Here is a 53,483-nt window from a genome sequence, read left to right on the forward strand (position 1 = left end):
GCGCGGCGCCCGTCGGGCAGGCTGGCATTGCGGATGACTAGGTCCATGCGGACACTCCTTCGGTTGACGACTGTGTCTGGTGTTTCAGTTAATTGTCACTTTATATATTTCTCATGGATGCTGCAGTGCAAGAAACCAGCCACTGGCAAAAGCGTAGCCATAGATTCCCTGGCAACGCTTTGCGCGCGCGCAAACTTTCCGCAAATGCCGCCAGGCGCATGAATAGGGCAAACCCATGGCGCACGCCCTTGAGAAAATAACTTTCAACTAACCCGAATCACCGCTAGAATATTCATATTGCGTTGCATCATAAAAAGTCCATGATCAGCTATTTAGCACGCTACCCACTTTACAAAACGCGGCCAACTCTGGTTTTCGGGATTTTGCAGAGCGTTTTGCCAGCATTTTAATCCGTACAAAGGAGTAAATATGTTTCCGCTTCCAGAACACATTTCCAGCGCCGCCAAGTCGCAACTGGAAAACCAGCTGCAAATCTTCAGCCTCCTGACCAGCAAAGTCTTTGAAAGCGCCGAGAAAATCATCGCCCTGAACCTGAACGCCGGCAAGGCCGCCCTGTCGCAGACGGCGGAAACGGCGCAGCACCTGCTGGTCACGCAAGACCCGCGCGACTTCTTCAGCTACAGCACCAGCCAGGCGCAGCCAAGCATCGAGAGCGTGCTGGCCTACAGCCGCCAGCTGTTCGGCATCGCCTCGGGCACCCAGGCGGAATTGCTGGCCTCGGCCAAGGCCCGCCTCGATGCGGCCGCCCCTGCCGCCGCAACGGCGCCTGCTCCTGCCGCAGCCAAGCCCGCGCTGGCCGTCGTCGCGCCTGCGCCTGCACCGGCAGCGGCAGCGGCGCCCGCCCCCGTTGCCGCCAAGCCGGCCGAAGTGGCCAAGCCGGCCGACATAGCCAAGCCGGCCGCCAAGGTGGCGCCAGCCGCCGTTGCCGCGCCGGCAGCCAAGCCGGCGGCGGCACCTGCCAAGGTGGCCGAGCAAGCCGCCGAGAAGCCCGCCGTGAAAGCGGTGGAAGCCAAACCGGCAGCCAAGCCGGAAGCGGCCAAGCCCGTACCTGCCGCCGCCGCGCCAGCGAATGCCGCCGCGCCAGCCCCCGCCAAGCCGGCCGCGAAACCAATTCCTTCGAGCAAACCGGCGGCCAAGCCAGCCAGCACCGCCGGCAAGACCGTGGCCAAGGCCGCCGTGAAGCACGCCCCTGCGCCAGCCGCCAAGGCAGCGCCCAAGGGCGCGCCATCGAAACAGCTCGACATGCTGGGCGGCGGCAAAGGCAGCGGCCGCAAGTAAGCTTCGCGCACGGCACTGACGCGGCAAAACAACGGGCTACGGCCCGTTTTTTGCGTGCCCGTCCACAGCGCGCTTTTCCGCCTTGTTGTATCCTACGCGTACTTTCCGTCCGCGTGCCCGTCCTTCCGCCCCGCGACACCCCATTACTCAAAACAAAAGGTAACCATGAGTTTATCGAGGCTCATCGCCGGCTTCGTGCGTCAGCATTGGCCGGCGTATGCCGCCGCCGCCGTCATGCTGACCGGCGTGGCAACACTGACCGTCTGGATCCCGCGCCGCGTGGGCGCCATCATCGACGCGCTGGCCGCGCACCGCATGACGGCCGCCGAACTGTGGCTTGAGCTGCTGACCCTGCTCGCCGTCGGCGTCGTCATCTATTTCCTGCGCGTGGGCTGGCGCATCACCCTGTTCAAGGCCGCCTACCAGCTGGGCGTGATGCTGCGCACGCGCTTCTACACGCGCATGTCGCAGCAGGGCGCGTCGTTCTACCAGAACCAGCGCACGGGCGACCTGATGGCGCTGGCGACGAACGACATCGACGCCATCGAAATGGCCGCCGGCGAAGCCATGCTGGCCGGCTTCGACGGCACCTTGACCTTGCTGATGGTGCTCGGCATCATGCTGCTGGGCGTGGACTGGCGCCTGGCCTGCATCGCCCTCCTGCCCTTCCCGCTGATGGGACTGGCCTTCTGGCGCATCTCGAGCCATATCCACACGGCGTCGACGGATTCGCTGCAACGCTTTTCCGCGCTGAACGACCATGTGCAGGAATCGCTGTCGGGCGTGCGCACCCTGCGCGCGCTGGGCCTGGAAGAGCGCAGCAGCCAGCAATTCTCCACCCTGGCCGGCCACGCGGCCAACGCCAGCCTGACGGCGCAGCGCTGGGAAGCGGCGTATGAACCGGCCGTCGGCCTGACCCTGACGGCGGCCACGGCGCTGACCCTGGGCCTGGGCGGCTACCTCGTGTGGCAAGACCAGCTGACCATCGGCGCGCTGACGAGCTTTTCCATGTACCTGGGCCAACTGATCTGGCCCATGTTCGCCGCCGGCTGGGTGCTCTCATTGATCGAACGGGGCCGCGCCGCCTGGCAGCGCCTGCAGCCGATGCTCGACGCGCCGCTGGCCATCGACGACCATGGCAGCATCGCCACGCTGACGCCCGGCCCCCTGCAATTGCAGGACGTCGGCTTTGCCTATGCGGGCCAGACGGCGCCTGCGCTGTCCGGCATCTCGCTGCTGTTACAGCCGGGCCAGACCCTGGGCCTCGTCGGTCCCACGGGCAGCGGCAAGTCGACCCTGCTGCGCGTGCTGCTGCGCCAGGTCACGCCGCAGTCGGGCACGGCCACCTGGAACGGCCACGCGCTGGACGCGTATACCTTGCACGCGCTGCGCGCTGCCATCAGCTGGGTGCCGCAGGAGTCCTTTTTATTCTCCGCCACCATCGCCGACAATATCGCGCTGGCCCGCCCCGGCGCCACGCGCGAAGAAGTGGAACGGGCGGCGCAGCTGGCCGACATTCATGCCGATATTTTGCAGTTCCCGGACGGTTATCAAACGCATGTGGGCGAGAAGGGCATCACCCTGTCCGGCGGCCAGCGCCAGCGCGTGGCGATCGCCCGGGCCCTGCTGGCCGACAACGGCCTGCTGCTGCTCGACGATGCGCTGTCCGCCGTCGACACGGGCACGGAAACGCGCATCCTGCAGCACCTGGAGGAATTGCGCCGCAAGCGCCCCGAGCGCAGCGCCATCATCGCCAGCCACCGCCTGAGCGCCGTCGTCAACGCGGACCTGATCCTCGTGCTGCGCGACGGCCACGTCACGGAAACGGGCAACCACGACGCGCTGATGCAGCGCGACGGCTGGTACGCCAGCCAGTGGCGCTATCAACAACTGGAGGCCAGCCTCGATGCCATCTAATAAGACTGACCAAACCGCCAGCGCCACGCCATCCGTGCGCCGCCAGGCCGCGCAAGCCATCGGCCTGCTGCGCCGCGCCGCCGCGCCCGACCTGCGCCATTTGTACTGGGCCACGTTCTGGCTGATCCTCGCCGCCGCGCTGGAAGTCACGGGTCCCATTTTAGGCAAGGCCCTGATCGACCAGCACCTGCTGCCGCGCCACCTGGACTGGACGCGCATGTCGCTGCTGCTGGGCGGCTGCCTGCTGACGGGCTGGGTCGCTTCCGGCCTGCGCTATCTGCAGCTGGTGCGCCTGTCCGGCCTGGCCATGCGCTCGGTGCAGCGCCTGCGCGAAACCGTGTATCAGCACGTGCTGCGCCTGCCGATGAGTTTTTTCGATCGCGCCATCACGGGGCAGCTGGTCAGCCGCGTCACCAACGACACGGAAGCGGTGAAATCGCTGTACGTGCAGGTGCTGTTCGTCATCCTCGACAGCTCCATCGTCCTGGTCGGCACCATGGCCGCCATGGCATTCCTCGACTGGCGGCTGATGCTGATCGTGCTGGCCCTGCTGCCGGCCGTGCTGCTCATCGTCTTCCTGTACCAGCGCTGGAGCGCGCCGGCCGTCACGCGCGCGCGCGCCCTGCGCAGCGAGATCAACGGCCAGATCGCCGAATCGATCGGCGGCATGAGCGTGCTGCAGGCGAATAACGCGGAACAGCGCTTCGGCGCGCGCTTCACGGGCATTAACCAGGACCACTACACGGCGCGCATGCAGGAATTGCGCGCCAACGCCTGGCTGCTGCGCCCCGCGCTCGACATGCTCAACATCGTGCTGCTGGCCGTCGTCATCTTCAGCTTCGGCCGCCGCGAGATGGGCGCCGTGGAGGTGGGCGTGCTGTATGCGTTCATCAGCTACATCGCGCGCGTGATCGAACCGCTGATCCAGATCACCATGCAATTCAGCCAGCTGCAGCAGTCGGTGGTGGCGACGGCGCGCGTCTCGGCCCTGCTCGATGAAGCGCAGGCGCTGGAACACGCGCCGGGCAAAACCGCGCCAGCCGCACGCCATGGCGCGCATGACGGCAACACGCCCGCCGTGGACATCGCCCGCCTGACCTTCGCCTATGTGGAAAACCAGCCCGTGCTGCACGAGCTGTCGCTGCAGATCCCGCAGGGCGCCTTCTTCGGCATCGTCGGCCACACGGGCAGCGGCAAGTCGACCCTGCTCTCCTTGCTGCTGCGCTTCTACCCCGTCGCGCAGGGCAGCATCGCCATCAACGGCGTGCCCCTCGACAGCATCGACAACGAGCGGTTCCGCGCCGACGTGGGCCTGGTGCCGCAAGACCCCTTCCTGCTGGCCGCCTCGGCGCGCGAAAACATCGACATGGGCCGCGGCTACACGCAGCAGCAGATCGAGACGGCCGCGCGCGCCGCGCATGCGCACGACTTCATCGCCGCGCTGGAACACGGCTACGACACGCCGTTGGGCGAAGGCGGCTCGCGCCTGTCGTCGGGGCAGAAGCAGCTGATCGCGATTGCCCGCGCGCTGGCCGGCCAGCCGCGCATCCTGCTGCTCGACGAAGCAACGTCGCGCATCGATAGCCAGACGGAGCAGATCGTGCAGACGGCCCTCAACGAGTTGCGCGGCAAGGTCACCATCATCGCCATCGCCCACCGCCTGTCGACCATCCGCGAGGCGGACCGGATCATCGTGCTCAACCATGGCCGCATCACGGAAGCGGGGCCGCACGACGCCCTGATGCAGATTGAGGGCGGCTTGTATCAGCGCCTGTATCTGCTGCAGCAGCTGGCAGTTTGAACAACACGGAGTGCCGTTGCGTGGCGGCACTTTTTTTCTGCACGGCATTAAAATGCCGTGCAGACGGGAGTATATTCACCTGACGGGCAATGCCAACGGCCCCAACCACACCTGCGGGGGACACCATGCGCAGCACACTGTCGATCAGGAATATCTTTGCCGCCATTTTTCTGCTCAGCCTGGCGCTCTCCCTCATCAGCCTGTGGGCGCTGTTCCGCGTGGCGGGCAAGCAGGCCGAGGCGAACCAGGTCACTGAAACGCGCTACCAGTCCTATCTGCTGGCCGACGAACTGCGGCAAAGCTCGGACGACCTGACCCGGCTGGCCCGCACCTACGTCGTCACGGGCGACGCCAGGTACGAACAGCAATACCTCGACATCCTCGACATCCGCAACGGCAAGAAGCCGCGCCCCGCCCATTACGAGCGCATCTACTGGGACTTCGTGGCGGCCGGCGTGCCCGTGCCCGCATCGATGGGACCCGCCGTGCCGCTGGCAGAACTGATGCGCAAGGCCGGCTTCAGCGAGCAGGAATTCGCCAAGCTGCGCGAAGCCCAGGCCAATTCGGACGGCCTGGTCAAGACCGAAGTGATCGCCATGAACGCCGTCAAGGGCCGCTTCGACGACGGCAGCGGCAACTTCACCAAAACCGGGCCGCCGGACCTGGAAATGGCCCGCGCCATCATGCACGACGCCGCCTACCACAGCAACAAGGCGAAGATCATGCAGCCGGTGAATGAATTCCTCACCCTGCTCGACCAGCGCACGGGCGCGGCCGTGCAGACGGCGATGAGCGGCACCATGGCGGCGTACTCCGTCACGGTCGGCGTGCTGCTGGTGTCCGTCATGGTCTCGCTGCTGTGCCTATTCCTCGTGTACCGCCACATCAAGCGCAGCCTGGACCAGGCGATCGCCACGGCGCAGCTGATCGCCGGCGGCGACCTGAGCATCGACGCCGTCATCGAACGAGCCGACGAAATCGGCGTGCTGCTGCATGCGATGAATACCATCAACGCCAACCTGACGGGGCTGATCGGCGACATCCGCAGCGGCACCGGCGAAATGTCGGTGGCCACGCACGAAATCGCGCTGGGCAATGCGGACCTGTCGGCGCGCACGGAAGCGCAAGCCAGTTCCCTCGAAGAGACGGCCAGCTCGATGGAAACGCTGACGGCGACGGTGCGGCAAAACGCCAGCAATGCCGGCGAGGCGAACCAGCTGGCCGCCACCGCCTCGGCCGTCGCCGTGCAGGGCGGCGCCGTCGTTGCCAAGGTGGTCGGCACGATGGGCGCCATCAAGGAAAGCTCGAGCCAGATCGCCGACATCATCGGCGTCATCGACGGCATCGCCTTCCAGACGAATATCCTGGCACTGAACGCGGCCGTCGAGGCGGCGCGGGCAGGGGAACAGGGACGCGGCTTCGCCGTCGTCGCCGGCGAGGTGCGCAGCCTGGCCCACCGCAGCGCTGCCGCCGCCCAGGAAATCAAGACCCTGATCAGCGCATCCGTGGAACGGGTCGACGCCGGCAGCAAGCTCGTCGACGAGGCGGGGCGCACCATGGCGCTGGTGGTGGAATCGATCCAGAAGGTGGCCGCCATCATGAGCGAGATCACCAGCGCCAGCCACGAGCAAAGCGCGGGGATCAGCGAGGTCAACCAGGCGGTCACGCAGATGGACAACATCACGCAACAGAACGCCGCCCTGGTCGAGCAGGCGGCGGCCGCCGCCGAGAGCCTGCAGGAACAGGCGCAAGCCCTGATCGCGGCCGTCGCCATCTTCCGCCTGAAGGACAGCGGGCCAGCCCGGGCCGCCCTGCCCCTGCGCTGACGCACAGCCAAAGTGTGCACTTTCGCAAATTTCCGCGTACCGCATGATATTTCTTGATTGCAACAGAATATAATCTGTTACAGACAGGTGGTCATTGCGGGAGCGGGACGTTGGCAGGCAGACAGAGACGGGCATCATGGCGAAAGGCGCATTGGCTGCTGGTATTGGCCTGCTTGCTGCCGCCTGCCGCGCACGCCCAGGTCGGCAACCTCGAGCAGTATCTTGCCGCCGTGCGCGACGACGGCCGCTTCGTGCCCGCGCGCGCCCTGGAGCGCCTGCAAGAGGTGGAAACGCAGGCGCGCAGCGCGCCCTTGCCCTTGCGCGCGGAATTCCTGACCCAGTTGAGCAACGCCCGCATGCGCCTGGGGCAGAACGACATCGCCATGCAGCTGGCCGAGGAGCTGATCGCCTACGCCCGCATGAACAAGAGCGACGTGGCGCTGGCGAAAGGCATACTCAACAAGGCCTACATCACGTTTGCCAGGAACGAGCGCCGCGCCTCGCACCTGCTGGCCTTTGAGGCGGAAAAGATCGCCAATGGCACGGACGACCTGCCCGTGCGCGTGCAGGCGACCATCAGCGCGGGCCAGTCGTGGGCCGAGGAAGGCAATTTCCCGTTTGCGCTGGCCAAGCTGCAGGCGGCCGTCGACCTGGCGCGCCAGAGCAACTCCCCCTCCAGCCTGGCCGCCGCCCTGAATGCCCTCACCCTGCTGTACACGCAGATGCGCGAATACGACAAGGGCTTCGAGGTGCTTGACGAACTGCTGGCAGTCTCCGCGACACTGGCATCGCCGGGCCGCATGGCGCAGGCGAAGAATACGGAATACGGGCTGGCGCTCGACGCGCAGCAGCCGCAGCGGGGCCAGCGCGCCCTGCTGGCGGCCCTGGCGCTGGAACGCCAGCTGGGCGCGCGCGGCATGGTGGCCGTCACTCTCGTCAATCTGTCCGATAGCTATTTGAAGCAAGGCGACTACGCGCGCGCCCTGCGCTACGCGAATGAAGCCATCACGGCGGCGCGCCTGGTCAACGATGAACAGGTGGAGGCGACGGCGCGGCTCAATATCGGACAGGCGCTGATCGGCCAGGGACGGCTGCAGGAAGGCAAGCAAAGCGTGGCCACGGGCCTGGCCTACTACGAACGCACGGCCAACCAGCCGGACATGCAGGCCGTGCTGCTGGAATACGGCATGGCGCTGGAAAAGGCGGGCGACTTGCGCGGCGCCGTCACGGCCTACCACCGCGAGCGGGGCATTTCCAACCAGCTGTTCGAAAAGCAGCGGCAAAAGGCCGTGTATGAGCTGCAAGAAAAGTATGAGGCGGAAAAGAAACAGCGCCAGATCGAGCTGCTCAGCCGCGACAATCAGATCAAGAGCGCGGAAATCGACAACCGCCGCCTGCAGCAGCGCGTGTGGTGGCTGCTGGCGCTGGTGCTGGCCATGGCCTCCGCCATCGTTGGCTTGCTGTACCGCAAGGTGCGTCACGCGAACGTGCAGCTGAAGGTGAAAAACCAGGAACTCAAGCGCCAGAGCTCGCGCGATCCGCTGACGGCCCTGTACAACCGCCGCCACTTCCAGGAATTCATGCGCAGCCATGCGGGCAAGCCGCAGCCGTCCAGCGCCGGCGCCGACGTCGTGGGGGCGCTGTTCCTGCTCGACGTCGACCATTTCAAGCACATCAACGACCGTTACGGCCATGCGGCGGGCGACCTGGTGCTGACGACGATCGCCGAAACCCTGCACGACGTGTTGCGCGAAACGGACATGATCGTGCGCTGGGGCGGCGAGGAATTCCTCGCCTTCCTGCCGGCCGTCGCGCGCGACGGGCTCGACGATATCGCGCGGCGCATCCTCAACGGCATGGCGGCGCAACGCATCGACTACCAGGGCCAGACCATCGAGGTGCACGTGTCCGTGGGCTTTGCGCCCTATCCGCTGGCGCCGCTGGGGCGGCCGCTCACGTGGGAGCGCAGCGTCAACCTGATCGACATGGCGCTGTACCTGGCCAAGGCGCACGGGCGCAACCGGGCGTATGGCTTGCGCGGTTTCCGGCAGGTGGAAAGAACGACCCTGGAAGCGGTGGAGCAAGACCTGGAACGCGCGTGGCGCGACGGCTTTGTCGATTTGAGCGTGGTGCTGGGGGGAACGGACGGGATGGATGGCGCAAGTACAGGGACAGGGACAACGGCGCACGCCAGGCAGGCTGGCGCCGGCGATGGCGTCGCCGCAGCTGGCATCACCTGACGCCAGCCGCGGTGACGGGACCGGCGGCGGCCGGCCCTGGCGCGGTGACCACGCTGATTACTTGTGCGCGGCGTCCTGCATCTTTTCGCCCGCTTTTTCCACTTTCTTGCCGACGGCATCGGCCGCTTCGCTCATTTTCTTGTCGGCGTCAGCGGCGACCTGGTCCATCTTGGCGCCCGTATCGGCAGCAGCCTGGCTCACGGCGGCGTCAGCCTTGGTAGCGGCGGCCTTGATGTCGGCTTCAGCCTTGGCAGCGGCCGCATCGATCTTTTGGCCAGCCTGTTCCGCAGGACCGGCGGCGACATCGTCCTTCTTCTGGCAGGCGGCCAGTGCCACAACCATCATCCCGGCGGCGCACACGGTCATCCAATTTTTGCTTGCTTTCATGATATTCCCTTTCATTGTTATCAAAAGACACAGATCAGTTCGCAATATACACCTGCCTAAAATTTTCTAGCGTGCGCTAACGCACATAAAAACAGGCTTTTGTGGCGTAGTTGTAAGCAATGGTATCTTGATATCTTCATGGCGCCTTTCACGATGGGCCAATGTTGCTGTGCGCTACTGGCCCGGCGCGGCGTCCAGCAGCGAACGCTCGAGCAATTGCGACAACGCCGCGCGCAGCGCCTGCGTGCGCGCCGCCAGTTCCGGCCGCTTGTAGCGCTCCGCGGCGATCAGGCTGTTTTCCAGGCAGACGCGGTCGCCCTTGGCCAGGCAGGCGTCGGCCAGGTCGAGCTGGACGCTGGCTTGCGCCACCTTCACCTTGGCGTCGAGCTCCAGGGTGTCGGGATCGTCGCCCCAGCGCTTCACGTGGGCGGCCAGGCGCGTGGCGGCCAGATCCGGCTTGCCCGCATCGAGCGCCTGCTTGACGCTGTCCTGCAGCGCCGCCCACGCCTGCGCCCGCTGCTGTTGCCTGTCGCAGGCAGCGGCGGACTTGGTAATGCTCGCCTGCAAGCGTTTGATCTGCGCGGCGGGCGCCTTAGCGCTTTTCAGCACGGCCAGCGCGCTGCGCGCGCCGTCCAGGTCGCACTGCGCCGCCAGCGCAGCGGCGGCCTCGACCTGCTCCGCCACGCTGGCCGGCTTGTCGGCGGGCTTGTTATAGAACCAGATACCGGTCAGCACCACGGCCGCGGCGATCCACGTGCGCAAGCGTACCGGCGGCCGCGGCGGCGGCACCGAGCCCCTGCCGGCAGGCTTGGCGGGCGGCGCCTTGGCTGGTGCGGATGCTGCGGCGGGAACCGGCGGCGGGAATGGCTGGGGCGCAGGCGCGGGAGCCGCTACCGGTACCGGCGGCGGCATGCGCGGCACCGGCGGCGGCGCTACCGCTTTCTCCAGAACTGGCGCTTGCGCCGCCTGGCGCGCGCCGCAAAACGGGCAATGCGCCACGCGCAGCGGCAAGGTCCGGCCGCAGGCGGCGTTGATGCAAACGTCATTCACTGTTTCAAGCACATTCCAACCTTTTCCTGGAGTCATTCCACTGCGTTCTGCCGCAATATTACCTTACGCGGGCACGGCAACGGCGCACCGGCGCCGTGTTCCATTGCCTTGATACCGATCAAAAAGTCTCCGCCGCCGCGGCCTAAGCTACAAGCACAGGCCAAGGACAAGGAGAACGCCATGTCAGCCCACCTGATCATCGAAGACGGCCAGCCCTGGTGGGACAGCGCCGATATCTGGGTCGTGCCCGGGAATGATCCGAATGGCCCGCCCGGCGCGCCCATTGCCGGCACCAGCAACTACCTGTGGGGCCGCGTGCACAACACGGGCAACAGCGCCTCGAACGGCGTGCGCGTGGACTTTTACTGGGCCGACCCTTCCGGCCAGATCGCCGTCGGCGCCGCCACGCAGATCGGTTCCGCGTTTGCCGACCTGCCGCCCGGCGCCACGCAAGAAGTGCTGTGCCTGGTGCCGTGGATCCCCGTCATCGTCAATGGCGGCCACGAATGCCTGCTGGCCGTGGCCCACGGGCCTGGCGACGTCAACCCGCTGCCCGATCCGCTGCCCAACGGCTTTCCCTTCCAGCCCAAGCAGCATGAACAGATCGCCCAGCGCAACGTCAACGTGGTGCTGGCGGCAAGGCGCGCGCAATTGCTGGCCATCGCGGTGGCGGCCCTGCCCCGCGAAACGAAAAAAGTGGAACTGCAGATCGAGTATGGCGGCGAGCTGCCGGAACGCCTGCTGGCCACGCTCGGGCTTGAGCGGTGGCAGCCGGCCAGGGATGCGCACCTGGTGGCGGGCCTGGCGCGTACGCCCCATTGCAATGGCGATGCGCCCGGCGAGCAAAAACTGGCGCTGGAAGTGCCGCGCGGCCAGGCGCAGGCCATCTACCTGAGCGTGCGCGCCGAAGCCTTGCCTCCACGCCAGTATGCGCTGCTGCGCGTGCTGGAAACCCAGGATGGCAAGGTACTGGGCGGCGTCACGTATGTCGTCACCGATCTGGAGAAAGAGCAAGCGCAAGAACAGCAAAGCCCCGAGGAGCAAGCATCATGAGCGACACACCCCTGCAGGTGCTGACGCGGCCGTTCGCGATCGAGCCCGTCACCAATATCATGCTGCCCGATGGCATCTTCGACAATGCCATCTATGGCTTGCGCATCGCCGCCCACGTCACGAATATGTCCAACAGCGCACTGAGCAATGTCACGGTGTACCTGGAAAGCGTGGGCGACCCCGGCATCGTGCCCGTGGCGCGCACCTTTTTCTTTGCCAGCATTCCCGCCGGCGCGGCCATGCTGGTCATGTGGGATGCCGACTTCCAGCATGCGGCGCCCGGCAAGCGCCTCGTCAGCTTTGTCGCCAAGGCGGACGGCTACACGCCGCACCGCTCGATCCAGCAAATCTTCGTCTCGCAAACGCGCTTCGACAGCACGACCAACACCTACACGTGCACGGTCGAGGAAGGCACCCTGGAACTGTCCAAGCCGCAGGGCCACCTGCCCGGCAAGCGCTGGGGCAGCACGGGCACGGATGGCAAAGGCGGGGAAAATGCGTGCCGCTGCCCGCCCGGCCTGGGCCCCATCGTGCCGACCGGCATGACCCTCGTCTGGACGCCGAACCCCGCCTACGCGGGCACGCATGGCGAGCTGCCGTTTTCCGATCCGTGGTGGAAGATACTCGCCATCATCATCGCCATCATCGCCGCGCTGGTGGCCATCATTTCCGCCGCGCTCGGTTCCGGCAAGGCCAGCTTCAGCGTGGGCGGCACCTTCGAGGAAACGGACCCCAGCGTCGATTGCTGCTCGCTGGAAGGGGCCGGCTCGGGCCAGCCCGAATTCACGGTGGCGGGCGTGGCCTCGGCCATCGCCTCGGGCGCCATCGCCGTCGCCTGCTCCGATATCGCGGACCCATTCTGGCGTGGCCAGGAAGCAACACCACCAGCCGCCGGCGAACTGACCCTGGCCGAGCGCGTGGTGGCGAAGTGGGTGTTGCCGGAAGCGCCGAATGCGGGCATGCCCTACACGGCCGACATCAGCTGGGAGTATCAACGTTTCACCACGGGCGCCACCTACCAGCACGCCGTGAGCGAAACGCAAGTCAACATCCATGTGGCGGGGCCGGTGGAAACGGATACGCCCGCCGTCGTGCAAGCCTATGAACCATTGTGGCTGCGCGCCAGCTTCAAGCGCGATAATGGCAATGTCTTCCGCGGCACGGAGCTGTACGCCTTCGTGCTGTTCCAGGCGCCGCAGGGCCTGTATTTCGTGGAATCGCTGACCGATGACGGCCTGGGCTTCGACCCGGGCGCCAACGACGGCGTCTACGCAGGCAGCCTGGACTTGAAGCGGGCTTACCGCACCCTGCTGCAATATGATCAAAAGGTCTTCGGCACCTGGAGAGTCTTCGTCTTCGCCCAGGACGTCAACCTGACCAAGCCCGGCACGCCGCCCGAAATCGCCGCCCAACACATCGGCGGCATGTTCATCGCCAGCGCCATCGAAATCACCTTCGACGACACCCTGCCCTGCCCGCTCAAGGCGCAGGCGAATATCATCGTGGTGTAGCAAGGAGCAAGAAGCGAAGTCAGGCGTAGGTCGCGTAGGTCGGATTAGCGGGGCAACGCCCCGCGTAATCCGACACATTGTTGACTCCAAGCCCACGCGACAGTGGCCGCGCAAGCATGCAGGGCCAAAGCGCCACCCCCAAGACAATACGCCAGGACCGAGGGAAAACCTACAAACTGTGGCCTTTCGTACAGCCGTTCGTAAGCGCGCCAAGAGCGGCTGAGAAAATGCTCAGGGCTAGGCGCCGCCTCGAAGACAGTACGTCAGTACGGCGAGAGGCAGGCAACAACGCCTTGGGCGTTTTATCAGCCGCTCTTAGACCTTGACAGCGTCGGCCTTGGCAATGACCGTGCGTGGAATGATCTCCGTAACCGGACAAGTATCCATCGCATCCGAATACGCGAGCCAGCGCTGCAGGCTTTCCATGCGGCGGATGGTGATGCCCTTGCCATTGATATAGCCGATCTGCTCGAAATTGGCGGGGCTGGTGGTCAGCTTCGAGACGGTGGGCGCATTGTCGACCAGGCGGTCGTAGGCCTTGCGCGCCTTGTGCTCCCACTTGGCCAGCACGGGGTCGTCAAAGCGGTTGCTTTCAAAATACACGGTGATGGTGCGGTCGTGGTTGGCAAATCCGACGATGGCCGCCCCCTTGCGTATGGTCAACAGGACATCTTCCTTGACGCCCGTGACGGGAACGAAGACGGCGGCGCGCCCATCCGTATCTGGCCGCTCCATGGGAATATCTTGTCCGATTATGCTCATCACATCACACTCTTCATCATCGCCTGTAGGCTTGTTGTCCTTGCTTCACTGAAAGCGTGCCGCCATGCGCATGCGCGCCTTTGCCGCGGCGCCGGGCCGCTTCCAGGCTCGCTGCCATACCCTTTCATACCATTTTTCAAATAATACATTGCCCTAAAGCACTACACAAGATAATCAGGGACGCGGCGCCCCATGTCCTGCGCCGGATGGGGAATGGTGGCGTCCGGGGCAATCGCCTTATAATGCTGCGATTACTTCACGTCCCCACCTTTGCCCCATGACGCTTCCCGAGAATGACACCAGCCGGCTCGACGCCATCAGCGCCGCCGCCACCGAAGTGGCCGCGCAAAACGTGGCCGACCTGCTGGCCATGGCCATCTGCCACCGCCCGGACGAACCGTCCCTGATCGTCTGCGACAAGCGCAGCTGGCTCAACGTCGTGCTGACGGAAGCGTACCGCCAGGCCTTGCCGGACGCCGTCTTCATCGATTTCGACGAGGTCACGCCGGAGGCCGTGCTGGCCGCGTTTGCCGAACTGCCGGCCGGCAGCCTCGTCGTGCTGATCCAGTCGACCAGCTTCCGCCTGGAAGCGTTCCGCATCCGCATCGAGCTGTTCAAACGTGGCTTGAAAGTGATCGAGCACGTGCATCTGTCGCGCATGCCCGGCGTGCAGGGGCTGCACTACATCGCCTCGCTGGCCTACGATCCCGCCTACTACCGCGGCGTCGGCCATGCACTGAAGGCGCGCATCGACGGCGCCCGCCACGGCATGGTCGACAGCGGCGGCGAGCAGCTGGTCTTCGCCTCCCCATTCGAACCGGCCAAGCTGAATATCGGCGACTACAGCGGCATGAACAATATCGGCGGCCAGTTTCCCCTGGGCGAAGTGTTTACGGAAGCGCAGGACCTGGAAGCCGTGAACGGGCGCGTGCGCATCTTCGTCTTCGGCGATACGCACTTCATGGTCAACCGCCCCGACACGCCGATCACCCTGATCATCGACAAGGGCCGCGTGACGGGCACGGAGCACGCCACGCCGGAATTTCTGGCCATGCTCGAGATCATCCGCGCGCATGAAGGCGAAGTGTGGGTGCGCGAACTGGGCTTCGGCATGAACCGCGCCTTTTCGCGCGAACAGCTGGTCAACGACATCGGCACCTATGAACGCATGTGCGGCATCCATCTGTCGCTGGGCGCCAAGCATGGCGTCTACACGAAACCGCAATTCAAGCGCAAGGATGCGCGCTACCACGTCGACATCTTCGCCGTCACCGAGGCCGTTTATCTCGACGACGAGCGCGTGTACGCCGATGGCGCGTGGACGGTGGAACCGGTCGCGTTCAATTGACCGTCAGCTGAAAAATCCGGCCGCTGCCAGCTCACGGTCCCACGGCGGCACGGGCTGGTATTCGGCCACCAGGAAATCGATCAGCGCGCGCACCTTCGGCGACATCTGCCGGCTGGCCGGATACAGGGCGCTCAAGTGATTCAGCGGCAGCTCCCAGCCGGACAGCACGGGCAGCAGGCTGCCATCGAGCAGGTTGCGCCAGGCGAGAAAGGTGGTGCTGTAGACGATGCCGAGCCCCCGCTGCGCCGCCTGGTGCAGCACCAGGCCATTATTGGCCGTAAACCCCGCCTGCACGCGCACGCTCACCTCCTCGCGCCGCTCCCCGTCTCCACGCAGGAAATGCCAGTTCGTACCATCGGTCAGGTGGCTGAAATGCAGGCACTGGTGCTGCAATAAATCCTGCGGCGTCCGCGGTACGCCCCGTTGCGCCAGATAGGCGGGGCTGGCGCACAGCACGGCGCGGCACGGCGTCAGCGGACGCATGGCCAGCGCGCTGCTGTCCGGGATGCCGCCCACGCGGATGGTCAAGTCGAAACCGTGGCGTATCGGATCGAGCAGCGCATCATCGACAAACAGTTCGGCCCGCACCTGCGGATGCAGCAAACTGAAACGGGCGACGGCATCGGCCAGCCACGCGCTGCCGAAGCTCGATGGCGCCTGGACGCGCAGCGGCCCGGCCAGCTCCGCTCCGGCCCCCGCCTGCGCCACGTGCGCCACCATGCGCGCCGCTTCCTGCGCCTGGCTGACGGTGGCCATGCACGGCGCCAGGTAGGCGCGGCCCGCATCCGTCAAGCTCACTTCGCGCGTGGAGCGGTGCAGCAGGCGCGCATTGAGGCGCTCTTCCAGCTGCATGATGGTCTTGCTGACCATGGCGCGCGTCAAGCCCAGGCGCTGTCCCGCCGCCGTGAAGCTGCGCAGGCGCGCCACTTCGACAAAGATTTCCATCGCTTTTAGTTGATCCATGTCAAAGATTGTCTGCGTTTTAGCGACAATCTGTCAACCGCCGGGCGATTGTTTGCGCACTGTCCCCATCCTACAATGGCGCTTTCCATTGACCTTCCGGAGCCGCCGCCATGCTAACAACTGAACAACAAGAACAATACCAACGCGACGGCTATATCATCCTGCCCGGCTTCAAGGGCGCGGACGAAATCGCCGCCCTGCGCGCGCGCGCCGAACAGATTGTCAACGAATTCGATCCCAGCGTCAGCCAGTCGATCTTCACCACGCGCGACCAGGCGAAGAATACCAACGATTATTTTCTCGCCTCCGACAACACCATCCGCTGCTTCTTCGAGGAAGAGGCCTTCGGCCCGGACGGCCAGCTGAAGCAGGCCAAGTCCCTGTCGATCAACAAGATCGGCCATGCCATGCATGACCTGGACCCCGTCTTCCGCGCGTTTTCGGCCGACCCGAAACTGGCCGATGTCGCACGCGACCTGGGCCTGGCGGATGCGCAGGTCTGGCAATCGATGTACATATTTAAACAGCCCGGCATCGGCGGCGAAGTGCGCTGGCACCAGGACGCCACGTATTTCGAGACCACGCCGGTCAGCGTGACCACGTTCTGGTTCGCGCTGGAAGACGCGACCCTGGACAACGGCTGCCTGTGGGCCGAACCGGGCGGCCACCGCGGCCCCCTGCGCGAACGCTTCATCCGCAACGGCGACCAGGTAAGAGTGGAAAAACTCGACGCCATGCCGTGGCCAGACGACAGCACGGCCGTGCCGCTGGAAGTCAAGGCGGGCGCCCTCGTCTGCTTCCACGGCTTGCTGCCGCACTACAGCGCGCCGAACCGCTCGCCCGTCTCGCGCCACGCCTACACCTTGCACGCCACCGACGGCCAGACGCAATACGCGGCGCACAACTGGATACAGCGCGACGCGGCGTTCCCCGTGCGGGGCTTCGTCTGATGCGCATCGACGTCTTTGCCGCCCACTGGGGCAATAACGACCTGCCGCCCGAGGTCTTCATCGACAGGGTGGCGGCGGCCGGCTTCGACGGCATCGAAATGTCGCTGCCGCTGGACGCCGCCCTGCGCGAGGAATGGACGGGACGCATCGCCGATGCGGGCCTGCAGCTGATCGCCGCGCAGTGGGAAACCGTGTTCCACAGCGACTTCGAACTGCACCGCGCCGCCCTGGCGGAACTGCTGGAAAACGCCTGCCTGGCGCGCCCCGTGCTGGTCAACACCCACACGGGCAAGGATTACTATACCCAGGCGCAGAACGCGGCATTGATCGACCTGGCCGCCGCCATCTCGGCCAGGCACGGCGTGCCCATCGTGCACGAGCTCCACCGCAGCCGCTTTTCCGGCCATCCGATGCTGCTGCTGCCGTATCTGCAGCAGTATCCGCAGCTGCCGTTGACGGCCGACCTGTCGCACTGGTGCTGCGCCTGCGAATCGCTGCTGGAAGACCAGCCGCACACGCTGGCGCAGGTACTGCCGCTGGTGCGCCACGTGCATGCGCGCGTGGGCCATGCGCAGGGGCCGCAGGTGGCCGACTTCCGCGCGCCGGAAGCCAAGTCGGCGCTCGACGCCCACCTGGCCTGGTGGGACGCCATCGTCGCCCTGCGCCGCGCGGCCGGTGCCGAACGCATGACGTTTACGCCGGAATTCGGCCCAGCGCCCTACACGCAAACCCTGCCCTGGACGCAGCAGCCGGTGAGCGACGCGTGGGAGCAAAACGTCGCCATGCTCAAGCTGCTGCGCGCGCGCTACGCGCAGTAGTTCGCCACGACCGCGCCCATGTCCCGGGCCAACCGGTCCGGGGCATGGGCGCGCCAGCCACGCTTGTCACGCGGTTGCAATTAAATAGCGCGCTATATATACTGTCCCCATGGATACCACCACCGCCCCCAACCCCTTGCACCAGGTGCCGCGCCTGGACAGCCAATTGTGCTTTGCGCTGTACTCGACCTCGCTTGCAATGAACAAGCTGTATCGCAAGCTCCTGCGCAAGCTCGGCCTGACCTATTCGCAGTACCTGGTGATGATGGTGCTGTGGGAGCGCGACGGCCTGACGGTGTCGGAAGTGGGCGAGCGCCTGTTCCTGGACTCGGCCACCCTGACGCCCTTGCTCAAGCGCATGGAGCAATCGGGCCTGCTGACGCGCACGCGCGCCGCCAGCGACGAGCGCCAAGTCATCATTTCCCTCACGCAGCAGGGCGACCAGCTGCGCCATCAAGCGGCCCTGCTGCCCGAAGCCATCCTGACGGCCAGCCACTGCAGCGTGGAGCAGGTTGTGGACATGAAACAACAACTGAACCAGTTGCGCGACAGCCTGATGAAAAGTGAGTAAAAACGCCGCTTTTCCGAGCAAAATCAGGTAAAGCATCACCCTGACGGCGCCAGCCAAAAGCCGGCGCACAATCCGCCTTTCTTTATTACAAATCGATACAAGGCCGGTATCGCCCTGCGTATAGAATAGTTGCCACTATTTCCTTACAACAACATCAGGGTGACCATGCGCATACCTTTCGGCTCCGTAGCCTCGTTGGCTCTGTGCTTTACCGTGTCGGCCTTCGCCGCCGAACCATTCGACGACAAGTTCCGCCAGCTCGAAGAAGTGCTGCCCACCCCGAATACCTACCGTACCGCCTCCGGCGCGCCTGGCCACGCCTACTGGCAGCAGCGCGCCGACTACACGATCCGCGCCACCCTGGACGAAGCCAAACGCGAGATCGCCGGCAGCGGCACCATCACCTACCATAACCGGTCGCCCGACACCCTCGGCTACCTGTGGCTGCAGCTGGACCAGAATATCTACAAGCCCGATTCCGACGCGCGCCGCATGACTACGGCGCCCTCGCGCCAGGCCTGGGCCAAGACGGCGGGCGAAGACACGATGAAATTCGAAGGCTTGCGCGGCATCCTGGCGCGCGGCGACTTCCAGGGCGGTTTCAATATCCGCCGGTTGACAGGCGCCGATGGCCAGCCGCTGAAGCACGTCATCAACCGCACCATGATGCGCATCGACTTGCCGCAGCCCTTGAAACCGGGCCAGGACTTCGCCTTCCAGATCGACTGGGATTACCGCATCAACGAACAGAAGGTGCTGGGCGGGCGCGCCGGCTATGAAGTCTTCGACGACAAGAACGCCCTGTTCGAAGTGGCGCAGTGGTTCCCCCGCATGGCGGCCTATTACGACGCGGCCGGCTGGCAGCACAAGCAGTTCCTCGGCTCGGGCGAATTCACGCTGGAATTCGGCGACTACGACGTACAGCTGACGGTTCCGGCCGACCATATCGTCGCCGCCACGGGCGCGCTGCAAAATCCGCAGGAGGTGCTGTCCGCCGCGCAGCGCGAGCGCCTGGACAAGGCCCGCGGCAGCGACAAGCCCGTCGTCATCGTCACGCAGAAGGAAGCGGAAGCGGCCGAGAAATCCGTCAGCCGCGCGCAAAAGACGTGGCACTTCAAGGCGGCCAACGTGCGCGACTTCGCCTGGGCCTCGAGCCGCAAGTTCATCTGGGATGCGCAGGGCTACAGGAAGGGCGGCAGCGACGTGATGGCCATGTCCTACTATCCGAAAGAGGGCAATCCGCTGTGGGAAAAATACAGCACGCAAGCCATCGTGCACACGATCGAACAGTACAACAAGTACAGCATCGACTATCCGTATCCGACGGCCATCTCCGTCAACGGCCCCGTGGGCGGCATGGAGTATCCGATGATCTCGTTCAACGGCCCGCGTCCCGTGAAGGATAAGAAGACGGGCGAGCTGACGTATTCGAAACGCACCAAGTATGGCTTGATCGGCGTGATCATCCACGAGGTGGGCCACAATTACTACCCGATGATCATCAACTCGGACGAGCGCCAGTGGACGTGGATGGACGAAGGCCTCAACACCTTCGTGCAATACCTGGCGCAGCAGGCGTGGGAAGAAAACTACCCGGCCTCGCGCGGCGAACCGCGCGAAATCGTCGACTACATGCGTAGCCGCGACCAGGTGCCCATCATGACCAATTCCGAGTCCCTGCTGCAGTTCGGTAACAACGCCTATGCCAAGCCGGCGGCGGGCCTGAACATCCTGCGCGAGACCATCCTCGGGCGCGAACTGTTCGACTACGCCTTCAAGGAGTATGCGCAGCGCTGGAAGTTCAAGCGCCCCACGCCCGCCGACTTCTTCCGCACCATGGAAGACGCTTCCGGCACGGACCTGGACTGGTTCTGGCGCGGCTGGTTTTATACGACCGACCCGGTCGACATCAGCATCGACGGCATCAGCGAATACGGCGTGAGCTCGAAAGATCCGGCAACGGAAAAAGCCTGGAAAAAGGCGCAGAAGGACGCCCAGCCGGAATCGGTGACGAGCCGCGCCAACAAGGGCATGCCGCGCCGCGTCGACGCGCATCCGGAACTGAAGGATTTCTACAACCAGCACGACGATTTCACGGTCACCAACAAGGACCGCAACGCCTACGCCGAAGCGCTGGCCGCGCTGGAACCGTGGGAAAAGGACTTGCTGAAACAGGGCAAGCACCTGTATCTGGTCGACCTGTCGAACCTGGGCGGCATGGTCATGCCCCTGATCCTCGAGATCGAGCTAAAAAGCGGCAAGAAATACGTCGAGCGCGTGCCGGCAGAAGTATGGCGCTACTCGCCGAAGAAAATCACCAAGGTCGTCATCACGGACGAGCCGATGGTGGGCCTGGTGCAGGACCCGTACTGGGAAACGGCCGACATCGACACCAGCAACAATAGCTGGCCGCGCAAGATCACGCCCTCGCGCCTGGAACTGTTCAAGAGCGAGAAGTCGCCCAGGGAGAACCTGATGCGCGACTTTCATACGCCGTTGAAAGGCAAGAACGGCGGCTCCGACAAGGGCGGCGAGGCGTGAAGCGCTGGCGCCTTCTCGCGGCAAGCGTGCTGGCCTGCGCCAGCATGGCGGCCGGCGCCCATAATTTCCACATGGGTATCGCCGACATCAGCTATAACGCGGCCAGCGGCAGCACGGAGGTGGTGCACACCTACACGGGCCACGACGTCGAGGCGCTGCTGACGAATCTGTACCAGCGCCAGTTCGACCTGGGCCAGGAAGACAGCGAAGCGGCGCTGCGCCGCTATGTCGAAAAACAGTTCTATCTCGTGGGGCCGGACGGCAAGCGATTGCGCCTGAACTGGGTCGGCATGAAGGTCAACGCCGACAACGTGGTGATCTTCCAGGAGATCGAAGGCACACGCCTGGCCCCCGCCACGCGCATCCACAACCAGTTGCTGACCGACTTCCTGCCCAGCCAGCGCAATACCCTCAACGTGCAGGACAGCGGCAGCATCCAGACGCTGATCTTCGACCGCCAGAACACGGAACTGCCGATCCGGTAATGCCCGGCTCCCCCATACGCCCATGACGCCACGCTCCCTTCCCCTCCTCCTCGCCGCCCTGTTTTCATCCGCCGCCCACGCCGACGACATCTTCCAGCGCGTGCTGATCGACGGTTCGCGCCTGAATCAGCTGGGCGTGGCCGATTCGGCCAACGCGGGCAGCGTCACGCAACAGCAGCTCGACGCGCGCACCAGCTACCGGCCCGGCGAATTGCTCGAAGCCGTACCGGGCTTGATCGTCAGCCAGCACAGCGGCGAAGGCAAGGCCAACCAGTTCTACCTGCGCGGCTTCAACCTCGATCACGGCACGGACTTGCGCACCACCGTCGACGAGATGCCAGTCAACCAGCGCAGCCATGGCCACGGCCAGGGCTGGACGGACCTGAACTTTTTGATCCCCGAACTGGCCATGCGCCTCGATTACAAGAAGGGACCGTATGCGGCGGCGCAAGGCGATTTTTCCTCGGCGGGCGCGGCGTCCGTCGTCTACGCGAACCGCCTGACGCAAGGCATCGCCAGCGCCGGCATCGGGCAAAACGGCTTTCGCCGCGCCCTGCTGGCCGACTCCATCGATGCGGGCGACGGCAGCCTGCTGTACGCGCTCGAAGCGCAGCATAACGATGGCCCGTTCACGCAGCCGGACCGCTACCGCAAGCGCAATGGCGTGCTGCGCTACAGCGAAGGCTATGCCAACAACGGCTTCAACGTCACGGCCATGGCGTACGACGCCAGCTGGAACGCCACCGACCAGATCCCGCTGCGCGCCGTGCAGGACGGCAGCTTGGGCCGCTTCGACGCCGTCGATGCCAGCGACGGCGGCAAGGCGCAGCGCTACAGCCTGTCGGGCGCCTGGCGCCAGACGACGGACGACGTGTCGTCCAGGGCCAGCGCGTACGTGATCGCCAACCGCCTGGCCCTGTTCTCGAATTTTACGTATGCGATGGACGACCCGCTCAACGGCGACCAGTTCGCCCAGCCCGACCGGCGCGTGACGGCCGGCCTCGACGCCAGCCACACCTGGCACCGGCACACGGACAGGGGCAGCAGCGATACCACCATCGGCCTGCAGCTACAGAACGACAATATCCACAATGGCCTGTACAACACGCGCCGGCGCCAGGTCCTGTCGACCACGCGGCAAGACCATATCGTCGAAACGAGCATCGGCGTGTATGCCGAAAACAGCACGCGCTGGTCGCGCTGGCTGCGCACCGTGGCCGGCCTGCGCGCGGACGCCTACCGCTTCGACGTGCGCAGCGACCGCGCCGCCAATGCGGGCACGGCCAGCGACCATTTGTTCAGCCCCAGCCTGAGCGTGATCGCGGGGCCGTGGCGCGACACGGAGGCGTATGTCAACATCGGCAACGGTTTTCACAGCAACGACGCGCGCGGCACGACCATCACGGTCGACCCGAAGACGGGCGAAGCAGCCGCCAAGGTCACGCCCCTGGCGCGCTCGCGGGGGCTGGAACTGGGCTTGCGCAGCGCCGCCATCGCCGGCCTGCAAACCTCGCTGTCGCTGTACCGCCTGGACTTCGATTCCGAGCTGCTGTTCATCGGCGATGCGGGCGCCACGGAGGCGGGCCGCCCCAGCCGCCGCTACGGCATCGAATTTTCCAGCTACTACAAGGCGGCCAGATGGCTGTCGCTGGACCTGGACCTCGCGTATGCGCGGGCGCGCTCGCGCGGCAGCGACCCGGCGGGCGACTTCATTCCCGGCGCCATCGAAGGCGTGGCCCAGCTGGCCATGACGGTGACGCCGCCGGGGCCGTGGTCGGGCTCCTTGCGCCTGCGCTACTTCGGTCCGCGCCCCCTGGTGGAAGACAACAGCGTGCGCTCCGCCGCCAGCGTGGGCTTGAACGGGCGCATCGCCTACCAGGTCGACAAGACCTGGCGCGTGGCAGTGGAAGGCTACAACCTGGCCAACCGGCGCGACTCGGCCATCGATTACTGCTATGCCTCGCGCCTGCCCGGCGAGGCGCAGCCCGTGGACGATCTCCACTTCCATCCGGTGGAATCGCGCTCGCTGCGTATGACCCTGGTAAAGAATTTTTAACTCAACAAGAATAATTCCTGTCGTACTGCACAGGAATCGCCGCGAAGTCGTAGAATGCCAGGCTGGATAAACTGATACAGGCCGCGTTCCGGCCGGCACCGCCATGAGCACTTCCGCACCGATCTTTACCGACCCGTCCCACGTCAAGGAAGCCTTGCGCGATGACGGCTATGCCGTCCTGCGCCCGCAGGACGTGGCCGCGCTGGCCGGCTGCCCGCTGGCCGCGCTGCGCGCGCTGGAACCCAGCTGGAACACCCTGGCGCTGGACAATTACCTGAAGGATGGCGGCCGCTATCGCCGCCGGCGCCACTCGTGCTTCGTGCAGGATGGCGAACGCCTGACGCAGACGGCGCACCGTCCGCACTGGCAGCCGGTGGAATACAACGCCCTGCACGGCGGCATGCACCGCCTGTTCGAACCGGTCGAAGCGGCTATCGTCGCGCAAGCGGCCTGGCAGCAGCTGATCCGCGCGCTGGGCGACGCCTGCTCGCAGGTCAAGGGCCGCCAGCCGTGGTTCATCGAGGCGCACCAGTTCCGCATCGATACGACTGACGGCATCGGCCGCCCGACGCCGGAAGGCGCGCACCGCGACGGCGTCGATTTCGTCGCCGTGCTGCTGATCGGGCGCGAGCAGATCAAGGGCGGCGAGACGCGCATCTTCGAAGCGGATGGCCCCAACGGCAAGCGCTTTACCCTGACCGAGCCGTGGTCGCTGCTGCTGCTCGACGATGCCGCCGTGATCCATGAATCGACGCCGATCCAGCCCATCGGCGAACACGGCCACCGCGATACGCTCGTGCTGACCTATCGCGCCGGCCAGTTCCAGGGCGAGAACTGACAGGCGGCCACAGCATTCCCTGTGGCCAAAATAGTTACTTGGAAGTTACTTTTGCAGACCTAAATCCGATATAGTCATACGATGTCGATATTGCGCGCTCACCGCGCCCAGCATCACCACACTGAAATCCTAGGAGAGGTCTGTGGACTCCAACAACCAAATCAAGCCTGACGAAATCGAGATCCTGATCGTCGAGGACAGCCCGACCCAGGCGGAGCGCTTGCGCCGCCTGATCCAGTCGCTGCACTACAACGCGCGCGTGGCGGCGAATGGCCAGCTGGCCCTGGCCGCCATCCGCGAGCGCAAGCCGCACCTGGTGCTGTCCGATATCGTCATGCCTGAAATGAATGGTTACGACCTGTGCCGCGCCATCAAGTCCGACCCGACCCTGCGCGACATCCCCGTGATCCTCGTCACCTCGCTCAACGACCCGAAGGACATCATCCGCGGCATCGAGTGCGGCGCCGACAATTTCATCCGCAAGCCCTACGCGGAAGACTACCTGCTCAACCGCATCAGCCACATGCTGATGAACCAGAAGCTGCGCAAGAACCAGAACGTGGAGATCGGCATCGCCCTGTACCTGGGCGACCAGAAGCATTTCATCAACGCGGAGCGCCAGCAAATCCTCGATTTGCTGATCTCCACGTATGAACAGGCGGTGCAGGTCAACGGCGAACTGCAGGCGCGCGAACGCCAGGTGATCGAACTGAACATGCGCCTGGCGCACCATGCGGCCGAACTGGAAACCATCAACCGCGAAATCGCCCTGAAAAACCTGGAGCTGGCCGAAGCGAGCCGCATGAAGTCCGCCTTCATCGCGAATATGTCGCATGAACTGCGCACGCCGCTCAACGCCATCATCGGATTCACGGGCGCGCTGCTGATGAAACTGCCCGGCCCCCTGACGTCGGACCAGGACAAACAGCTCAATACCATCCGCGCCAGCGCGCGCCATCTGCTCTCGCTGATCAACGACATCCTCGACGTGGCCAAGATCGAGGCGGGCAAGCTGACCCTGTCGATCGAGCCCGTCCACTGCCAGGAGCTGATGGCCGACGTGGCCGACACCCTGCGTCCGCTGGCCCAGCAAAAAGGCCTGGCGCTGGAGATCGAACTCGGCGAACCAAATCGGCCGCCCGCCATCATCGACACGGACCGCCGCGCGCTGACGCAAATCCTCATCAACCTGCTCAACAACGCCATCAAGTTCACGGAACAGGGCACGGTGCGCATCAGCCTGGCCCAGCGCGAGGAAGACGGCGTGCTGGTGACGGAAATGAGCATCGCCGACAGCGGCGCCGGCATCAAGGAAGAAGACCAGGCCAAGCTGTTCCAGGCCTTCTCGCAGCTCGATTCCACCTCCACGCGCCACGTGGAAGGCGCGGGACTGGGCCTGTACCTGTGCCAGAACCTGGCCAACGCCATCGGCGGCGCCCTGTTCTTCAACAGCGACTACGGTTCCGGCAGCACGTTCACGCTGGCGCTGCGCAGCAAGGCCTGAGCTTCTGTGCGCCGCAGCATGGAATGCGGAAATTTTGCCATCCAGGAGAGACCGATATAGTATTTCTACGGTATTGCACTGCAACATATTCGGCGCTATAGTGGAACTGTCTCCTCCAATTCGTTCCCTGAACATTGGATTCAGCCCGCGCCAGTTCGCGGGCTTTTTTTTGCCTGCGTTTGACATTATCTTCATCATTCCTTAACTAAATCAAGTGATTTAGTTATATCAATCGTTTGAGATATGTGATTCAATCTGCGGCATGATTGAAAAAAATATTTCCCCAACGCCAAGCGCCGACGACGGGCGCAAGCCCCGTTCCGATGGCGAGCAGTCGCGCGAGCGGCTGCTGCACAGCGCCATCCGCCTGTTTGCAGGACAGGGCTACGCCAAGACCTCCACGCGCGAACTGGCGCAGGCGGCCGGCACCAACGCGGCGGCCATCCGCTATTATTTTGGCGACAAGGCGGGCCTGTACCGCGCCGCCTTCTCCCATCAACTATCGAATCCACAAGACAATATCGCCCTGTACGAGCAACCGCATTTCACCCTGCGCCAAAGTCTGGAAGGCTTTTATGCGCAATTGCTCGCCCCCATGCAGCAGGGAGAAATCGCGCGCGACTGCATGCGCCTGTGGTGCCGCGAGATGCTCGAACCGACGGGCCTGTGGGCGCGCGAGGTCGACCAGAACATCCGTGCCGAACACGAGGCGCTCACGCGCGTGCTGGCGCGCCACCTGGGCGCACCCGCCAACAGCGACGACATGCACCGCCTGGCGTTTTCCATCGCCTCGCTCGCCCTGCAGCACATGGTCGGCGCCGAGGTGCTGCACACCTTGCGTCCGCAACTGATGGAATCGGCGCACGCCATCGACACCTGGCTGGCGCGCTTGACCGACTACGCGCTGGCCATGGCCGACGTGGAACGCCGGCGCCTGGCCATCCCCCCCTCCTCCCCTACCACTCAACGACAAGCAGAAGGACCAGCATGACGATTATTCGATGCACCGTTCAACGCGCCCTGGCCGCCGGCATCGTGCTGGCGCTGGGCGGCTGCGCCCTGCAGGGACCGCCCGCCACGGTGACCGCCAGCGCGCCCGCGCAGTGGCAGGCGCCGCTGCCGCATAACGGCAAGCTGACGGACCTGGCCAGCTGGTGGCAAGGCCAGGGCGACAGCCTGCTGGTGGAATTGATCAGCGATGCGCAACAGGTCAGCCCCACCATCGCCGCCGCCGGCACGCGCATCGCGCAGGCGCGCGCGGACAGCATCGCCAGCGGCGCCGCGCTGGCGCCCACGCTCGACGCGACAGGCAGCGTGGTGCGCACCAGCCAGCAATCGGCCCAGCCCAGCGGCACCACCTCGCAGGCGGCGCTGCAGGCGGCGTGGGAAATCGACGTGTTTGGCGCCAACCGCGCCACGCGCGACGCGGCGCAGGAGCGCTACGCCAGCGCGCGCGCGCTCTGGCACGAGGCCCGCGTCTCCGTGGCCGCCGAAGTGGCGAACCAATACTACGCCTTGCGCACCTGCCAGCAATTGCAGGCCGTGGCCGAACAGGATGCCGTCTCGCGCCGCGACTCGGCACGCCTGACGGAGCTGAGCGCCGGCGCCGGCTTCCAGCCGCCCGCCAACGCCGCGCTGGCCCGCGCCAGCGCGGCCGAAGGCGCCAGCCGCGCCATCGAACAACGCGCCGCCTGCGACGTGAATGTCAAGGCGCTGGTGGCCCTGTCGGCCATGCCGGAAACGTCGCTGCGCCAGAAGCTGGCGGCCGGCCCTGCCATCCTGCCCTCGCCCGTGGCGATTGCGGAACTGCCGGCGCAAACCCTGGCCCAGCGTCCCGACATCTACAGCGCCGAACGCGAAGTGGCGGCCGCCAGCTTCGAAGTGCGCGGCGCGCAGGCGCAGCGCTATCCCCGTCTGAGCCTGGCAGGCTCCATCGGCAAGGGCAATATCCGCGCCGGCGGCACCAGCATCACAGCCAGCACCTGGAGCATCGGCCCGCTGGCCGTCAGCCTGCCCATCTTCGACGGCGGCACCCGCCGCGCCCAGATCGACGCGGCCACGGCGCGCTACGAGGAAGCCGTGGTGAAATACCGCGCCGGCGTGCGCCAGGCCGTGCGCGAAGTGGAAGAGGCGCTGGTCAACCTGGCCAGCACGGACGAGCGCAGCGAGCATGCCAAAACCGCGCTGGAAGGCTACCGCGTCTCGTTCGTCGCCACCGAAGACCGCTACAGGAACGGCCTGGCCAGCCTAATCGAACTGGAAGACGCGCGCCGCACGCGCCTGGCCGCCGAAAACACGGTGGTCAACCTCGAGCGCGAACGCAGCGCCGCCTGGGTGGCGCTGTACCGCGCCGCCGGCGGCGGCTGGAACGGCAGCAGCGCCATCGCCAACAATGCACCTTGACGGATACGACAACATGAAAAAACCGATTTTGACCCCCACGACAGTCGCCCTTGCCGCCCTTTGCGTGATGCTGGGCGCGGGCGTTACCCTGTACGCCCCATCCTCCACGGCGGCCGACGAGGCGAAGGACAAGAAGGCGGCGCAGAAACCCGCGCTGACCGTCACCACGGCCAAACCGCAGACGGCCAGCCTGCCCATCAAGCTGAGCGCCAACGGCAACGTGGCCGCCTGGCAGGAAGCCGTCATCGGCAGCGAATCGAACGGCTTGCGCCTCACCGACGTGCGCGTGAATGTCGGCGACGTGGTGCGCGCCGGCCAGGTGCTGGCCGTGTTCTCGAACGACACGGTGAACGCCGACGTGGCGCAGGCCAGGGCAGCCGTGCTGGAAGCGGAAGCGAATGCGGCCGAGGCGGCCGCCAACGCGCAGCGCGCCCGCTCGCTGCAAAGCACGGGCGCCATCAGCGCGCAGCAGATCAGCCAGTACCTGACGGCAGAACAGACGGCCAACGCGCGCATCGCGTCCGCCAAGGCGCAGCTGGCGTCGCAGCAGCTGCGCCTGAAATACACGCAGGTGGTGGCGCCCGACAGCGGCATCATCTCTGCGCGCTCGGCCACCGTGGGATCGGTGGTCGGCGCCGGCACGGAATTGTTCCGCATGATCCGCCAGGGCCGCCTCGAATGGCGCGCCGAAGTGACGGCCACCGAACTGCTGAACCTGAAGCCGGGCACCGTGGCGCAGGTGAAGGCGGCCAACGGCAGCGTGTTGACGGGCAAGGTGCGCATGATCGCTCCCACGGTCGACCCGCAGACGCGTTCCGCCCTCGTGTACGTGGACCTGCCGGCCAGCACGGGCAACAATGCGCCGTTCAAGGCCGGCATGTACGCCAGCGGCGAATTTGAACTGGGCACCTCGGGCGCGCTGACGGTGCCGCAGCAGGCGATTGCCGTGCGCGATGGCTTCAGCTATGTCTTCCGCCTCAATCCCGACCAGCGGGTCAGCCAGATCAAGGTGCAGGCCGGACGGCGCTTGAGCGACCGCATTGAAATCCTTGGCGGCATCACGGCCGACACGACGATCGTCGTCAGCGGCGCCGGCTTCCTCAATGACGGCGATCTGGTACGGAATGTGCAAAACCCGGTGGCATCCCCGGTGGCAGCAGCAGCCAAGCCGGCCGCAGCGAAAAAGTAAGGAGAGGCCATGAATTTTTCCTCCCTCTCGATCAAGAATCCGATCCCGGCCATCATGCTGTTCGCGCTGCTGACCCTGGCCGGTCTGCTGGCCTACAAGGCCAATCCGGTGCAGGATTTCCCCGATATCGAACTGCCCATCGTCACCGTCAGCGCGGTGCTGCCCGGCGCCGCGCCGGCCCAGCTGGAAACGGAAGTGGCGCGCAAGATTGAAGACTCCGTCGCCACCCTGCAAGGCGTGAAAAACATCTACACCAAGGTGCTCGATGGCGTCGTCACGGTGACCGTCGAATTCATCCTGGAGAAGCAGATCGCCGAAGCCGTCAACGACGTGCGCGACGCCGTCGCGCGGGTCAAGGCGGACATGCCGGCCGAACTGCGCGACCCCACCGTCACCAAGGCATCCACGGCCGGGCGCGTGGTGCTGACCTTTATCGCCACGGCGAAAGGGGGCGTGGACAACCCGCTCGACGCGCCCGACCTGTCCTGGTTCGTCGACAATACGGTGGCCAAGCGCCTCCTGACCGTGCCCGGCGTGGGCGCCGTCACCCGCGTGGGCGGCGTCTACCGCGAGATCCAGGTGGAACTCGACGAAGCGCGCATGGCCGCATTGAAGGTCTCGGCCCTCGACGTCTCGCGCCAGCTGCGCCTGGTGCAGCGCGAAGCGCCGGGCGGCCGGGGCGACGTCAGCGGCGCCGAGCAATCGGTGCGCACCATCGCCACCGTCAAGACGGCCGATGAATTGTCGCGCGTGGAAGTGCCGCTGCCGGACGGCCGCCATGTGCGCCTGGACCAGGTGGCCACCGTGCGCGACACCATTGCCGAACCGCGCGCGCTGGCCGAGCAGGATGGCAAGACGGTGGTCGCCTTCGAGGTATTCCGCACCAAGGGCGCCAGCGAAGTGGCCGTCGCCAAGGGAGCGCGCGACGCCATCGCCGACCTGCAAAAGGAAAACCCCAACGTGGTGCTGCAGCAGTCGATCGACAATGCCTTCCCCGTCGAGGAAAACTTCGACGGCTCGATGGAGCTGCTGTACGAAGGCGCGCTGCTGGCCGTGCTGGTGGTGTGGTGGTTCCTGCGCGACTGGCGCGCCACCCTGGTGGCCGCCGCCGCCCTGCCCCTGTCCGTGATGCCGGCCTTCCTCGGCATCTACTGGTTCGGCTACACGCTCAATACCGTCACCCTGCTGTCGCTGGCGCTGGTCGTCGGCGTGCTGGTCGACGACGCCATCGTGGAAATCGAAAACATCGAGCGCCATCTGCGCATGGGCAAGTCACCGATGGAAGCGGCCATGGAAGCGGCCGATGAAATCGGCATGGCGGTGATCGCCACCACCTTCGCGCTGGTGGCCGTGTTCCTGCCGACGGCCTTCATGAGCGGCATTCCCGGCCTGTTCTTCAAGCAGTTCGGCTGGACGGCCGTGCTGGCCGTGCTGGCCTCGCTGGTGGTGGCGCGTCTGCTCACGCCGATGATGGCGGCCTACATATTGAAACCGCTGCCGCACAAGGAGGAACAGGATGGCTGGCTGATGACGCGCTACCTGACGGTCATGCGCTGGTGCCTGAATCACCGCGGCATCACGGCCATCGCCGCGGCCCTGTTCTTTGTCGGCGCCATCGCGCTCGTGCCGCTGCTGCCGACGGGTTTCGTGCCGGCCGCCGACCGCGCACAGACGCAGATCAACCTGGAACTGCCGCCCGGCTCCACCCTGGGCGAAACGCAGGCCGTGGCAGCGATGGCGCGCGACGCGGCCATGCGCACGCCGGGCGTCAAGGGCGTCTTCAGTTCGATCGGCGGGGGCTCCAGCGGCGACGCCTTCGCCCCCGGCGCGGCAGCCGAGGCGCGCCGCGCCGTGCTGACCCTGACCACCGTGCACCGCACCGAGCGCAAGGAATCGATGGCGGACCTGGAAACGCAGCTGCGTCACAAGCTCGATACGATCCCCGGCGCCCGCTTCACGGTGGGGCCGCCCGACACGGGCGTCAAGATGCAGCTGGTGCTGCGCTCGGAAGACCCGGTGGCGCTGATGGCCGCGGCGCAAAAGGTCGAGCGCGAGCTGCGCGGCCTGAAAGGCATCGGCAACGTCAATTCCAGCGCCTCGCTGGTGCGCCCGGAAATCATCGTGCGCCCCGATTTCGCCAAGGCGGCCGACCTGGGCGTGACGGCGGCAGCCATCGGCGAGACCGTGCGCGTGGCCACGGCCGGCGACTACGACACGGACCTGACGAAAATGAACCTGCCCGAACGGCAGGTGCCGATCCGCGTCAAGCTGCCCAACAGCGTGCGCGCCGACCTGGCCGCCATCGAGCGCCTGACGGTGCCCGGCAAGAATGGCCCCGTGCGCCTGGCGAACGTGGCCACGGTGACGATGGAAAGCGGCCCGGCGCAGATCGACCGTTTGAACCGCAGCCGCAACGTCACCCTCGACGTGGAACTCGGCTCGCGCACCCTCGGCGAACTGAATGAAGAAGCGCGCGCGCTGCCGTCGATGAAGAATCTGCCGCCGTCCGTGAAGATCGCCGAACTGGGCGACGCGCAGGAAATGGCCTCGCTGTTCGCCAGCTTCGGCCTGGCTATGCTGATCGGCGTGCTGTGCATCTACTGCGTGCTGGTGCTGCTGTTCAAGGACTTCATGCAGCCGGTGACCATCCTGGCGGCGCTGCCGCTGTCGATCGGCGGCGCCTTCGTGGCGCTGCTGATCACGGGCAGCGCCCTGTCGATGCCCTCGATGATCGGCCTGATCATGCTGATGGGGATCGTCACCAAGAACTCGATCCTACTGGTCGACTATGCGATCCTGGCGCGCCAGGCCGGCATGAACCGCTTCGATGCGCTGGTCGACGCCTGCCACAAGCGCAGCCGCCCCATCCTGATGACGACGATCGCCATGGGCGCCGGCATGATGCCGCTGGCGCTGGGCTGGGGCGCCGACCCCAGCTTCCGTTCGCCGATGGCCATCACCGTCATCGGCGGCCTGATCACCTCGACCTTATTGAGCCTGCTGGTGGTGCCGGCCGTGTTCACCTATATCGACGACCTGGAGCACCTGCTCAAGCGCGGCATGGCGAAACTGCGCCGCCAGAAGGCGCCGCTGCGGCGCGATGACAGGGTGGCGCTGGAAAAATAAGCGCCACGGCTGATTGCAAAAACGCCCCCTGCGGGCAAGGAAGCGGGGGACCGGCCGCCAGGCCGCGCTCCCTCGCTTTCATCTATCTGGCATACTGCGCCCATTCTCCATGAACGCAATCTGCCCTGCCTATGAATTACCGCACCCCGCTCGTCCTGCTGATGGCCTCCGCACTGCTCGGCGCCTGCTCGGAAAAAACCGCGCCCGCCACGGCACAGGAAGCCGCCGACGCGCCAGCAGCAGCCGTCGAACCGGCGCCGGCCGACATTGTGCCGCCGCCGTCCGCCACCGCGCCCAGGACGGAAGCGATGAACACGCCGCAGGCGCGCGAGCGCGAAGCGGGCATGATGCGCGCCGTCTTCGGCAAGGACTACCGCGGCGACAGCGACGACGCGCTGGCCGACCTGTCCGATCCGGACAACCACATCGACAAACTCAGTTACGTCGTCAGCGCCGTCAGCCACAAGCTGCTGCCCGATGGGCGCGCCATCCTGGTGGCGAATGCGGAAACGGCGAATACGGAAGGCACGGCCGAATCGGCGCATGCCTCGCCGGGCCTGTTGAACGTCTTTTTCCTCGCGCCCAAGGGCCAGCCGGAAGACGGCCAATGGCAAGTCGTGAAACGCCTGGAAAACATCGCCACACTCGGCTCGTCGGGGCAGCTCGGCGAAGTGCACTGGGTCATGCTGGGTGCGAACAAGCCGGGACTGGCGATCCGCCATGGCTACACGGGCCAGGGTTACACCATCACGCAACTGGCCCTGTTTGAAATCGGCGATGGCAAGGTGACCGCGATCGATGGCGGCATCGACCTGTATTCGGACAATATGGGCGCCTGCGGGCCTGACACGGACGAGTGCTGGATGGTCGACGGCAAATGGCGCTTCGCGCCTGCGCGCGATGGCGGCGCCTACGACGACTTGCTGATCGATTTCAAGGGCGCCTCCGAAAAAATCAAGCCGGGCGTCGCGGTCAAGCAGGACGAAGACCCGCCGCGCATCGCCACGCCACTGAACGGCCACGCGCGCTATGGCTTCGATGGCAAGGGGTATAAATTAGTCGAAGGGAAGAATCCAGTGCCTGGCGTGTAAGCCGGCACCGGCAAGCCATCAGCGGCGCGCCGCCTCCAGGCGCGCCAGCAGCGGCGCATACATGGCACGCGTATGGCTGCTCCAGCGGGCCATGGCGCTGTCGATATCGAGCAGCAGACGCTCCGACAGCACCTTGTCGCCCTGCTGCAGCGCCCAGATCGCGCACTCGGCGCGGCACTCGAAGCTGTTGTAGCGCGTCAGCGCATCGTCGAATTCCGCCTTCGCTTCCTGCTGTCGCCCGCTTTGCGCCAGCGCGCGCGCCGTCAGCAGGGACACCATCTCGGGACGGAAATGGATGTCCGTGCGGCGGATGAATTCCAGGTGCGTCAGCGCTTCGGCGCCGCGCGCGCATTCCAGATAGGCGCGCGCCGCGCCCAGGCGAATTTCCAGGTCCGATGAAAACGCTCCCCGCAGGCAGGCTTCGTACGTCGCTGCCGCTTCCTGCGCAGCGCCCGCCTCCAGCTGCGCGCTGGCCAGGCGCATCTGGTTTTGCGCCGTCGGCGTGTACTCGAAGGCCGCCTTCGCCTCGCGCAGTTCGCGGTTCGGGTCGAGCACCTGCACGGCCACCGAGGCGACCTTGCGCGCGCCTTGCGGCAGGCGCGAATTGGGCAGGTAGATGGCAAAGAAATACACCACGCTGCCCAGCAGCGGGAACATGAATAAAATGAGCAGCCAGTACAGCTGCTGCCCGTTGCGCACCACGTGGATCGCAAAAAATACCGCGATCAGGATGTGGATGCCTATGCCAAAAATCGTCATGCTGCGACCTCGTTCGTTCGTGATGGAAGCGGCTGGCACCATGCCGCCGCTTTCCCTGGTCAGAATATTACACTGGCGGCGGCGAACGGCCGCGCCGGACACGCGCCCCTATTGCGCCTTGGCCGACCAGCCGCCGCCCATGGCGCGGTAGAGGTCGACGGAAGCGACAAGGATGCGCGTCTTCAGTTGCAGCAGTCCCACGTCGGCGCTGTACAGGGTGCGCTGGGCGTCGAGTTCCTCCAGGTAGGAGGCGTAGCCATTGCGGTAGCGGTTGTGCGCGATGCGCAGGGTGTCCGCCGCCGCGGCGCGGCGCGCGTCGTTTTCCACGGCCTGCTGCCGCAGCCGGTAGATGGCGCCCAGGCTGTTTTCCGTTTCGGCGAAGGCGTTGCGCACCACGTTTTCATACGCGTACACGAGCTGGTCGCGCTGCGCGCCGGCCGCATCCGTCTGCGCCTGCACCCGCCCGCCATCGAACAGGGGGCCGGCCGCCAGGGCCGTCAGGCGCCACAGGGCCGTGGGCGCATGCAGGAAATCGGTGAGGGTCGTCGCTTGCCCGCCGCCCACGGCCGTCAGCTTGAACGAGGGCAGCAGCTGGTCGCGCGTGGCGGCCAGGCTGGCATTGGCGGCCGCCAGGTTGTGTTCCGCGCGCGCGATGTCGGGCCGCCGGCGCAGCAGTTCGGACGGCAGGCCGGCCGGCACGCCAGGCGCGGCCAGCTCGGCCAGCGGCAAGCCGCGCGCGATGGGGCCGGGATTGCCGCCGACGAGGACGGCCAGCGCGTTTTCCTGTTCGAAGATCTGCCGCTGCAGCTGCGGCACCTGCTCGGCCGCCGCATGGTATTCCGATTGCGCCTGCAGCCATTCCAGGCGCGAGCTGTAGCCCACCTCGAACTGCTTGCGCGCCAGCTCGCGCGACTGTTCGCGCAGCTGCAGGGTCGATTGCGTCAGCGCCAGCTGCGCGTCGAGTCCCCGCAGATTCAGGTAACTGGTCGCCACGCTGGCGGCGATCGACAGGGCCGCGGCATCAAGGCTGGCCTGCTCGGCGCGGTAGCTCTCGGCGGCGGCGGCGCTCAGACTGGCCAGCCGGCCCCACACGTCGATTTCATAGCTGGCCTGCAGTTCCGCCTGGAAGACATTCGTCACATACGGCTTGCCGCTGGACGCCAGGGTGCGCGTGCGCGTGGGCGAACCGTCGAAGGCCAGATTGGGCGCGCGGTTCGCGTCGGCCTGCGCCAGGCGCGCGCGGTATTCCTGCACCCGGGCGCGCGCCACGCGCAAGTCGCCATTGCGCGCCAGCGCCTCGCCCACCAGGTCGCTCAAGACGGGGTCGCCGAAGGCTTGCCACCACAGCTGCTCCACATGGGCACCAGCCGCCGCAGGCGCGCCGATGGCTTGCGCGCGCCAGCCGGAAGGCAGCTGCAGTGCCGATGCGGGCTGCGGCGGCGCCTTGGCGGCGCAGCCGGCCAGCGCCAGCGCGGCGGCCATCAGCAGGTGACGGCGCTTCATGGCTTGGCCTTCTTCGGTGCAGGCGGTGGCGCCGGGTTGTCCGCCGAGTCGTTCAGCACGGCCGACGTGTCGACGCTGACCACCACCGACATGCCGGGCACGAGGCGGCGCGCATTCGCCTGGCCCGGATCGATGCGGATGCGCACGGGAATGCGCTGGGCAATTTTGAGGTAGTTGCCCGTCGCGTTATCGGCCGGCAGCACGGAAAACTCGGACCCCGTGGCCGGCGAGATGCGCTCCACCTGGCCCGTCAGCACGGCGCCGTCGAGCGCATCGACGTGGAAAGTGGCGCTTTGCCCTTCCTGCACGCCGTTCATCTGCGTTTCCTTGAAATTGGCGATCACCCACATCTGGCGCGGCACCAGCGCCATCAGCTGCGCGCCCGAGTTCACGTACGCGCCCTGGCGCACCGTCACCTGGCCCAGCTGGCCGTCGGAGGGCGCCACGATGCGCGTGTTATCGAGGTCGATCTTCGCCGCCTTGACGGCTGCCTGCGCGTTGGCCACGGCAGCCTCCAGCGCCTGCTTGTTGACCACCACCGAATGCACGCTTTGCTGGGCGATGTCGAGATTGGCCCTGGCCTGCGCCAGCGCGGCCGCCATCTGCGCCTGCGTGGCGCGCGACTGGTCGTGTTCGCGCTGAGACAGCGAGCCGTCCGCCACCAGCTGCTCCACACGATGGAGGTCGGCGCTGGCCTTGCTCGCCTGCGCTTCCGCGTTGGCCAGCGCCGCCTCGCTGACGGAAATGCCCGCCTGCGCGCTGGCCTTCTGCTGCGCCCAGTTCGACAGGGCCGCCTGCTGCGCCGCCAGCTGGGCCTGCGCCTGCTCGTAGCGCTGCTGGTAGATGCGGTCGTCGATGCGCACCAGCAGCTGGCCTTCCTTGACGTCCATGAAGTCCTGCACCGTCACTTCCACCACATAGCCCGACAGCTGCGTGCCGATGATGGTCACCTGCCCCCGCACGGTGGCGTTTTCCGTCGTCACGATGGGACTGGTGAATGGCGGCAGACGCCACGCATACAGCACGATCAGCACGCCCACCAGGGCCACGGCGGCAAAGGCCAGCGCGGACAGCCACTGGTGACGCCGGTCCGGCTGCGGCGGCGTACTGCTGGCCGCGGGCGCTGGCGCAACTGGCGTCGGTGCAGGGGTCGGTACTGGCGGCGGGGTGTTATTTTCTGTCATTGCTCGGTTCCGAATTGGTAATGGGGACGATGGCCATGGCCGTCTGCGCATCGCGCACGGGGCCGACCAGGCGGCGCGCGCCGGTGGTGATGCGGGTCCAGGACTGGCTGACCAGCATCCAGATCAGGGTGGCGACGGCGACGCCGGCGATCATCAAAAAGACGTCGTTGTAGGCCAGCACATTGGCTTCGCGCGTGGCGACGGCGCCCAGGCGGGCCACGCCCTGGGCGCTGCGCAGGGCCGGGTCCGTCAGGACGCCGCCATAGCTTGCGGCTCCGGACTGCACGCGCGCGGCCACCTGCGGGTCGAGCATGGTGAGGTGCTCGACCAGGTAGCTGGAATGGTATTTTTCGCGCGCCGTCTGGATGGTGCCGACGATGGCCGACCCGAGCAAGCCGCCCAGGTTCTGCGTCATGGTAAACATCACGGAAAAACTCACCAGGTTGCGCGGTTCGGCGATCACGGCGCCCATGCCGGCCACCATGGTGGGACCGAGGAAATACGTGCCGCCAAAGGCCAGCAGGAACTGGCTGACATACATGTTGACGGGGCGCGTCTGGCTGGTGGCGTGCGCATCGATGAGCGCGCCGGCAGCGATCAGCAGCAGCGCGAACATCAGCGAGCGGTGCAAGGTCGCCGGATTGATCGTCAGCGCGCTGACCACCAGGCCCGCCACGCTGCCCAGCAGGACCACGACGAACAGGTTCTGCATCTGGTCCGTGTTCAGCCCCAGCGCCTGCAGGAAGCCCACGGCGCCCGTCGATTCGGACAGCACGATGCGAAACAGCAGCACCGATAAAAACAGCTTGGCGATCTTGCCCGTGGTGAGCCAGCGCGTGTTGAGCAGCGGGCGCGCGCGGTTATGCTCGATGGCCAGCGCGGCGGCGATCAGCACGATGGAAGCCGCCAGGCAGACACCCACCCACTCCGATTCCATCCACCACGCCGTGCGTCCCTGCGCCAGCACAGCGCACAGCAGGGCCACGCCGGGCGCGAACAACATAAAGGTGAGGAAATCGAGCGGCTCGAAGGTCTGCACGCGGTCGCCGGGCGGCAGTTTCAGGGCCAGCACGCAGCCCAGCGCCAGCAGGGCCAGCCCCAGCTCGAACAGGTACAGGCCGTGCCATTCGCCGATCTGCAGCAGTTCGGACGTGAAGATGCGCGCCAGGGGCAAGGCCAGCTGGGCAAAGCCCAGACCCAGCACCACGCCCTTCAGGCGGTGCCGCGCGGGAAACGCCTGCAAGGTGTAGTACAGCCCCAGCACGCCCAGCGCACCGCCCACCATGCCATGCGCGGCGCGCACGGCGATGGCCGACGGCAAGGTATTCGCATACAGGTGGGCGAAGGTGACGAGCGCATACAGCACCAGGAACGCTTCCGTAAACAGGCGCAGGCCGAACTGCTGGCGGAACTTCACCAGCAGCAGATTCATGGAGACGATGGTCATCACGTAGGCGGCCGGCAGCCACTGCATCTGGTAGGCATAGGCGGCCAGGGAGCCTTGCAGGTTCAGCAGATTGGCCGTCACCAGGCCGTTGCCGAGTCCCCCCGTCAGCGCGACGATCAGGCCGACGATGAAATACGCGACACGCTTGGGCGTCGAATGCTCGGGCATCGATGGCGACCCGGGCAAGGTCGGGCGTTCGCCCGGCCCCCAGGTGCGAGGTGTGTACTTGTCCATGCGGTAATCGCGATCCGGTTTGCTGAAGCCGTTCTTTGCTGCAGTGATAGAAATAGTTGCAAATGAACAGTTCTAGTCAGCAGCATATCATCGCAGGACGTTTTTATTGTTTACATTGTTGCGCGAAGTTGCGCACCATGACGTCAGCGGGGCAAGCCAGGCCTGCCCCGCTGACGCTCAAGCGGGCATCACACGCGGGGCGGATCCGTTTCGCGCGCAAACGCCCGGTGCGCGGCCAGTGCCTTTTTAAAGGCCGCCACGCCTTTCACCACGTCGCCCGCCGGCACGACGATGATGGCGGGGTCCGGCTTGCCGTCAGGCAGGGTCGTCGGCACGCCGGCCTTGTCCAGCAAGCCCTTGCCGGCGCCGATGGCCAGCATCGGCTTGCAGTGGCGATACTGCAGGCGCAGGAAGTCGAGCGCGTTGGCGTCGCTGCCCAGCTGCTGCACGGCGCCCTGCCCATCCGGGACCACGACGGCGTCGAACAGCACGGACGGTCCCGTTTCGAGCGAGATTTCCACGTCGAGCGGCGCGCCGCCGCTCGTGTCGACTTTCCCCAGGTGGCTGCCCACCAGGCGCGGCACGGCGCCGTCGGCCAGCAGCGAAGCATAGATGCTGCGCACCTGCGCGCCATCGCTGCCCGGCCCCACGAGGATGGCCACGCGCAGGGTATGGATGCCCGTCTTGCCGGGACGGAAAAAGAGCGACAGCGACGGCGACGGCGGATACGTGGGAATCGGCAGCATGGACACGGGCGGCATGACGGGCGGCAGCGCCAGGCCCAGCGCATCGGCCAGGCGCTGCGCCAGGGTCTCGTCGACATTGCGCAGCATGGCGACGATGCGCTTGCGGATCGCCACCGTCTGCACCTTGCTCAGTTCAAAGCGGAACGCATGCACGATATGGTCTTGCTCGACCGACGTCTGGCTGATCCAGAACAGACGCGCCTGGCCATAGTGCTCGGCGAATTTCTCGGGCTTGCCGCGCACCTTGTCGCCTTCGGTGGGCGCGGGAAAACTGTTGAACCCCTTCGCGCCCGCCTGGAACGGACAGCCGCCCGCCAGCGAATTGGGCTCGTAGGCGACCCGGCCCCGGTTGATGGCCTGGCGGTGGATGCCGTCGCGCTGGTTGTTGTGCAAGGGCGCCAGCGGAGAGTTGATGGGGATTTCATGGAAGTTGGCGCCGCCCAGGCGCGTGATCTGCGTGTCGACATACGAGTGGATGCGCCCCTGCAGCAGCGGGTCGTTGGAAAAATCGATGCCGGGCACGATGTGCGCCGTGCAAAAGGCCACCTGCTCCGTCTCGGCAAAAAAATTGTCGGGATTGCGGTTCAAGACCATTTTCCCGACGGGGATCAGCGGCACCAGTTCCTCGGGAATCAGCTTGGTGGGGTCGAGCACGTCGAAGGCAAACGCCTCGGCCTGCGCTTCCGTGAAGACCTGGAAGGACAGCTCGTATTCGGGATATTCGCCGCACTCGATGGCTTCCCACAGGTCGCGACGGTGGAAATCGGAATCGGCGCCGCTGATCTTGACGGCTTCGTCCCACACCAGCGAGTGCGTGCCCGCCATGGGCGACCAGTGGAATTTGCAGAATACGGACTGGCCCTTGGCGTTCACGAGGCGGAAGGTGTGCACGCCGAAGCCCTGCATCATGCGGTAGCTGCGCGGGATGGCGCGGTCGGACATGGCCCACATCAGCATGTGCGTGATTTCCGGCGACAGCGAGGCGAAGTCCCAGAAGGTGTCATGCGCGCTGGCTGCCTGCGGCATGCCATTGTGCGGCTCGGGCTTGACGGCGTGGATCAGGTCGGGGAATTTCATCGCGTCCTGGATGAAGAAGACGGGGATGTTGTTGCCGACCAGGTCCCAGTTGCCTTCGTCCGTATAAAACTTCACGGCGAAGCCGCGCACGTCGCGCGCCGTGTCGGTCGAACCGCGCTCGCCGGCCACCGTGGAAAAGCGCACGAAGACGGGCGTGCGCTTGCCCGCCTTGGCGAACGGCGCGGCGCGCGTCAGCTTGCCTTGCTCCTTGTAGCATTCGAAATAGCCGTGGGCGGCCGAGCCGCGCGCATGCACGACGCGCTCGGGGATGCGCTCATGGTCGAAATGTGTGAGTTTTTCACGCAGGATAAAATCTTCCATCAGCGTGGGGCCGCGCAAACCCGCCTTCAGCGAGTTCTGGTTGTCGCCCACGGGCACGCCCTGGTTGGTCGTCAGCACGCAGCCGCTATCGTCGCTGCGGGCGCCGTCGAGCGAGGCATTGCGCGCATTCTCGCCCAGCGCGGGCTGGCCATCGCCCGTCTTCGGCGACGCCAGCGTTTCGCCCGTGGTGCTGGCCGTGGCCAGCGCTTCGCCGGCCGCCACATGCACGCCTTCGGGCGGCGTGCGCGCCGCCTCGCCATACTGGCCGGCTTCCTTGGGATTATCGGCCATGGCGGCGGACAGCTGCTGGCCGGCGGCCGTCTTTTGCAGCAGCGCGCGGGTCACGTCATTGTCCGCGCCCAAGCTGTGCGGCGCATCGCCGTCGGATGGTCCGGACATGCTGCTCAAAACGGAACCCGCACCGTCCGTGGACGGCGTTTTTTTATTGGTAGCCATTACGTCTCCTGTGAGTAGTTTGCCCCGGGAGAACGCTACAACTCCCTCATTCAGCGCACGAACAGGGCAATCAAAATAATGATGGGAATAGGAATGCCAATCAACCACAACAAAATGGAGCGCATCATCACTCTCCTTTACTGCCTGCTACTACCTTGTGCGCGTGGGCGCCGCTCCGGCCCGCCATGAGGGCAGACCGGGCCAGCGCCCACGACAAATACTTCCAGGAAAGCGTAAAACTTATTTGCGCGAACCCAGCAGCTTCGACAGGCCATAACCGGCCGCCGCCGCAATCAGCAGGGACACGGCCGGGCGTTCGCGCACATAGCCGCGGCCCGTTTCGCCGGCGCGCTGGCAGGCGGCGCCCAACTGCTTGCCGCGCGCCATCAGGCGTTCCGAGGCCTTGCTGACGGTGTCGCTGACCTGCTCGATGCGGTCGCCCACCTGGTCCACGCCGTCATGGGCGCGCGTGGCGACCTTGTCGGCCAGGGGCTGGGCCTGGCTCGCCACCTTGTCGATGGTGCGGTGCAAATCCTGGCGGGTATCCTGGGCGGTGCCGTTCATCTCGGAGCTGGTTTTTTCAATCGCGTTCATGATGGTTTCCTTCAAAGGTGAATAAATCAACCATGCTCGATGCCGTGACCGAATCATGATTCTCCTCGCTTCCGGAAAAAAGAAGCGGCTAAACGCTGCCGGGCTGAGCCATATCAAATGCTGGATCAGCAGCAAGCTGTTGGCACCACCTTAACCGCGCCCGCCGCCCGCCACCGTGCGGTGCCACACGTTGAAGCACAGACTTAAATTCCTGATGGAAATAACAATCCCCGCCGGCCTGGTGGGGCGGACGGGGATCGGTGTGAAATGGTGTTATTTAGGCGTAGGTCGGGTTAGCGGAGCGTAACCCGACACATCGTTGACATCACCGCTTACGCCCGCAACCGCGCATCGAGCGAATAGCGTCCCGCGCCGCTGATGGCAATGCTGCCGAAGACGATGATCAGCAGCCAGCCGAACTGGCCGTCGGCGATGCTCCAGTCCGGGTGCACGAGCAGCATCGACACGCCCAGCAGGAACAGCAGGGGCAGGCAGGCCAGGCGCGTCAGCAGACCGGCGGCGACCAGCAGCGGGCAGAGGATTTCCGCGAACAGGGCGCAGTACAGGGTGGCGGCGCGGCCCAGGTGCAGCGGGTCGTCGATGTGCGCCAGTTCCTCGGAAAAATGCAGCAGCTTGGGCAAGCCGTGCACGTGCAGCACCAGCAGCGCGCCCGCCACGCGCGCAAACAGCAGGCCGGCATCGGGTAAGAAGGGGCCGGCCAGCGCCGCCATCCAGTATTTCTTCATGTTCGCTCCAGTGGAAAAGGCAGGCGGCGCGGCGCGCCGCCGCCAGCCATCATAGGCAGGAGGGAAACCCGGCGCGACTGGTCTTTTGGCAGAGGCGCCGGCGCGCGCGAAGGCCTAGACTGGCCGCTGCCATCACTGGTCCAGGCCCTAAGCGGCCCCTCCCCCATCCCCGAAGGAAAGCATCATGTCGAAGAAAATCGAAGCCGAAGAAGTCAACTCCCGCCGCAAGCTGCTCGTCAGCGTCGCCGGTGTCGCCGCCGGCGCGGGCCTGCTGGCCGCCGGTGGCGCCAGCGCCGCCGCCAAGCCTGCCGCTGCCGCCGCCGCGCCGGGCAAGCTCACCGTCAACAGCGTCACCGTCAAGGACGGCACCGTCATCCATTTCAAGGACTGGGGCACGGGCACGCCCGTCGTCTTCAGCCACGGCTGGCCCTTGCAGGGCGATGCCTGGGAAGACCAGATGATGTTCCTGGCCAGCCACGGCTACCGCGTGATCGCGCACGACCGCCGCGGCCACGGCCTGTCCAGCCAGCCATGGCAGGGCAATGACATGGATACCTACGCCGACGACCTGGCTACCCTGCTTGACGCGCTCGACATCAAGGGCGCGACCCTGGTCGGCCATTCGACGGGCGGCGGCGAAGTGGCTCGCTATATCGGCCGCCATGGCGAAAAGCGCGTGGCCAAGGCCGTGCTGGTGGGCGCCGTGCCGCCGCAGATGGTCAAGTCGGATACCAATCCCGGCGGCTTGCCGATGTCCGTCTTCGACGGCATCCGCGCCGGCGTGCTGGCCGACCGTTCGCAATTCTTCAAGGACCTGACCGTGCCGTTCTTCGGCGCCAACCGTCCCGGCAACAAGGTGTCGCAAGGCATGCGCGACACCTTCTGGCTGCAGGGCATGCAGTGCGGCATCAAGAACGCCTACGATTGCATCAAGCAGTTTTCCGAGACGGACTTCACGGCCGACCTGAAGAAAATCTCCGTGCCGACCCTGGTGGTGCACGGCGGCGACGACCAGATCGTGCCGATCGACGCTTCCGGCAAGGCCGCGGCAAAGCTCATCAAGAACGCCAAGCTGGTCATCTATGAAGGCGCGCCGCACGGCTTGCCGGCCACCCACAAGGACCGCCTGAACGAAGACTTGCTGGCCTTTATCAAGTCCTGATCCGCTCTTTGCTTCCCGCACCGCCGGCCCGCCCGGCGGTGTTTCCTGCCCCTGCCTTGCAAAAAAACCGTCCGCCTCCCCCATTCGTATAAGTGCCCTGGCGACGATGCCATGCATACTTGTTGCAATGCGGCATACGCCGCGACAGCACAGGAGCACGGCGATGGCCAGCATGCATTCTTTACCTCAGCAGCAAGACCCCGGCCTGACGCAGGTGCAGCGCATGAGCGGCATGGGCGAATTTGCCGCATCGGTCGCGCACGAGGTGCGCCAGCCGCTGGCGGCCATCGCGCTCAACGCCGATGCCGCCTTGCGCTGGCTCGACCACGATCCGCCCCGCCTCGACGAGGCGCGCGCGGCGCTGGCCCTGGTCGCCAGCGCCGGCAGCCATGCCAGCGCCGTGCTGCGCAGCGTGCATGGCCTGGCCTGCCATGCGCCGGGCAGCCACGCGCATTTTGTCGCCGACGACGCCGTGCAGGAGCTGCTGCCGCTGCTGCGCGCGCCGCTGCTGCGCCACGCCATCGACCTGCAAACGCGGCTGGCGCCGGGCCGCCCGCTGCTGCATGCCGACGCGGTGCAATTCCGGCAAGTCCTCCTGAACCTGCTGATGAACGCCATCGAGGCCCTGCAGGGCACCAGCTGCCGGCCACGCACGGTGCTGCTGTCCTCGCGCCTGGATGGAAGCGTGCAGCATTTCAGCATCGCCGACAATGGCGCCGGCATCGCGCCGCAGGCGGCCGCCCGCCTGTACCACGCCCGTTATTCCAGCAAGCCGGACGGCATGGGCATGGGCCTGGCCATCTGCCGCCGCATCCTCGACGCGCATGGCGGCCGCCTGTGGCATGCGCCCGGCGCGCCCCACGGCAGCGTCTTCCACTTCACCCTGCCAACACCATGAGCACAAGCATGCACATGCCCCGCGACGACGACGCCCCTATCTCGCTGCTGATCGCCGACGACCACCCGCTGATCCTGGCCGGCCTGGCCTCGCTGATCGCGTCACTGCCCGGCTTGCGCTTATTGGGCCAGGCCGGCACGGGCCACGCCGCCGTGGCGCTGTACCGGGAGCTGCGGCCCGACGTGGTGCTGATGGATTTGAACATGCCGGAAATGCATGGCGTCGAGGCGATCGAGCGCATCTGCGCGGACGATGCGCAAGCGAAGATCGTCATCCTCACCACCTACCAGGGCGAGGACAGCGTGCACCGGGCCCTGCGCGCCGGCGCGCGCGGCTACCTGCTGAAGGATGCCGGCTTCCTGCAACTGACCCAGTGCATCGGCCAGGTGGCCGCCGGCAGGCACTACCTGCCGCCGGAACTGGCGGCGCAGCAGGCCGGCCGCATCGAGGCGAACCGCCTGTCGAAACGCGAGCACGACATCCTGCTGCACCTGTCTGCGGGCAAGAGCAACAAGATGATCGCGCGCAGCGCCGGCATCGAGGTGGGCACCGTCAAATTTCACGTAAATAATATTTTGACCAAGCTCAACGTATCAAGCCGCACCGAGGCGGCCACGGTGGCCGCCCGGCGCGGCTTGCTGGGCGCGTTCTAACGTTTTGACTCGGCAGGCGGGGTTCAGGCGGCGCCGTCATCCTGCTGCTGCTGCGACTGGGCCTTGGCCAATGCCGGCTTGGCTTCCACGCCGCTGATCTTCGGCACGCATTCGCTGCGCAGCCACGACACGGTCACGGCTTCGCCCGCCATCAGGCGCTTGACGCTGGGGACGATCTGTTCGCCGATCAGCATGCCCAGCAGGCCTATCAGGGCAATGGCTGGCGGCGCCGGCGAGCGTACCTGCAGGACGGCGTAGATGATGCCAACCAGCAAGCCCACGGCGAGCGAAATCACATATAACTTCATGGCGCATTCCTTTCGATGAAAAAAACGCCGCACGCGGTCAGGCGCGCGGCGCATGGCATGGCCGCGCGGCGTTTATTTGGCCGGCACCGGCGCCAGGGTGGCGTGTTCGCCATGGATGCGCTGCGGCGCCTTGTGCACCATCGTGTAGGCGTAATCGACGCCCATGCCGTAGGCGCCCGAATGTTCGCGCACGATGGCCATGACGGCGTCATAGGTCGCCTTGTGGGCCCAGTCGCGCTGCCATTCCAGCAGCACCTGCTGCCACGTCACGGGCACCACGCCGGCCTGGATCATGCGCTGCATGGCGTAGTCGTGCGCTTCCTTCGAGGTGCCGCCCGATGCATCGGCCACCATGTAGATCTCGTAATCGCCTTCGAGCATCGCGCACAGGGCGAAGCTGTTGTTGCACACTTCCGTCCACAGGCCCGAGACGACGACTTTTTTCTTGCCGTTGGCGGCCAGCGCATCGCGCACCTTCTGGTCATCCCACGAATTCATCGAGCTGCGCTCGAGAATATCCTTGCCCGGAAAGACGTCCAGCAGTTCCGGATAGGTGTGGCCGGAGAAGCTTTCCGTTTCCACCGTGGTGATGATGGTGGGGATGTTGAACACCTTGGCGGCCTTGGCCAGGCCCACGGTATTGTTTTTCAGCGCCTGGCGGTCCATCGACTGCACGCCGAACGCCATTTGCGGCTGCTGGTCGATGAAGATGATCTGGCAATTGTCGGGGGTAAGGACTTCCAGTTTCGGATTGGTCATGATGTCATCCATGAAGAGTGGGGTTGAGTGGGTACTGCCGTGCATCGTATGCCTGGCGGCGTGCCCGCACCACTATCTAAATATAGGCTCCCCCCGAGCAATCCCCCTCGGCAGGCTGGCAGGCGCTGCGGTAAAATACCTTTTGCTCACCATCTTCCGACGACTCTTGATCGATCACTCCTCTTTGCCAGGCAACGTCATGCGCAGCGATGCGGCAGCGATACGCGTCCTCATCGCCGACGACCACCAGTTGCTGCTCGACGGCATCGCGGCCCTGCTGCGCGCCTTTCCCGGCGTGGCGCTGGTGGGCCAGGCCACCGATGGCCAGCAGGCGGTGCAGCAATTTGACGCGCTGCAGCCCGATGTCACGCTGATGGATTTGCAGATGCCGCGCATGAGCGGCCTTGACGCCATCGGCGCCATCCGCGCGCGCCATCCGCAGGCGCGCATCATCGTGCTGACCACCTACAAGGGCGACACGCAGGTGCTGCGCGCCATCCGCGCGGGCGCGTGCGGCTATGTGCTGAAAAGCGCGCTGCGCCACGAATTGCTGGCGGCGATACAGAACGTGCACGCGGGGCGGCGCCACATCACGCCCGAAATCGAGGCGGAGCTGGCCCTGTATGCCTGCAGCGACGTGCTGTCGAACCGCGAACTGGACGTGCTCAAGCAAGTCGCGCAAGGCAATTCCAACCGCGAAACGGGTGCCCTGCTGCAGATCAAGGAAGAAACCGTCAAAGCGCACATGAGCACCATCCTGGCCAAGCTGGGCGCCAGGGACCGCACCCACGCCGTCACCATCGCGCTACGGCGCGGCATCCTCGACGCCTGAACGGCGCCAGCGCTGCCACCAGCGTCGCAACGGGCCGTGCGCCGCCGGCCAGGCGCGCCGCGCCGGCACCCGCAGGCGCCACTGCGTGCCGCCCCCGTCGCGCCCGTCCACGGACAGGCGCGCGCCGAGCCGGGCGGCGCGCTCGCGCATGCCAGGCATGCCCCAGTGTCCGGGAATCTGCCCGTTCGCCGCCACCACCGGCGGCAAGCCCTGGCCATCGTCGCGCACGACCAGTTCGATGCCGCCGCGCGCATGGCGCACCGCCACCTCGACCACCTGCGCGCGCGCGTGCTGGAAGGCATTGCGCAGCGCTTCGCTGGCGATGCGGTAGATTTCGTGCGCGGCGCGCGCATGCAGCATGCGCGCCTCGCCCTCCTCCGCATAGCGGAACACGATGCCGTGCTGCGCCGCCAGCCGCTCGCCTTCGCGCCGCAGGATGGCGCTCCAGCGCGCGCCCGCATCGTCGCCGGCGCGCAAGTCGTGCACGTGGTCGCGCCCCTCGCCCAGCATGCGGTCGGCGTCGTCGAGCGCGCGCAGCATGGCGGCGCGCGCGGGATCATCCTCGGCGATGGCCATGCTGGCATTGTGAAAGTGCAGGATCATCGCCTGCGTGCCCTGCAGCAGGGTATCGTGCAGCTCGCGCGCGATGCGTTCGCGCTCGGCCTGCTGCGCCTCCATCCGCACCCGCAGGCGCGCGGCGTGCCGGCCCAGCCGCCAGCGGTAGGCGACGTACGCGGCGGCCAGCAGCGCCGCCGCGCACAAGCTGCGGAACCACCATGTCTGGTAGAAGGCGGGCAGCACGCGGAACGGCAGTTGCGCCACCGTGCTGTCCACGCCGTCGCCATTCGCCGCGATTAGCTCGAAGCGGTAGCTGCCCGGACCCAGGCCCGTGTACTGCGCCAGGCGCCGGCCGCCCGCCTGCTGCCACTGCGTATCGTAGCCGTCGAGCCGGTAGCGGAACTGCAAACGCTCCGGCGTGCCCAGACTGGCGGCGTTGTAATGGAATTGCACGTCGCGCGTGCCGGCCGCCAGTTGCAGGCCGGCGCTTGCGGCTGGGTCGACGCGCCGGCCGTCCGCCAGCAGCGCGCCGATTTCCACGCGCGGCGCCGGCAAGGCCGCAAGCGCCTGGCGCGGATCGATCCAGAACGTCGCGCTCTGGCGCGAAAACCAGATCCTGCCATCGTCCGCTTCGGCCACCGAGCGGTTGTGCAGCATGCCGATGCTGCCGTTCAAGCCATCGACGGCATCGTACGAGGTGGCGCGCATGACATGGGCGGCGTCGCGCAGCGCCAGGTCCACTTGCGCGGCGGGGATGTGCGCGGCGCCGCTGCCGTGATTGAGCCACAGACTGCCGTCGCGCGCGCGCAGCAGGCCCACCACGCCCTCGGTGGCGCTGGCCGGCTCGCTGCGCAGGGTGACGAAGCGGCCGCCGCGCCACAGCGCCACGCCACGCTGCCCGCCTGCCCACACCTGCCCGTGGTATTCGATCAGCATGGGAATCTTGCCCAGGTCCAGGCCCTGCGCGGGACCGAAGGCGTGCAGCCGCCCCTTTTCCAGCATGGCGACGCTGCCATCGGCATACGACAGCCACAGGCGCCCGGCCGCGTCGGCCAGCAGCGCCAGCGGCACTTTCGCGCCGCCATCGGGCAACAGCGGTTCGCGCCGCCAGGTCCCGTCGCGGTACTGAAAAACGCCGGCGCCGCTGAACACGCCCCAGATGCTGCCATCGGGCGCGAGCACGCCGGCGCGCATGCGCTTGAGCGCGGCCGCGCCCGATGGATAGGCGATCGTGCGCAGCACGCGCCCATCCGCGCCGGCCAGCTGCTGCAGGCCGGCGCGGGCCGCCACCCACAGGCCGCCCGGCGCTGCCAGGATGGCGCTGACGGGCCCAAGGCGCGGCGCGCGCAGCACCGTGCCGTCGGCCCGCGCCAGCAGCAGCGGCCCCAGGACGTCGTCGCGCGACAGCCACATCGCGCCTGCCGGTCCGGCCAGCATTTCCTGGGTACGGAACACTTCGGCCACGCCGGGCGCGGCGCGCGTGCGCAGGACCACGGGCGCGGCCTGGCGGAAACGGTCCAGGCCGCCGTACGTGGAAACCCAGACATTGCCTTCATTGTCGTCGCACATGGAGCCCACGAGGACATTGCTCAGGCCATCGCGCGGCAGGAACGATTCCGTGTCGCTGCTGATGCCCAGCTGCCCCGGCGCCAGCGCGCCGGCGCTGCGCGTGCGGTGCAAGCCGTACTGGCTGTCGAACCACAAGGTACCCGCGCGGTCGACCAGCATGCTGCCGCTGGTGCCGCTGGTATCGCGGTAAATCCACCGATGATCGAGCTGCTCGTAGCGTTCCAGCGACTCGATGATGCGGATGCCGCGCATCTCCAGCAAATAGATGCGGCCGTCCGGTCCCTGCTGCGGCGGCGCGCGCAGATCGAGCCGGCCGATGGGCGGCGCGAAGCGCGACTGCGTCGCCTGCCATATGAACAGGCCTTTTTCACTGAACACGGCGACGCGGCCATCGCGGTCGGCAAACACGGCGGACGCCTTTTGCGCCGTGTAGCCCTGCGCCGCTCCCATCGTCTGCCAGCGCCGGCCATCGAAGCGCGAGATGCCGGACACGCCGGCCGCCCACACGGCGCCGTCGCCGCCGATGGCAAAGCCCCAGATGGCGCCCGCCTGCACGCCCTGCGGCTCGGCATAATTGCGCACCACGCCATCCTTGACGTGGCTGATGCCGCCCACTTGCCAGCCTATCCACATGCCGCCGTCGGCGGCGCGCTTGAGCGCCAGCGCCACCGTGTCGGGAAAGCTGCCCTGGCGCACGCGCACGGGCTCGAAGCGCAAGCCGTCGAAACGGCGCACGCCCGCATGCGTGCCCAGCCACAGGAAACCGTCATTGCCCTGTGCCATGACGATGATGTCGTCGGGCGCGCCGTCGCTGGCCGTCCAGCGCGTGTGCTGCAGCTGATGGATGCCGCGCGCGGCATCGATGGCCAGCCCGCAAGGACTGGCCAGCATGAACATCAGCCACAGCAGGAAGGCGCGCATGGCGGCCGTCAGGACACGGGCACGGCGGTCCGTCCGCTACGCTGCTCCACCACGATCAGGCCGCCCAGCAGCACCAGCGGCACGGCCAGCGCCGCGAAACCGAAGACCAGGTAGCCAAAGCCGGCAGCGATGGCGCCCAGCGCAAAGGCCAGCAGCGGCCAGAAGAATTTTCCGCAGCGCGCCCGCGTGCCCCCGTCGGCCGCGCCGCGCAGCACGTCGACGGTGTCAAGCACGATCTGCGTCACGTTCCCCGTCATCATGGAGGTGGGCGCCAGATGCGCCAGCAGCAGACGGCTGGTGGCGCTGTGCACGCCCATGGCGGCCGTGCCCAGCAAGCCGGCGAACATCGCCAGCGTGCCCACTTCCTTGCCGACCGGCTCGGCCAGCACGCCGAACACCATGAAACCGGCCAGCAAGATCCATTGCAGCAGGAAGGCCAGCGTCAGCGCCGGACCGCCGCGGCGCTCGATGGCCAGCACCATCAGGCGCGTGACGACGATGCCGGCGATAAAGGCAGGAAAGGCGAGAATTTTCAGCAGGATGGGGATGCGCGTCGGTTCGGCCAGCGCGGCGCCGATCAGCACGAAGTTGCCCGTGACATGGGCGGTAAACAAGCCGAACAGGGCGATAAAGCCCAGCGTATCGACATACCCGGCCAAAAAGCCCAGGCTGGTGCCGTATAAACGGCTGTGTGGTGCTTGATCCATGAGGACTCCCTGCGATGCGGTAAACCGCGATAAAAAATGCATCCGGACGCATGCCCAGCCGCCAATGCCGGCATGGTAAGCCATGTCGCGCGCCGCCGCACCCGTCCTTAGACCAGTCGGCGCGCCGCCATACCTGCCATACCTGATCTTTTGGCCCGTGTCCGCCCCCCGGGCCCTGGGCTACACTGGCCGCAGATCCTGGCCACGCCCCGGCCTCCCGCATTGCCACCATGGAGCTGCATCATGACCGAACCGACCCTTTCCTCCGCCGCGCCGCTGATACTGATCAACGGCTGCTTCCACACCGTCGACAAGTCGTGCCCACAGGCGAGCGCCGTGGCCATCGCCGACGGCAAATTCCTCGCCGTCGGCGATGCCGACGACGTCATGCGCCACCGCAAGCCGGACAGCCGCGTGATCGACCTGGGTGGCCGCACGGTCATTCCCGGCCTGAACGACTCGCACCTGCACCTGATCCGCGGCGGCTTGAACTACAACCTGGAACTGCGCTGGGAAGGCGTGCCATCGCTGGCCGACGCCCTGCGCATGCTCAAGGAGCAGGCCTTGCGCACGCCGAACCCGCAATGGGTGCGCGTGGTCGGCGGCTGGAACGAATTCCAGTTCGCGGAAAAACGCATGCCCACCCTCGACGAAATCAACGCGGCCGCGCCCGACACCCCCGTCTTCATCCTGCACCTGTACGACCGCGCCTTGCTGAACCGCGCGGCCCTGCGCGTGGTCGGCTACGACAAGAACACGCCGAACCCGCCCGGCGGCGAAATCGTGCGCGATGCTGCCGGCAACCCGACGGGCATGCTGATCGCGCGGCCGAACGCGATGATACTGTATGCGACCCTGGCCAAGGGCCCGACCTTGCCGCGCGAACTGCAAGTCAACTCCACGCGCCAGTTCATGCGCGAACTCAATCGCTTGGGGCTGACCAGCGCCATCGATGCGGGCGGCGGCTTCCAGAATTATCCGGAAGACTACGCGGTGGTCGAGGAGCTGGCGCAAAAGGAGCAACTGACCATCCGCATCGCCTACAACCTGTTCACGCAAAACAAGGGCCGCGAACTGGAGGATTTTGAAAAATGGACGGAGATGGTCACGCCGGGCCAGGGCGACGATTACTACCGCCATAACGGCGCCGGCGAAATGCTGGTGTTTTCCGCCGCCGACTTCGAGGATTTCCTTGAGCCGCGCCCGGACCTGGCGCCCGGCATGGACGACGAACTGGAAAAGGTGGTGCGCCACCTGGTCTCCAAACGCTGGCCCTTCCGCCTGCACGCCACCTACGACGAATCGATCGACCGCATGCTGACGGTCTTTGAAAAGGTCAACCGCGATATCCCGTTCGACGGCCTGCACTGGATGTTCGACCACTGCGAAACCATCACGCCGAAAAACATCGACCGGGTCAGGGCGCTGGGCGGCGGCATCGCCATCCAGCACCGCATGGCCTTCCAGGGCGAATACTTTGTCGACCGCTACGGCGCGGAAGCGGCCAAGGCCACGCCGCCGATCGCCCGCATGCTGGCCTCGGGCGTGCCCGTAGGCGGCGGCACGGACGCCACCCGGGTGGCCAGCTACAACCCGTGGACGGCGCTGTACTGGCTGGTATCGGGCCGCACCGTGGGCGGCTTGCGCCTGTACGACGCGGGCAGCCGTTTGTCGCGCGACACGGCGCTGGAACTGTGGACGGCGGGCAGCGCCTGGTTCTCGAGCGAGCAAGGCAAGAAGGGCCGCATCCAGGAAGGCATGCTGGCCGACCTGGCAGTGCTGAGCACGGATTTTTTCAGCATCGATGAAGAGGCGATCAAGTCGATCGAATCGGTGCTCACCATCGTCGGCGGCAAGATCGTCTACGGCCAGGCGGAATTTTCCCATCTGGCGCCGCCAGCCATCCCCGTGCTGCCCGACTGGTCGCCCGTGAAAAACGTGGCCGGCCACTACCGCGCCGCGCCGCCGCAAAAGACCAGCGCCATGCAACAGCACCAGTGCCAGGGCGCCTGCGGCGTGCACGCCCACGCCCACGACGTGGCGCGCAAGAGTTCCGTACCCGTCTCCAGCCACTCCGGCTTCTGGGGCGCGCTGGGGTGCAGCTGCTTTGCGTTTTGAGACGCGGGTGAAAATGCCATATAACGGCAAGAACGTCTGAATGGCAGGATCGAAGCCCTGCATTTTTCGACAGTGGTGCGGCTGCCACCCACGCCACTGTCATTTATACGCGAGAGGAGTCTGACGCCATCTCAGGAGAGAAATGCATCAAATGCTAATTGCGATCAATCACACGCGATCCCCTTGATTGTTTACATCTTTC

General features: G+C 66.1%; 42 protein-coding genes (1 of these 42 cut by a window edge). 26 read left to right on the forward strand and 16 right to left on the reverse strand.

Going from position 1 to position 53,483, the window contains the following annotated elements:
• Positions 1-47 carry the 5' end (the start) of an amidohydrolase family protein gene (locus tag AC0V2Y_RS16235; protein ID WP_475414776.1) on the reverse strand. 1,228 nt of this gene lie to the left of the window's left edge, so 47 of the gene's 1,275 nt are visible here — the first part of the coding sequence; the start codon lies at positions 45-47; its stop codon lies off the left edge, out of view.
• Between the two features lie 382 nt (positions 48-429).
• Here AC0V2Y_RS16235 and phaP point away from each other — a divergent pair, with 382 nt between their 5' ends.
• The 5 genes from phaP to AC0V2Y_RS16260 all read left to right on the forward strand — a co-directional run bounded on the left by phaP (position 430) and on the right by AC0V2Y_RS16260 (position 9,083).
• A complete protein-coding gene (phaP, locus tag AC0V2Y_RS16240) occupies positions 430-1,299 on the forward strand; it encodes a TIGR01841 family phasin (RefSeq protein ID WP_475414777.1) in 870 nt (289 codons plus the stop codon).
• 165 nt (positions 1,300-1,464) lie between these two features.
• On the forward strand, positions 1,465-3,216 hold the full coding sequence (locus tag AC0V2Y_RS16245; protein ID WP_475414778.1) for an ABC transporter ATP-binding protein: 1,752 nt from the start codon (positions 1,465-1,467) through the stop codon (positions 3,214-3,216).
• On the forward strand, positions 3,206-5,017 hold the full coding sequence (locus tag AC0V2Y_RS16250) for an ABC transporter ATP-binding protein (protein ID WP_475414779.1): 1,812 nt from the start codon (positions 3,206-3,208) through the stop codon (positions 5,015-5,017). Before AC0V2Y_RS16245 ends, AC0V2Y_RS16250 begins: the two co-directional genes overlap by 11 nt.
• A gap of 125 nt (positions 5,018-5,142) precedes the next feature.
• On the forward strand, positions 5,143-6,843 hold the full coding sequence (locus AC0V2Y_RS16255) for a methyl-accepting chemotaxis protein (RefSeq protein ID WP_475414780.1): 1,701 nt from the start codon (positions 5,143-5,145) through the stop codon (positions 6,841-6,843).
• A 383-nt stretch (positions 6,844-7,226) separates the two neighbouring features.
• Entirely contained in the window at positions 7,227-9,083 is a 1,857-nt protein-coding gene (locus tag AC0V2Y_RS16260) for a sensor domain-containing diguanylate cyclase (RefSeq protein WP_475418351.1), read from the forward strand.
• 57 nt (positions 9,084-9,140) lie between these two features.
• On the opposite strand, the gene AC0V2Y_RS16265 is transcribed toward AC0V2Y_RS16260, so the two are convergent.
• Both AC0V2Y_RS16265 and AC0V2Y_RS16270 read right to left on the reverse strand, forming a co-directional pair.
• On the reverse strand, positions 9,141-9,470 hold the full coding sequence (locus tag AC0V2Y_RS16265) for a hypothetical protein (RefSeq protein ID WP_475414782.1): 330 nt from the start codon (positions 9,468-9,470) through the stop codon (positions 9,141-9,143).
• A gap of 174 nt (positions 9,471-9,644) precedes the next feature.
• Positions 9,645-10,520, reverse strand: a complete 876-nt coding sequence (locus AC0V2Y_RS16270; RefSeq protein WP_475414783.1) for a hypothetical protein — start codon at positions 10,518-10,520, stop codon at positions 9,645-9,647.
• Between the two features lie 180 nt (positions 10,521-10,700).
• Between AC0V2Y_RS16270 and AC0V2Y_RS16275 the strand changes: the two genes are divergently transcribed.
• Together AC0V2Y_RS16275 and AC0V2Y_RS16280 are read left to right on the forward strand one after the other, a co-directional pair.
• Positions 10,701-11,573 (forward strand): hypothetical protein, encoded by an 873-nt coding sequence (locus tag AC0V2Y_RS16275; protein ID WP_475414784.1) that lies wholly within the window; start codon positions 10,701-10,703, stop codon positions 11,571-11,573.
• On the forward strand, positions 11,570-13,084 hold the full coding sequence (locus AC0V2Y_RS16280) for a hypothetical protein (protein ID WP_475414785.1): 1,515 nt from the start codon (positions 11,570-11,572) through the stop codon (positions 13,082-13,084). Before AC0V2Y_RS16275 ends, AC0V2Y_RS16280 begins: the two co-directional genes overlap by 4 nt.
• A 315-nt stretch (positions 13,085-13,399) precedes the next feature.
• Here AC0V2Y_RS16280 and AC0V2Y_RS16285 read toward each other — a convergent pair whose 3' ends face one another.
• Complete coding sequence (locus tag AC0V2Y_RS16285; RefSeq protein ID WP_475414786.1) at positions 13,400-13,819, reverse strand: hypothetical protein; 420 nt, start codon at positions 13,817-13,819, stop codon at positions 13,400-13,402.
• A 304-nt stretch (positions 13,820-14,123) separates the two neighbouring features.
• Here AC0V2Y_RS16285 and AC0V2Y_RS16290 point away from each other — a divergent pair, with 304 nt between their 5' ends.
• The gene (locus tag AC0V2Y_RS16290) at positions 14,124-15,194 is read left to right on the forward strand and encodes a M29 family metallopeptidase (protein WP_475414787.1); all 1,071 of its coding nucleotides are present in this window, start codon (positions 14,124-14,126) and stop codon (positions 15,192-15,194) included.
• 3 nt (positions 15,195-15,197) lie between these two features.
• Here AC0V2Y_RS16290 and AC0V2Y_RS16295 read toward each other — a convergent pair whose 3' ends face one another.
• Entirely contained in the window at positions 15,198-16,157 is a 960-nt protein-coding gene (locus tag AC0V2Y_RS16295) for a LysR family transcriptional regulator (protein WP_475414788.1), read from the reverse strand.
• Positions 16,158-16,267: 110 nt separating this feature from the next.
• Here AC0V2Y_RS16295 and AC0V2Y_RS16300 point away from each other — a divergent pair, with 110 nt between their 5' ends.
• From AC0V2Y_RS16300 to AC0V2Y_RS16360, 13 genes are all read left to right on the forward strand, one after another.
• Entirely contained in the window at positions 16,268-17,107 is an 840-nt protein-coding gene (locus AC0V2Y_RS16300) for a phytanoyl-CoA dioxygenase family protein (RefSeq protein WP_475414789.1), read from the forward strand.
• Positions 17,107-17,925, forward strand: coding sequence for a sugar phosphate isomerase/epimerase family protein (locus tag AC0V2Y_RS16305; protein WP_475414790.1), 819 nt, complete (start codon positions 17,107-17,109; stop codon positions 17,923-17,925). Before AC0V2Y_RS16300 ends, AC0V2Y_RS16305 begins: the two co-directional genes overlap by 1 nt.
• A 109-nt stretch (positions 17,926-18,034) precedes the next feature.
• On the forward strand, positions 18,035-18,496 hold the full coding sequence (locus AC0V2Y_RS16310) for a MarR family winged helix-turn-helix transcriptional regulator (RefSeq protein WP_475414791.1): 462 nt from the start codon (positions 18,035-18,037) through the stop codon (positions 18,494-18,496).
• A gap of 165 nt (positions 18,497-18,661) precedes the next feature.
• Complete coding sequence (locus AC0V2Y_RS16315) at positions 18,662-21,037, forward strand: M1 family metallopeptidase (protein ID WP_475414792.1); 2,376 nt, start codon at positions 18,662-18,664, stop codon at positions 21,035-21,037.
• Positions 21,034-21,522: a DUF6702 family protein gene (locus tag AC0V2Y_RS16320; protein ID WP_475414793.1), complete on the forward strand. Its 489-nt coding sequence runs from the start codon at positions 21,034-21,036 to the stop codon at positions 21,520-21,522. Before AC0V2Y_RS16315 ends, AC0V2Y_RS16320 begins: the two co-directional genes overlap by 4 nt.
• A gap of 22 nt (positions 21,523-21,544) precedes the next feature.
• A complete protein-coding gene (locus AC0V2Y_RS16325; RefSeq protein ID WP_475414794.1) occupies positions 21,545-23,578 on the forward strand; it encodes a TonB-dependent receptor in 2,034 nt (677 codons plus the stop codon).
• 103 nt (positions 23,579-23,681) lie between these two features.
• A complete protein-coding gene (locus AC0V2Y_RS16330) occupies positions 23,682-24,416 on the forward strand; it encodes a 2OG-Fe dioxygenase family protein (protein ID WP_475414795.1) in 735 nt (244 codons plus the stop codon).
• Between the two features lie 142 nt (positions 24,417-24,558).
• A complete protein-coding gene (locus AC0V2Y_RS16335; RefSeq protein ID WP_475414796.1) occupies positions 24,559-25,920 on the forward strand; it encodes a hybrid sensor histidine kinase/response regulator in 1,362 nt (453 codons plus the stop codon).
• A 262-nt stretch (positions 25,921-26,182) separates the two neighbouring features.
• Positions 26,183-26,911, forward strand: a complete 729-nt coding sequence (locus AC0V2Y_RS16340; RefSeq protein WP_475414797.1) for a CerR family C-terminal domain-containing protein — start codon at positions 26,183-26,185, stop codon at positions 26,909-26,911.
• Positions 26,908-28,323 carry an efflux transporter outer membrane subunit gene (locus tag AC0V2Y_RS16345; protein ID WP_475414798.1) on the forward strand — a complete coding sequence of 472 codons (1,416 nt, stop codon included), beginning with the start codon at positions 26,908-26,910 and terminating at the stop codon, positions 28,321-28,323. The genes AC0V2Y_RS16340 and AC0V2Y_RS16345 overlap by 4 nt, the downstream gene beginning before the upstream one ends.
• A 13-nt stretch (positions 28,324-28,336) precedes the next feature.
• Entirely contained in the window at positions 28,337-29,512 is a 1,176-nt protein-coding gene (locus AC0V2Y_RS16350) for an efflux RND transporter periplasmic adaptor subunit (protein ID WP_475414799.1), read from the forward strand.
• A 9-nt stretch (positions 29,513-29,521) separates the two neighbouring features.
• Positions 29,522-32,638: an efflux RND transporter permease subunit gene (locus AC0V2Y_RS16355; RefSeq protein ID WP_475414800.1), complete on the forward strand. Its 3,117-nt coding sequence runs from the start codon at positions 29,522-29,524 to the stop codon at positions 32,636-32,638.
• A 131-nt stretch (positions 32,639-32,769) separates the two neighbouring features.
• Positions 32,770-33,729: a hypothetical protein gene (locus AC0V2Y_RS16360; protein WP_475414801.1), complete on the forward strand. Its 960-nt coding sequence runs from the start codon at positions 32,770-32,772 to the stop codon at positions 33,727-33,729.
• An 18-nt stretch (positions 33,730-33,747) separates the two neighbouring features.
• Here the strand turns inward: AC0V2Y_RS16360 and AC0V2Y_RS16365 are convergent, their stop codons facing one another.
• From AC0V2Y_RS16365 to AC0V2Y_RS16395, 7 genes are all read right to left on the reverse strand, one after another.
• Complete coding sequence (locus tag AC0V2Y_RS16365) at positions 33,748-34,488, reverse strand: hypothetical protein (RefSeq protein WP_475414802.1); 741 nt, start codon at positions 34,486-34,488, stop codon at positions 33,748-33,750.
• Between the two features lie 108 nt (positions 34,489-34,596).
• Positions 34,597-35,991 (reverse strand): efflux transporter outer membrane subunit, encoded by a 1,395-nt coding sequence (locus AC0V2Y_RS16370; protein ID WP_475414803.1) that lies wholly within the window; start codon positions 35,989-35,991, stop codon positions 34,597-34,599.
• Entirely contained in the window at positions 35,988-37,175 is a 1,188-nt protein-coding gene (locus AC0V2Y_RS16375) for an HlyD family secretion protein (RefSeq protein WP_475414804.1), read from the reverse strand. The genes AC0V2Y_RS16370 and AC0V2Y_RS16375 overlap by 4 nt, the downstream gene beginning before the upstream one ends.
• Positions 37,162-38,856 carry an MFS transporter gene (locus AC0V2Y_RS16380; protein ID WP_475414805.1) on the reverse strand — a complete coding sequence of 565 codons (1,695 nt, stop codon included), beginning with the start codon at positions 38,854-38,856 and terminating at the stop codon, positions 37,162-37,164. The genes AC0V2Y_RS16375 and AC0V2Y_RS16380 overlap by 14 nt, the downstream gene beginning before the upstream one ends.
• A gap of 188 nt (positions 38,857-39,044) precedes the next feature.
• The gene (locus AC0V2Y_RS16385; protein ID WP_475414806.1) at positions 39,045-41,456 is read right to left on the reverse strand and encodes a catalase; all 2,412 of its coding nucleotides are present in this window, start codon (positions 41,454-41,456) and stop codon (positions 39,045-39,047) included.
• Positions 41,457-41,696: 240 nt separating this feature from the next.
• Positions 41,697-42,050, reverse strand: coding sequence for an ElaB/YgaM/YqjD family protein (locus tag AC0V2Y_RS16390; protein WP_475414807.1), 354 nt, complete (start codon positions 42,048-42,050; stop codon positions 41,697-41,699).
• A gap of 332 nt (positions 42,051-42,382) precedes the next feature.
• On the reverse strand, positions 42,383-42,796 hold the full coding sequence (locus AC0V2Y_RS16395) for a DoxX family protein (protein WP_475414808.1): 414 nt from the start codon (positions 42,794-42,796) through the stop codon (positions 42,383-42,385).
• Between the two features lie 184 nt (positions 42,797-42,980).
• On the opposite strand from AC0V2Y_RS16395, the gene AC0V2Y_RS16400 reads away from it, so the two are divergent.
• The 3 genes from AC0V2Y_RS16400 (at position 42,981) to AC0V2Y_RS16410 (ending at position 45,509) form a co-directional block, all read left to right on the forward strand.
• Positions 42,981-43,958: an alpha/beta fold hydrolase gene (locus AC0V2Y_RS16400; protein ID WP_475414809.1), complete on the forward strand. Its 978-nt coding sequence runs from the start codon at positions 42,981-42,983 to the stop codon at positions 43,956-43,958.
• 172 nt (positions 43,959-44,130) lie between these two features.
• Complete coding sequence (locus AC0V2Y_RS16405; protein WP_475414810.1) at positions 44,131-44,856, forward strand: sensor histidine kinase; 726 nt, start codon at positions 44,131-44,133, stop codon at positions 44,854-44,856.
• A gap of 8 nt (positions 44,857-44,864) precedes the next feature.
• The gene (locus AC0V2Y_RS16410; protein ID WP_475414811.1) at positions 44,865-45,509 is read left to right on the forward strand and encodes a response regulator; all 645 of its coding nucleotides are present in this window, start codon (positions 44,865-44,867) and stop codon (positions 45,507-45,509) included.
• Between the two features lie 23 nt (positions 45,510-45,532).
• On the opposite strand, the gene AC0V2Y_RS16415 is transcribed toward AC0V2Y_RS16410, so the two are convergent.
• Both AC0V2Y_RS16415 and AC0V2Y_RS16420 read right to left on the reverse strand, forming a co-directional pair.
• A complete protein-coding gene (locus AC0V2Y_RS16415) occupies positions 45,533-45,817 on the reverse strand; it encodes a XapX domain-containing protein (protein WP_475414812.1) in 285 nt (94 codons plus the stop codon).
• Positions 45,818-45,889: 72 nt separating this feature from the next.
• Positions 45,890-46,576, reverse strand: a complete 687-nt coding sequence (locus tag AC0V2Y_RS16420; RefSeq protein ID WP_035828118.1) for a hydrolase — start codon at positions 46,574-46,576, stop codon at positions 45,890-45,892.
• Positions 46,577-46,775: 199 nt separating this feature from the next.
• Here AC0V2Y_RS16420 and AC0V2Y_RS16425 point away from each other — a divergent pair, with 199 nt between their 5' ends.
• Complete coding sequence (locus AC0V2Y_RS16425) at positions 46,776-47,408, forward strand: response regulator (RefSeq protein ID WP_475414813.1); 633 nt, start codon at positions 46,776-46,778, stop codon at positions 47,406-47,408.
• On the opposite strand, the gene AC0V2Y_RS16430 is transcribed toward AC0V2Y_RS16425, so the two are convergent.
• Entirely contained in the window at positions 47,382-50,456 is a 3,075-nt protein-coding gene (locus AC0V2Y_RS16430; protein WP_475414814.1) for a sensor histidine kinase, read from the reverse strand. The genes AC0V2Y_RS16425 and AC0V2Y_RS16430 overlap by 27 nt on opposite strands.
• A gap of 8 nt (positions 50,457-50,464) precedes the next feature.
• On the reverse strand, positions 50,465-51,163 hold the full coding sequence (locus AC0V2Y_RS16435; protein WP_475414815.1) for a YoaK family protein: 699 nt from the start codon (positions 51,161-51,163) through the stop codon (positions 50,465-50,467).
• 243 nt (positions 51,164-51,406) lie between these two features.
• Between AC0V2Y_RS16435 and AC0V2Y_RS16440 the strand changes: the two genes are divergently transcribed.
• Entirely contained in the window at positions 51,407-53,281 is a 1,875-nt protein-coding gene (locus AC0V2Y_RS16440) for an amidohydrolase (RefSeq protein WP_475414816.1), read from the forward strand.
• Positions 53,282-53,483: the final 202 nt, after the last annotated feature.

Source organism: Janthinobacterium sp. BHSEK, from assembly GCF_056174685.1.

Coding starts and splice junctions, on each gene's coding strand:
- phaP (WP_475414777.1), top strand. CDS start 430: ATGTTTCCGCTTCCAGAACACATTTCCAGCGCCGCCAAGTCGCAACTG.
- AC0V2Y_RS16245 (WP_475414778.1), top strand. CDS start 1,465: ATGAGTTTATCGAGGCTCATCGCCGGCTTCGTGCGTCAGCATTGGCCG.
- AC0V2Y_RS16250 (WP_475414779.1), top strand. CDS start 3,206: ATGCCATCTAATAAGACTGACCAAACCGCCAGCGCCACGCCATCCGTG.
- AC0V2Y_RS16255 (WP_475414780.1), top strand. CDS start 5,143: ATGCGCAGCACACTGTCGATCAGGAATATCTTTGCCGCCATTTTTCTG.
- AC0V2Y_RS16260 (WP_475418351.1), top strand. CDS start 7,227: ATGCAGCTGGCCGAGGAGCTGATCGCCTACGCCCGCATGAACAAGAGC.
- AC0V2Y_RS16265 (WP_475414782.1), bottom strand. CDS start 9,470: ATGAAAGCAAGCAAAAATTGGATGACCGTGTGCGCCGCCGGGATGATG.
- AC0V2Y_RS16275 (WP_475414784.1), top strand. CDS start 10,701: ATGTCAGCCCACCTGATCATCGAAGACGGCCAGCCCTGGTGGGACAGC.
- AC0V2Y_RS16280 (WP_475414785.1), top strand. CDS start 11,570: ATGAGCGACACACCCCTGCAGGTGCTGACGCGGCCGTTCGCGATCGAG.
- AC0V2Y_RS16285 (WP_475414786.1), bottom strand. CDS start 13,819: ATGGAGCGGCCAGATACGGATGGGCGCGCCGCCGTCTTCGTTCCCGTC.
- AC0V2Y_RS16290 (WP_475414787.1), top strand. CDS start 14,124: ATGACGCTTCCCGAGAATGACACCAGCCGGCTCGACGCCATCAGCGCC.
- AC0V2Y_RS16295 (WP_475414788.1), bottom strand. CDS start 16,157: ATGGATCAACTAAAAGCGATGGAAATCTTTGTCGAAGTGGCGCGCCTG.
- AC0V2Y_RS16300 (WP_475414789.1), top strand. CDS start 16,268: ATGCTAACAACTGAACAACAAGAACAATACCAACGCGACGGCTATATC.
- AC0V2Y_RS16305 (WP_475414790.1), top strand. CDS start 17,107: ATGCGCATCGACGTCTTTGCCGCCCACTGGGGCAATAACGACCTGCCG.
- AC0V2Y_RS16310 (WP_475414791.1), top strand. CDS start 18,035: ATGGATACCACCACCGCCCCCAACCCCTTGCACCAGGTGCCGCGCCTG.
- AC0V2Y_RS16315 (WP_475414792.1), top strand. CDS start 18,662: ATGCGCATACCTTTCGGCTCCGTAGCCTCGTTGGCTCTGTGCTTTACC.
- AC0V2Y_RS16325 (WP_475414794.1), top strand. CDS start 21,545: ATGACGCCACGCTCCCTTCCCCTCCTCCTCGCCGCCCTGTTTTCATCC.
- AC0V2Y_RS16330 (WP_475414795.1), top strand. CDS start 23,682: ATGAGCACTTCCGCACCGATCTTTACCGACCCGTCCCACGTCAAGGAA.
- AC0V2Y_RS16340 (WP_475414797.1), top strand. CDS start 26,183: ATGATTGAAAAAAATATTTCCCCAACGCCAAGCGCCGACGACGGGCGC.
- AC0V2Y_RS16345 (WP_475414798.1), top strand. CDS start 26,908: ATGACGATTATTCGATGCACCGTTCAACGCGCCCTGGCCGCCGGCATC.
- AC0V2Y_RS16350 (WP_475414799.1), top strand. CDS start 28,337: ATGAAAAAACCGATTTTGACCCCCACGACAGTCGCCCTTGCCGCCCTT.
- AC0V2Y_RS16355 (WP_475414800.1), top strand. CDS start 29,522: ATGAATTTTTCCTCCCTCTCGATCAAGAATCCGATCCCGGCCATCATG.
- AC0V2Y_RS16360 (WP_475414801.1), top strand. CDS start 32,770: ATGAATTACCGCACCCCGCTCGTCCTGCTGATGGCCTCCGCACTGCTC.
- AC0V2Y_RS16365 (WP_475414802.1), bottom strand. CDS start 34,488: ATGACGATTTTTGGCATAGGCATCCACATCCTGATCGCGGTATTTTTT.
- AC0V2Y_RS16370 (WP_475414803.1), bottom strand. CDS start 35,991: ATGAAGCGCCGTCACCTGCTGATGGCCGCCGCGCTGGCGCTGGCCGGC.
- AC0V2Y_RS16375 (WP_475414804.1), bottom strand. CDS start 37,175: ATGACAGAAAATAACACCCCGCCGCCAGTACCGACCCCTGCACCGACG.
- AC0V2Y_RS16380 (WP_475414805.1), bottom strand. CDS start 38,856: ATGGACAAGTACACACCTCGCACCTGGGGGCCGGGCGAACGCCCGACC.
- AC0V2Y_RS16385 (WP_475414806.1), bottom strand. CDS start 41,456: ATGGCTACCAATAAAAAAACGCCGTCCACGGACGGTGCGGGTTCCGTT.
- AC0V2Y_RS16390 (WP_475414807.1), bottom strand. CDS start 42,050: ATGAACGCGATTGAAAAAACCAGCTCCGAGATGAACGGCACCGCCCAG.
- AC0V2Y_RS16395 (WP_475414808.1), bottom strand. CDS start 42,796: ATGAAGAAATACTGGATGGCGGCGCTGGCCGGCCCCTTCTTACCCGAT.
- AC0V2Y_RS16400 (WP_475414809.1), top strand. CDS start 42,981: ATGTCGAAGAAAATCGAAGCCGAAGAAGTCAACTCCCGCCGCAAGCTG.
- AC0V2Y_RS16405 (WP_475414810.1), top strand. CDS start 44,131: ATGCATTCTTTACCTCAGCAGCAAGACCCCGGCCTGACGCAGGTGCAG.
- AC0V2Y_RS16410 (WP_475414811.1), top strand. CDS start 44,865: ATGCACATGCCCCGCGACGACGACGCCCCTATCTCGCTGCTGATCGCC.
- AC0V2Y_RS16415 (WP_475414812.1), bottom strand. CDS start 45,817: ATGAAGTTATATGTGATTTCGCTCGCCGTGGGCTTGCTGGTTGGCATC.
- AC0V2Y_RS16420 (WP_035828118.1), bottom strand. CDS start 46,576: ATGACCAATCCGAAACTGGAAGTCCTTACCCCCGACAATTGCCAGATC.
- AC0V2Y_RS16425 (WP_475414813.1), top strand. CDS start 46,776: ATGCGCAGCGATGCGGCAGCGATACGCGTCCTCATCGCCGACGACCAC.
- AC0V2Y_RS16430 (WP_475414814.1), bottom strand. CDS start 50,456: ATGCGCGCCTTCCTGCTGTGGCTGATGTTCATGCTGGCCAGTCCTTGC.
- AC0V2Y_RS16435 (WP_475414815.1), bottom strand. CDS start 51,163: ATGGATCAAGCACCACACAGCCGTTTATACGGCACCAGCCTGGGCTTT.
- AC0V2Y_RS16440 (WP_475414816.1), top strand. CDS start 51,407: ATGACCGAACCGACCCTTTCCTCCGCCGCGCCGCTGATACTGATCAAC.